Here is a 48,172-nt window from a genome sequence, read left to right as displayed (position 1 = left end):
GCGTCGATGCCGGTCACGCGCGAAGCCATTTTGAGGTCCACGTCCATGCCGTTGTGGCTGAGCAGCACCACTGCCTGCGCCCCTTTGGCGCGGGCTTCGTTGACGGTTTCCTGCATCTCGCTTTCACGAATGCCGAAAGTCCAGTTCGGTGTCTGCCAGGCCGGGTTGGCAATCGGCGTATAGGGAAAGGCCTGGCCGACGATGGCCACGGCAACACCATTCATCTCCCTGATGACATAGGGCTTGAACACCGGGTCGCCAAAATCGCTGGTTTTCACGTTTTGCGCAACGAAATCCACCTTGCCGGCGAAGTCTTTCTCGACGATGGTCTTGATGCGCTCTTCCCCATAGGTGAAGTCCCAGTGGCCGGTCATTACATCGACGCCCAGCAATTTGGCGGCGTCGACCATGTCCTGGCCCTGTGTCCACAGTGCGGTGGCACTGCCTTGCCAGGTGTCACCGCCATCGAGCAGCAAGGCGCCGGGCCGGCCGGCCTTGAGCTGGCGGACCAGCGTGGCCAGGTGCGCAAAACCACCCACCTTGCCGTACTGTTGGGCCGCCCGCTCGAAGTTCAGGTAGGTGAAGGCATGGGCCTCGGCCGTGCCGGCTTTCAGGTGGGCTGCCTTGAGCAGGTTTTGCCCGACCAGATGCGGTAGCCGGCCCCTCATACTGCCCACACCGATGTTGACGGAAGGCTCCCGGAAATAAACTGGCATCAGTTGGGCGTGGCAGTCAGTCATGTGCAGCAGATGCACATTGCCGCTGCGCGGCACGTTGTACAAACCCGTCACCTGCGCGGCGCTGGCATCACGCTGCAAAGGGAAACCGGCTGCCAGCGCTGCCGCCATGACACTTGCAAACTCGCGACGGGAAAGATTCATGACGCTGGATATCCTGCCTGTGCAAACAGGCGTTGCTGATTTACTACTATTTTGATAGCTGCCTGCGCCCGCTGGGCAAGGGCTACGGGCATAAAAGACTATTAAATCACTTGTTCACGGGCGATGCCGGGTCCAGCAGAAGCGCCATCACATGGCGCAGCTGGGTTTCATTCAGGATGCCCGCATGGCCAAATCGCGGCATGCCCGAGCAGGCGTTATAAGCCTTGGAATTCCAGAGCTTGCCCCAGGTGTAGTCCACGACGGGTTTGCTGGCCGCAGCTGCCGGGTCGGCAATGCCGCGCAGCTTGCCGTAGTTGTAAAGGCTGGGGCCGATGGAGCCGAAGGAGAGTTCTTCCTTGCTGATCTGGTGGCAGTTGTAGCAGCTGCCGCCGTTGGCTGAACCGGGCTGGTCGGTCCAGGTCATGCCGCGGCCGTTCTGCGCAATTTTTTCGCCCTCTTTCCAGTCGCCCAGAAATTTGCCGTCCGACGGCATCTTGACGGTCTTCAAATTGGCCTCTTCGATGGACTTGGTCAGTTTTTCGTCGAGCGCCGCACCCTGGGCTTCCGAACAGGCCTTATTCGACGCGTCCTGCTCCAGCCAGCTGGTTTTGGCAATGCCCTGGTCACGGAACGAGGACTTGATCACCTTCTGCGTCGCTTCGGTCACCTGTTGCGGCGAAGGACCGGTGGCGCAACCAGCAATCAGCATGCTCAGGGCCAGCATACCGGCCTGCTTGTATGTTTTTTTCATGTCTATGCTTCCTGTTTTCGTCTCAACGTTTGAGGGCCGGTGCCGTGGAAGCGCCGCCTTTGCCATTCACGCCCATGAAGACGCCCAGCGCGATGGTCGCGTCCGAGGCATAGCCTGGAAACGGAAAGCGCTGTTGGCGGTAGCAGTCGTTCAGGCGCCGCTGCATGCCCCAGAGGTCGCCACTGGAAACCCGGTAGGCCGGCCAGGCGCCGAAGCCGTCGCCCGCACCCGGATTCTTGGTCAGATTGGGCAGGTCCTGCAGGCGCACCCGCTTGTTGTCCTCGCCATGGCAGGAAGCGCAGGAGAAGTCATACGGGCCGCCGCGCTGGTAAAACACCTGCTTGCCCACGGCGTACATGAGTTTTTCCTCGGCATGGGCCTGCGGCAGGTTGAACTTCATGCCGCGCGATTCACCGGAAATGTAGGCCACCAGCGACTCCATGTTCTTCTGCTCGCCGCGGCCAAACGGCGTTTTGGCGATGGCATCTGCGCTGAAACCCTGCAAGGTTTCCATGCAGGTCAGCAGGCGCGACTCCAGGTCCTGCACACGGCCGGTGTCGGCGAAGTAGCGCGGCAATTCAACGAAAGCGCCCTTGACGACGCCCGGGCCCTTGCCCAGGTCGCATTGCGCCAGGCTGGCATTTTTCGGGCCACGGGCCTGCTTCCAGAGGGCTTCACCCCTGGCCTCGTACAGCTCGGCGGGGTTGCCGTCGGCCAGCATGGCGCGGTATTCGGCAATGCCCTCGGCCGTGCTTTTTTGCGCTGCTGCCGACAAAGGCAGCAGGCACACGGCCGTCAGACCCAAAAGATTCCATCTCATCGCGTGCTCCTCATAGTTATTAGCTTGTCAACGGTTCAGGAAATCACTGCTTCATCGGTTCGGTTGTCCCCCTTGTTGTCGACCCAGCTGACAGCTACTTTATCGCCGGCTTTGCCGCCCTTGAAGGCAAACTGCATGAAGGGGTTTTTGGACACGGCCGGGCCCCACTGGGCGCTCATCACCGTTTTCCCATTGTGCGTGGCGCTGATGTTCTGGATGAACCAGGCCGGCACGGTTTTGCCGGAGGCGTCCTTGCGCTGGCCACTTTCCATTTCATGGCTGACCAGCACGCGTACGGTGGTTTTATCGCCTTGGGCCTGAGCCCGGATTCTCATTGGATCTGACATGATTTCTTCCTTCAGTTTGTTGATAGCGCCTTTCGGCGCAGCGAGCGGATGTCAGCCTGGGCGCGAGTGGCTGGAAACCGGAACGTACTTCAGGTACGTGAGGATTGCCAGAGGGAACCCGCAACGACGGATCACAGCCGCGCAGTAGCCGTCAGCCACCGCAGCCGCCAAGGGTGACCTTCACTTCCTTCACCGCGTAGAAAAATTTATCCCCCACCTTGGCCAGCGCATAAACGTTCGAGGACTGGCCCATCTTCAGGTTGGTTGAAACGTTGGGGTCGGTGCCCTCGGGAATGTCGAACACCGCTGCCAGCGCATTGGGGTTTTTCTCAACCACCAGCGCCAGTTGCGTGGTACCGGCGATTTTGCTTTGTGCACCTACACGCACCACGCTGCCGTTCTCGGCAATTTCGGGCGCTTGCAGGATCAGGTCCTTGCTTTCGACCGGCGCACCGGTGGCGCCCAGTGCCTTGGCGGCCTCGGCCATGGACTTGCTGTCAAACGCAAGCTTGTTCCAGGCAGGCGCGGTTTGCGCGTGGGCCGGCGCAAGCCCGGCCGAGGCGGCCAGTGTCAGTGCGGTTGCACCTGAACCGGTGGCGAGAAATTGACGACGCTCCATGCTTTGAACTCCTTTGAACATGACTGTGCTTATTAAACTTGAAAACGATTGAACACAAAAAAACGCGAAACAACAATTCCGGCCGGCCTACGGCGAAAAATCCCGCGCCAGCCATTGGGCCAGCTGGGTCGATTCCGCGTCGCTCAACGACTGCGGTGGCATCGGGGTGCTGCCCCATATACCTTGCCCACCTTGCTTGATTTTGCCTGCAAGGTAATTCACCGCGTCAGTGCGGCTCTTATATTTATCCGCCACATCCTTGAAAGCCGGACCGACCAGTTTGCTGTCCATCGCATGGCAGCCCACACAGGCGTTTTTCTGAAGCAGCGGCATGACGGCAGCCCTGGCGGCGCCGGCAGAATTTCGAGGCGAAGCCGCACCCGCTATCTTTTCAGGAGCTACCTGCGCTTGGGTAGCAAGGGCTAAAGCCCTGTTTGGCATGAAAATTTCGGCCGCCGGGCGGCTGGTGTCAGCACCGCGGATGCCGCCCACCACGCGCATCTGTTCAGCCAGCTGGCCATGGGCATTGCGGGCATAGTCCGGCAAGAAGCTTTTCACGATGACCTCTTTGCGGCAGTCGCGCATGCAGGCCGAACCCTGAACATCGGGCTTGGCTGAGCCGCCGAACTCGGGCCCCGGCCACATCGCGTGGGCCGTGGTCGTCCCCCTTCGGTTGGGCAGGCGCTCCTGCACCTCGCGGATATTGGCATCGGACAAGGTGAACTCGGCAGGAACAATGCTGCCCAGGTTCAGGACATAGGCCGTCACTGCATACACCTCGTCGGCGCTCAACGACTTGGGGGCGTTCCATGGCATTGCCCGGTTGATGTAGTCCCACAGGGTGGACAGCGTCGCCATTTTCATCAGCGCCGTGCGTTGCGGCTGGTTGGCGCCGGGCAGGAGGTTGTTCACCCGACCGGTCTTGATGTCTTCAGTTGTGGTGCCGCCAGCTATCGGGGTGAAAATCTCGGACGATTCGCCAAAGCTGCCATGACAGGAGGCACATTTTCCCTCCCAAATCTCTTCCCCCTGGCGCACCGACCCCTGGCCTTTGGGCAGCCCTTTGAAGTCGGGCCGGACGTCGATATCCCAGGCCCTGATTTCTGCCGGCGTGGCCGCGCGGCCTATGCCCGGGTATTTGTCGGCGGTTATTCCCGCGGCATGGGCGATGGATGCGCCCCAGGCCGCGAACATCAAAAAGAAAGCCGGCCAGCCAGTGCGAAAAAGCCTAAAGCTGGACATTCTTGACCTCGCCGTTTTCTCCCAGCGCCCAGGTCTGGATCGCGTTGTTGTGATAGATGCTGCGCGAAGCCCGTACCTTGCGCAGATCGCCATAAGTCGGCTGGACATGGCCGGTTTCATCAATGGCGCGGCTCTGGAAAAAAGCTGGCTTGCCGTCCCAGACAAAGTCGCTGTTGAAACGCGTCAGGCATTTGGACAGCACCGGTCCCTCGAGGCGCGCCGGCTTCCAGTTTCGACCGCCGTCCACGGACACATCGACCCGCCGGATCTTGCCGCGCCCACTCCAGGCCAGGCCGGTGACGCTGTGAAATCCCTTGTCGAGCAGCACCTGGCCGCCGCTTGGCGAGGTGATCACGCTTTTGACTTCCTGGACGCTGGTGTACTGGCGGTGCAGGCCGTCGGGCATCAGGTCCATGTAATGAATGCTTTCGTCCTTGGTCGCATAAGGCATGTCGCCGAGTTCGATACGCCGCAGGTACTTGACCCAGCTGACGCCCTGCACGCCCGGCACGACCAGGCGCAGGGGGTAACCGTTTTCGGGGCGCAGCATCTCTCCGTTCTGCCCATAGGCCACCAGCACTTCGCCGCTCATGATCAGGCTCATAGGGATGGTGCGTGTCATACCCGAACCATCGGCGCCTTCGGCCAGCACAAACCTGGCACGCTTGAAGTCAGCGCCGCACTGCTCCAGGAGCAGGCGCAGCGGCACACCCGTGAATTCACTGCAGCTAAGCATGCCGTGGGTGTACTGCACCGTCGGCACGGCCACATTGCCCCACTCCATGCCGGTGTTGGCGCCGCACTCGATGAAGTGCATGCGGCTGACGCTGGGCAGACGCATGAGCTCATCCATGTTCAACACCATGGGCCGCTTGAGCATGGTGGCGTCTGAACCATTGATCATCAGCCGGTGTTTCGACGGATCGATGTCCCACCAGCCCTGGTGATGCCGCTCGAAATGCAGGCCACTCGGGGTGATGATGCCGAACAGGCCTTGCAGCGGACAAAAGCTCACGCTGGACTGCGGCACTCGCGTCAGGCCCGGGCTTTCGCGGCGCTGCAGGTTTTTTTCCCACTCGCTGGGCAAGCCATACGCACGAGCAGCCACCGGCTGGCCCAGTCCCTTGCTGTGGGCTGGCAAATTGATGATCTCGGGGTCATCCCCCGCCATCACCCGTCCCGTCGCCATGGCACTGGCAGCCGCTGCCACTGCACCGGACAAAAAGCCGCGCCGCCCGGCCCTGACCTCCCGTATCTGGCCGCGACTCAGGAAGTTTTCAGGCGCTCGCCGGATAAAACGATTCAGCATAGGTCGTTCGTAAAAGTTTCAGATGTCATAGCTGTGCGCCTTGGCATGCCGGCCCGGTGACAGGCTTTGTTCGGCAGGAACGGCACCCGGCTCGTCGAGTTCAATCGCGATCTGGGTACAGACGCTCCGGCACAGGGCCACGGCTTTTTCGCTTTGCACGCGGTAAATCACCTGCGTGCCTTCCTTGCGCTTGGCGAGCACGCCGGTGCGAAACAACACACCAAGGTGCTGGGATAAATTGGGCTGGGTGGTGTCAATCTCAGCCAGCAGTTCGTTGACCGATTTCTCGCGCTCGCACAGGGCGCTGAGCACACGCAGACGCATCGGAGTGGCCAGTACCGCGAACAATTCGGCCGCCAGTTCAAAAACCCGGCCCTGCTCGGACTTGGCACCCGCTTGAATCATGTCGTTCATAGGCAGTCTGGATATTCAAATATAAGGAATGACTGATATTAGGCGGCGATGTGCACCCAAAGACACCGGAGATACCCTAGGGCGACAGGCCAAAAGAATGGGGCTGTCGCTTGGCAAACCGTTGATGGGCACAAATTCGCAAACAAGGCAGCACGGCCAGAAATCACCAGAAAAGAGGGTGCTTTTGTCCTACGCCGTGATATAAAACCATTGGCGTCTAGTGGTTGTTACCTGTCCATACCCTATGTTTCTCAAACGGCTTGTTTTTTCAATTTGTGCCGCGTCGGCTTCTGCCTTCCTGATCGCCCCCGCGCACGCCGAAGTTGACGCGCTGGTTCGCGAATCCCTGGCGCTCGTCGAACAAGGGCAGGCACAACAGGCCTTCGACCGGCTTGCCGCTGTGGAGACGGAACGTGCCGGCGACCCGGACTTTGACACCGTGCTTGGCATCGCGGCCAACGACACCGGGCAGTTCACCCGCGCCGTCTTTGCACTGGAGCGCGCCCTGACCGTCCAGCCAGCCAATGCCCGGGCCCGCGCCGAGCTCGGCCGCGCACTCTTTGCACTCAAGGACAACCAGGCCGCTCGCCAGGTCTTGCAGGAAACCAAGCGGGAAAACATTCCGACCGACGTGGCCCGGCGAATAGATGATTTCCTGCTGGCGATCGACCGCAATGAGGAAGCTGCGCGTTCTTCCATCAAAGCCTACATAGAAACCAGTTATGGCTCCGACAGCAACATCAACAGCGGCCCCAGCAATGCCAATGTTGCTGTCCCTGCCCTCGGCGGACTGGTCTTCACTCTCGGCCCCACTGGCGTCAAACTGAAAGACGACTTTTACAGCGTTGGTGCGGGCATCTCAGGCCGCTACGTCATGGAAAACCCCCGCCTGTCTCTGATTGCCAGCGCGGCCGGCAACTACCGCTTCAACCTGGACCACAACGACTTCGATACCAACCAGTTCGACATCACCGCGGGAGCGAGCTATCGGGTCGACAAGGACGAATTCACCGCCGTCGCGCAGGTCGGCACCTATGCGGCCGACAACAACCCGGTGCGCAATCAAAGAGGTGTGGTGGGTGAGTGGACCCACCGTCCGGACGTCGCCAGCCAGTGGAGCACCTACCTGCAGCTGTCCACCCTGCGCTACCCCGGCCAAAGCTTGCGCGATGCCGAGCGCTATGTACTGGGCACCTCCTACGCCACCGTCCTTCACAGCGGGCTGCTGGTCTTCGGCGGTGGCTACTTAGGTGTCGAAGACGAACGCGCTTCCGGCGTGCCGCATCTGGGCCACCGGCTGGTCGGCCTTCGCGCCGGGTTGCAGCAGCCCCTCAATGCAGATATAGACCTGTTTGCCAGCGTGGGGCACGAGAACCGCCGCTACGGCGGACCTGATCCGCTGTTTCTTGTCACCCGCAGTGACCGGCAAAGCACACTGAGCCTGGGCTTGAACTGGGTCCCTGCGGTAACCTGGCGCGTCACGCCGCAACTGTCCTTGTTGAAAACAAGCTCCAACATTGCAATCTCTGACTTCACCAAACGCGTGCTCTCTGTCACGGTTCGCAAGGATTTTTAGAGTTTTCGGCGATGTCGGCACCACGGTGCTCCCTTTTGCAAAACAATAGCCTTCACGATTACCGCCATTTATCAATGCCTGATCAACGTCATATCCGGATGGAAAGAAATCATCATGAAGCACGACTTCCAGCTTAAGAACACCGTCTTGCTGATGGCGCTGGCTGCGGCCTATCCCCTGCAGGCCCACGCCCTGGCCGGCATCGCCCAGTTCACCGCGGGTGAAGTGAGTGTGCGGCAGAGCGATGGCCGCACCATCGCCCTGGCTAAAGGCAGCAACATCGACAGCGGCCAGGCCATCGTGACCGGCAGCAACGGCCGCGCCCAAGTCAAATTCACCGATGGCGGGCTGATTTCCCTGCAGCCCAACACCGAATTCAAGATCGCCAACTATGTCGACCAGAACGATGCCAAGGAAGACCGCTTCCTGGTAGACCTGCTGCGCGGCAGCATGCGCGCCATCACCGGGCTGATCGGCAAACGCAACCGCGACAACTACAAACTGACCACCACCACCGCCACCATCGGCATCCGCGGTTCGGGCTTCAAAGTCGGCTACAACCCCGATGGTTCGCTGAGCATCAGCAGCGAGCTCGACAAGATCGAGGTGTGCAACCAGAGCGGCTGTATCGGGCTGGTGGCCGGCGAATCGGTCAAGGTGGTTGACAGCACCACCCCGCCGGTGCGCACAAGCGAGCAAGCCAAGGTGGGAACGCCAACCACGCAAGAGCAAGAGGATCCCACTGCTGTTGGCGACCAGGTGGGTCCCACCGGCGCAAGCTCAGCAATCGGATCGACGACAACCACTCTTCCAGTCATGCGTACCTTTACGAACATCAAGGTCAACGCGGCGGGCTCGAATGGCACGACTGCGTATAAGGTTTCCACAGCAGCCGGCGCCACCACCGTTTTCAGTGACAACAAGTTGCTCAAACTCGACGACGTCAACGGTGCTGAGGGCAAGTGGGGTGAAACCGGTACACCACAGCCGGAGGCCAATTTCAAGTCCGTGGGCAATGTGACCGATGCCAACTTCATTGGTTGGGGGATGTGGACCACCGGGCAAAGAGACTACCTTGGAACAGTGTTGCTGAACCACGTCCACTATATTGCCGGGCGGCCAACGTCGGCGCCCGAGATTAGTGCCATGTTCAACCCCATTCCATACAATCTGACTTACAACATGGTTGGCAGCACGGCGCCGACCTATGACGGCGCTATCGGTACGCTCAACGGTGCCAGCTTGGTATTGACGTTCGGATCAGCGGCCTACGACTTTTCGGCAACGATCAATACCTCTTTTGCCAATTTTACTGACTCGGCCACAAGTCTCACGGGCTCGTCGTTTACTGGCGTCAATGGTTATATCAAGGGCGACTTGATAGGGTCAGGTGCGGCCTTTGCAGGTCTCACATATAGCAAACCCCTCACCAACGGCCCCGTTACGGGCGCCATTGTTTTCACGAAGCCTTAGCAGGGAAATCTAGTAGCTTGCGCGAACGGCTGCAATGGCCGCTGCGCCATGCAGAAGTTCCGCTTTACGCAACCCGGCTTGAGCCATGGCTTGACGAAGCAGCGGCTGCGTGGCCAGACGGGACAATGCCTCCCAGGCGTCCTCCTGGGACGCGACCAGAAACCCTGACTCTCCCTGGACAATCACCTCAGCATAGCCTCCGTGGATTCCGGCGACCACTGGCAATCCCGACGCCATGGCCTCTGCAACCACCCGACCATACGCCTCCACCGTTGCGCCCGTGCGATAGAAAAAAACATCCAGCGACTGATAAAAGTCGACCACGTGCCGCGCGCCCGCAGGCAAGAGCTCCACACCTTCCACCCCTTGCAGCTGAGGCGCCAGACAGGTGCCGCCCATGATGCGCACACGCCAACCTTTGGCGGCCAACATGCGGTAGAGCAGCGGATCCTGCGGGTGGTGTTTGTCAGGCGCATCCCGGCTGACCCGGCCTACAGTGAGCGGTTCCGTTGACGACGGCTTGCGCAGACGCGCCGCGTGCAGAAAAGGTTGAATATCCATCGGGCTGTAGATGACCTTGCCAGGCAAGCCCGCAGTGAGCCGCAAAGCCTCGGACGCAAAGACGAGTTCAGGTTCCAGCAATGTGGTGTCCCGAAAAATCTCAATGAGGGTAAAAAGGCGCTCGAAGCTCGCCAGATTGCAGTGAAGGACCACCCTTTCAAACTTCCCATACTTAAGCCATGGCGCGGGAGGCACATGCACCCCACCCCATACCAGCACACCTTTGCGCGGAAAATTCCCGGCAAATGGCTGGACAGCCGTCACGGCCTGGGAAGCAAAAACGGGATGCAGAGGAACGACGGACCAGAGCTTGACTGAGCGGGTTGGTCCGAGCAGTCTGGCCAGAGACATCAGCTCAAGCTCGGCCCCGCTAAAAGGGTCGTCGAAGTACCCGGTCAAGTGAATGACTGGCAGGGCTTGGGCGGCAGAAGACGGGTCCATGGTGATGCGTTTTTGGCGAACATTGCTGATCTAGAGTCTGTCACATAATCAAACCATGACTTCATCAGAGGCCCCGGACGCACCGACGGAGCTAACTATTTTCCATGACCAAATGTCGCGCGGCATTGCTGCTCATGAGGCTGGCGATCTGGTTGGCGCACTGACAGCTTTTGAGTCTGCGCTCGCACTGGAACCGGGCAACACCAACGCAGTTTCGGCCTGCGCGACGCTGCTGTCCGCCCTTGCGCGGCCCCACGCAGCATTCAAGCTCCTGCAGCAGGTGGAGCCCGGATTACTGAGCGAAGTAGGTGGCGCCACCAACCTTGCTATTGCCGCCATGGGTAGCGGGCAGTGGCATCAAGCCAAAAATTACATCGCGCGTGCTCTGGCCCTGGACAGCGATGACATTCGGGCGCTGCATCATGCGGGGCAGATGGCCGCACGTGAGGGGCGCTGGGAAGAAGCAATCGATCATGCAACGCGGTGCCAGAGGCAGGCTGCTGAGCATGAAACTGCGTGGACGCAGTTGGCAGACTATCTGATGGGGGCACGCCGTTACGCACAGGCGCTGGCTCACATCCAGGAGGCCTTGAAGCGTTTTCCCGAAAGCCCCCAACTGACCATGCGACATAGTGTTGCTCTCGCGCTGCAGGGAGAGTTCGACGCGGCGGACACTTGTCTGGCAGCGCTTGGGCCCGAGGCCAACGCTGCCCTTCTCGTGTTTTGGTTGCAAGGCGCAGTGCCGGAGCCTGGCCGCGCGCCCGCCGCGTTGCCCAACGCCCGCACGCTTTTTTGCAGACACGCGTTTGGCGCCATGGATGACTGCGACTGGCGCGACCAGGATCGCCTGATTGAGGTGCTTCGTACAGAAATAGGCGGCAAAACAGCTGGCAGTGCCCGCATCGACCTTCGCCGTGTCATGCATAACGGCCTAGTTTTGCCATGGGGTGAAAGCGAGTTGATGCAAGCCTCGGAGCTGATCTGGTCCGCTAGGGCTGCCCTGCCGGGGCAACCCTTGCCGCCTTTTTCGGGAAAACGCGCCCTGCGACCAGACGACGGGCGCATCCACGTCGGCCTTGCTGTTCCAAGTCTGCGCGATGCGGCCACCACCGAATCGCTTGCCGGACAGCTGGCTTTGCACGACCATTCGCGCTTCGCATTTCACATCTACTCCGCCACGCCAGAACCACAAGCAGTGTGGTCTGCACCGCTGTTGCCCCACAGCGTGACGGAGATTGCGCACTTCAGCGATGAAGAAGCGGTGCGACGCATACGCCTGGATCAACTCAATATATGGGTGGAGATGACTTTGGGCAGCCCCGGCTTGCGGCCCTACGTCGCGCATCGCCGTGTGGCACCGGTTCAGATTCAACAACCCCCTTGGCAGCCTCGATCACCTGCCAGCCCTTTTGACTACGACTTGTCCGACAACTTTGTTCATCCCGGAATAGATGCCCATGCGCATGAAGGTGCACTGGTACGGCTGCCCCACACATGCTGGCTTGCACCCATCGCGCAAGTGTCGCCATCACATGCTTTCACCAGGGCGGGCGCCGGTTTGCCTGCGGAGGCCTTGGTGTTGTGCGCCTGGGTACCAGCACTGCGCATAGACCCCCAGAGCTTTAGCCGTTGGATGCGATTGCTGAATGCACTACCTGAAGCTGTGCTGTGGCTGCCGGCCCTCACACTAGCCGCGCAGGCGAACCTGATTCGAGAAGCGCAACACGCAGGTGTTCCCGCCCACCGCCTGATTTTTGCCACGTCCGACACCCGTCAAAACACGTTGGCGCGCATGCCGCTGGCTGATCTGTTTCTGGATCCGCTGCGACTCAATGCCAGCCAAAACCTTGTGGACGCGCTGCGCGCGGGCCTACCCGCCATCACTTGTGCGGGCAAGAACAAGGCGTCGCGGCTGGGCGGTAGTATCGTCCGGGCGGCCGGTTTGCCAGACTGCGTTTTCGAGAATGAAGAGGCTTATCTGGAAGCCGCCATTAGCTTGGGCCGTGACTACGCGCAGTTGACTGGATTGCGCGTCAAACTCCTGAATGCGCGAGACACCGCACCACTGTTCCAATCGAAAGCAAGGGTCAAAGAGCTGGAAGCCGCGTGGGCCTTCATGGCCCATCGGACACGCGCGGGCTTGGCGCCGACGGCATTTGATGTGCCTGAGCATCCGCCCTAGTCACTACGATATTAATAGCAAACTATTCCCATTATTAAAGAGTGAAATGCAGTTTTCGCTCATAGCACCAGATGAACAGTCTCTCCAGAGCCCTCTCAGACCGATTTCACCAGGTCCCGGATCTGCTGCAGCGCCGCCGGGTCGTCCAGCGTCGTCAGGTCGCCAGCATCGCGCCCCTCACACACCGCCTGGATCGCGCGCCGCAGCAGCTTGCCGCTGCGGGTTTTCGGCAGGATGAACACAAACCGCACCCGTGAGGGCCGCGCCAGCGCACCCAGGTCCTGGTCTACGCGTTTCATGATCTCGCCCTCGAGCTTGAGCGCACCTGCGCTGTCGGTCAGCACACTGCCATCCCTGGGCACCACAAAAGCCATGGCCACCTGGCCCTTGAGGTTGTCGGCCACGCCGACAACCGCAACCTCCGCCACACCGGCGTGCCCGGAAATGCTTTCCTCGATCTCGCGCGTGCCCAGGCGGTGGCCGGCCACATTGATCACGTCGTCGGTGCGGCCCAGGATGAAGTAATAACCGTCCTCGTCGCGAATGCCCCAGTCGAAGGTGCTGTAAACCATCTTGCCGGGCACCGTTTTCCAGTAGGTGTTGACGAAGCGTGCATCGTCTTTCCACACGGTCTGCATGAAGCCGGGAGGGGTCGGGCCTTCGATGACCACCACGCCTTTTTCGTTCGGCTGGGTCAGCTCTTCGCCGGTTGATTCATGCAGCAGCTTGACCTTGTAGCCATACATGGGAATGCCCGGGCTGCCGAACTTGCTGGCCTTTTTCTCGACCGCGTTGGCAATTGTCAGAATCGGCCAGCCGCTTTCGGTCTGCCAGTAGTTGTCGATGATGGGGACGTTCAAACCCTCGCTAATCCAGCGTGCCGTCGGCTCGTCCAGCGGTTCGCCGGCCAGGAAGAGCGCACGCAAGCTGGACAGGTCGTATTTCTTCAGCAGCGCCGGATCCTGCTTCTTCAGCACGCGCACCGCTGTTGGCGCGCTGAACATGGCCGTGACTTTGTACTTCTCCACCAGCCGCCACCAAATGCCACCGTCGGGCTCCTTGTCCAGGCCCCGCGTCGGCAGGCCTTCGTACATCAGCGTGGCCATGCCTGCAATCAGCGGGCCATAAATGATGTAGCTGTGGCCCACCACCCAGCCGATGTCGCTGGTGGAGAAATAGGTTTCTCCGGCACGGCCGTCAAAAATGTGTTTCATGCTGGCGGCAAGCGCCACTGCATATCCGCCGGTGTCGCGCTGCACCCCCTTGGGCTTGCCGGTGGTACCGCTGGTGTAAATCGTGTAGCTGATGTCGGTGGACTTCATCCACTCGCAAGGCACCTGGTCGTTCATGTGTTTGGCGCGCAGGTCCGGCCACAGCTGGTCGCGCCCGGCGACCAGTTGCATGGGTGAAAGGCCGCGGTCCGCCAGCAGCACCGCTTGCGGTTTGTGGCTGGAGAGGCGAATCGCTTCATCGAGCAGCGGCTTGTAGGGCACTATTTTTCCACCGCGCGAGCCCGCATCGGCACTCACAATCACTTTGGGCGTCGCGTCTTCGATGCGCGAGGCCAGCGAGCCACTGGCAAAACCGCCGAATACCACGCAGTGAATTGCGCCTATGCGGGCGCAGGCAAGCATCGCAAACGCCGCCTCGGCAATCATGGGCATGTAAATCAGCACACGGTCGCCTTTTTGCACGCCCAGGGCCTTCAGGCTGGCCGCCATGCGCTGCACCTCGGCATGCAGCTCCGCGAAGCTATAGGTTTTTTCAATGCCGGTTTCGGTTGACACATAAATCAGCGCCGCCTGGCCGGCCCGGTCTTTCAGGTGGCGGTCTACCGCGTTGTGGCACAGGTTGGTGGTGCCGCCTTCGAACCAGTGCACAAACGGCGGCTTGTCGTAGTTGCAGACACGCGTGAAAGGCTGCTGCCAGTCAATCAGTCGGGCCTGCTCGGCCCAGAAGGCATCAGGCTGGTCGATCGCCTGGCGATAGAAATCAGCGTAACTTGTCATGCGTTGCCTCCAGTTTTTTCAACAATTCAGATTTTGACCACGATGCGGCCACGGACCTTGCCCGCCATCAAGTCGGCGGCTTTTTCTGCCGCTTGTTCCAGCGGCACCTCTTCGACGATAGCGTCGAGTTTGGCCGGGTCCAGGTCGAGCGCGAGACGGTCCCAAGCCTCTTGCCTGCGCACCTGCGGCGCCATCACGCTGTCGATGCCCGCCAGCGTTACCCCGCGCAGGATAAAAGGCATGACCGTCGCCGGAAAGTCCGCACCCTGCGCGAGGCCGCAGGCTGCCACCACACCGCCGTAACGCGTTTGCGCACAGGCGTTGGCCAGGGTATGCGAGCCGACGGCATCGACCACGCCGGCCCAGCGTTCTTTTTGCAAGGGTTTGCCGGCGGCGGACAGTTCGCTGCGATCCATGATGGACGCGGCACCCAGTTGCTTCAGGTAGGCCTCTTCGCTGGCCTTGCCCGTCGCTGCCACCACCGTGTAGCCCAGTTTGCCCAGCAAGGCGACAGCCACGCTGCCGACGCCACCGGTAGCGCCTGTGACCAGCACCTCGCCGTCGCCCGGCTTCAGCCCGTGCCGCTCCAGCGCCAGTACACACAGCATGGCGGTGTAGCCGGCGGTGCCGATGGCCATGGCCTGCCGCGTGCTGAAGGCCTTGGGTAGCTTGACCAACCAGTCGCCCTGCAGGCTGGCCCGTTCCGCCATCAGACCCCAGCGCGTTTCGCCCAAGCCCCAGCCGTTGTGGACGAATTTGTCACCAGCTTTCCACGCCGCGTGGGTCGATTCGAGGACAAGGCCAGCACCATCGATACCGGCCACCATGGGCCAGCTCCGCACCACGGGGCCTTTATTCGTGATCGCCAGGCCGTCCTTGTAATTCAACGTCGAATACTCGACCTGCGCCAGCACGTCGCCGGTCGGCAATTGGGATTCATCAATGTCCACAAGCGCCGCCGAAAAGCCGGTCTCGGACTTGTTGAGTTGCAGGGCTTTGAACACGTTTGTCTCCGGTTGTTGTTTTAAACTGAATTTATAATTATGAATAATAATCTTGCGGCACACTTACGCCCGACGCGCCGGGAACCAAGCTGCCGCCTCACTTACGGCGGCTCGGGCGGACGCTGCTTCTCCAGAATCACCATCGCGATGCCACCCAGAATGGCCACGGAAGCCAGCACCAGGCGCAGCGTGATCACCTCCCCAAGAAAAGCCACGCCTCCCAAGGCGGCAATCACTGGAACACTCAGCTGCACGGTTGCTGCGCTGCTGGCTTTCAAGGCAGGCAAGGCCGTGTACCAGATGGCATAACCCACGGCAGAGGTCAACGCACCCGACGCCAGCGCATACCCAAAGCCAGCGGCATCCACTGACGCCCGATTCAGCATCAATATGCTCAATGCGGCTGCGAACGGCGCCGCACGCAGAAAATTACCCGCCGTCACCCGCGTCGGGTCGCCCTGCCCTCTGCCGCGCAGGGAATACACACCCCAGGCAACCCCGGAGCCCAGCATCAGCAAGGAACCCGCCAGCGGTGGCGCAGAAAATCCGGGCAGCAGAAGGCCGGCCAAGCCGCCCAGCGCCAGGACAAATCCGAACAGCTGCAGCTTGCGAAACCGCTCGCCTGACCAGACACCATGACCAATCATCGTGGCCTGAACGGCGCCAAACAGCAACAGCGCGCCACTTGCGGCAGACAGGCTCAGGTAGGCAAAAGAAAACCCGGCGGCATAGGCAAACAGCGCCAGGGCCGACAGCCAGTTACCGCCACCCCCGGCCGCGCCGCTTCTTGCGCGTACCACCAGCCAGAGAGTCAATGCGCCCGAAACCAGGCGGATGGTGGTGAAGCTGGCTGCATCCATGCCACTGTCCTTGAGCGCTGCCCGGCACAGCAATGAATTGCCTGCAAACGCCAGCATGGCGAGAAACGTCAGGGCGATCACGCGTTTAGAAACCATGACGCATCTTAGCGATGGGTGGCCTCCATGCCGCCGGGCAAATACCGGGCAAACTATTCTTCGGGCGGTCCGGCTTTTTGCAGGCGTTTGGACAGGCGCTGCATGCATTACCTCCGACAGGCAGCTCGCGTGGCTCACGTTCTGACGGCCTGATCGATGCATGAATGCACCCGCCACCGCTACCGCTACCGCAACGCCTTCCACCACAACACATTCGTCCTCGGCTGACCCAGCGTCAGCACCTCGCCAATCTGCGGCGTCGCCAGGGCAATCTGCTCTTTTTCAATCAAAGCCGCCACCCGGTCCAGCGGGTCGCGCCAGGTGTGGAAGGCCAGGTCGAAGGTGCTGTTGTGCACAAGGTAGAGAACCTTGCCGCGCAGGTCCTTGAAGGCCTGCACGGTTTCTTCGGGCGACATGTGGACCGACGGCCAGTAGTCGTCATAGGCGCCGTTTTCCATCAGGGCAATGTCAAAACCGCCCAGGCGCTCGCCAATCTGCTTGAAGCCCGGAAAGTAGCCGGAGTCACCGCTGTAATAAATGCGTTCGGACCCGCTCTGGATCACCCACGAGGCCCACAGCGTGCTGTTGCGGTCCGACAGCGTGCGGCCCGAGAAATGCTGCGAAGGCGCGGCCGTGAGTTCGACTTCGCCGAACTTGCCTTTTTGCCACCAGTCGAACTCCTCAATGCGGTCCGGCGCCACGCCCATGTCCTGGAGCCGCCTACCCACGCCCAGCGGCACGAAGTAGCGCTGCACCTTGCCCAACAGGTACTTGATTGTGGCGGTGTCGAGGTGGTCGTAGTGGTCGTGCGAAAGAATCAAGCCTTCGACGGGCGGCAGTTCGGTCAGAGGCAGCGGCGGAGGATGAAAGCGCCTGGGCCCAAACCACTGGACCGGCGACGCGCGTTCGCTGAACACCGGATCGATCAGCCAGTACTTGCCGCGCAGCTTGAGAAGATGCGATGAATGGCCCAGCCGGACGATGTGGTTGGCAGCCGGGTCCAGCGCATTCAGCGCGGCCTTGTCGAGCTTGCGCACCGGTATCGGATCCACCGGCACCGTGCCCTGCTTGTTCGCCGTAAGAAAGCGGCTCCAGATCTTCCAGGTGGTCTGGCTTGGCTTGGCATCTGGGTTGTCCATGTTGCGAAAGCTGCATCTCCCGTCCGCCTGGGGCGAAGCGGCCGAACGCGGGTCACACGCGGTCTGACTGAGGGCGCTGCCCGAACCCAGGCAGCCCATACCTGCGACCAGGCAGATCAGAAAGCAACGGGACAAACAGCGCATGGGGTGGCCTTATTTCACCAGACCCAACACGTCCTTGAACGCCGGATGTTCCGCCGTGCCCAGCCATTCAAACGCGACCATCTCGGTGGTCACCAGTTCGGCGCCGGCGCCGGCCAGGCGGTCGAAAGCGGCGTCGCGGTTGCGTTCGGTTCGCGAGCTGCAGGCGTCGGTGACGACCCAGACATCGAACTCTTCTTCGAGCAGGCCCAGCGCTGTCTGCATCAGGCAGACATGCGCTTCGCAGCCGGCGATGACGATGGCACCCCGCCCCTCTTCTTCGGGCGGTGCGGCTTTTTGCAGGTGTTTGGGCAGGCTGCGGGCATTACCCCCGGCGGGCGCCTTGCGGACCGGCGGCCGCAGCCAGTTGCCCAGGCCGTCGACCACCGCGTTGAAATGCATTTTCGCCAGCGTCCTGCCACCGCCCGCTTCAATGGCGGCCTGCAACTCAGGCAGCAGCGGGCCCAGGCCGTCGGGGTTTTGCACCGTGCCCCAGATGGGCACTTGCAGCAGCCTGGCCATGCGCGCCAGCCGCAGCGCATTGGCGACGATCAGTTCGCCCTCAAAAATGGCGGGCATCAGGCGGGCCTGGTAGTCCACCAGCACTAGTTGGGAGTCAGCGGCATCAAGCAACATGAATAAAAAGTCCCGAAAGGTGAAATGAATGGCAGCTGCGGCGACGGCTGGAAAGGTCTTCACCTGCCGCGCATTGCTCCTCTTTGAATAGCTGCTCACGACCGCCCGGTAAGGGCTGGAGCCGTTTTTTATGCATCATCCGGGCTCTGGGGCGCAGCCGGCTGCACCGGCAGTTCGGCAAACTTGAGCAGCCGCGTGGCCAGCAGGGTTTCGGCCAGGAAACACAGCAGGGCCAGCAGAAAGCAGGCCACGCCGGAGAGGAAGCAGACGGTGGCGATCTTCAGGATGGGCAGGTCGCTGGTTTCGCCAAGGAACAGCAGCACGATGGTCAGGCCGATCAGCAGAGCGCAAAACGTCAGCAGGGCCAGGCAGCCATTGACCAGCCAGCCGCGATGCCTGAGCTCGCCCAGCTCCGCGTACATCTTGACGGCTTTGCCCTCCTGGACGCCGCCCGCTTCCAGCTTGTTCTCGAGAAAGCGCGCGCGGTCAATGATGCGTGCCAGCCGGCCGGCCACGGCGGCAATCATGCCGGAAACAGCCGTCAGCAGAAACACCGGCGCCACGGCCAGTTGTATGCCGTGGGTCACCGTGGCAAGGTCAGACGCAAAATTCATCAAAGGGGCTCCAGCTCATCAAGGGGAAGACGGCATTTTGTCATGCGACCGCCGGTTCGGGCCGCAGGTTCAGACGAGGCCGGGCGGCGCCGGCGGCATGGCATTCGGCTACGTGATGTAACGCTTCTGGCAGTTCTCGCAGAAGAAGCTGCGCCTTTTGGTCAGGCCCAGGTGCCCCCTCGACAGCGGAATGACGCAACGCGGGCAGACACTTCGGGTGTGCACCAGCCAGTGCTGCCTCAGCACAAACGCCTTTTTCCAGGCCAGGAACTCGAAGCTGTATTGCAGCGCCTGCGCCACCAGCGCGTGCAGCTTCGGCGTGGGAAGCGCGCCCACGGTCGACAGCGGATGCACCCGGATGCGGAACAGCACTTCGTTCTTGATGATGTTGCCCACGCCCGAAAACACCGTCTGGTCCAGCAGTGCGTCGCACACCAGCATGCCGGGCACGGCTCGCAATTTTTTCCGCGCTGCCGCGGCATCCCATTGATCGGACATGACATCTGCGCTCCAGTCGTAAACCGAGTCAAGTGGCGCCTCGACATACCGCACCGAGCAGGTGTAAAAATTCAATTCGCTGCCGTCTGCAAAACCCAAGCTCAGCCGCGCCGGGCTGTCCTTGCGTTCATTGATCCGGTAGGTGCCGTACATCAGGAAATGGATGCGCAGGGAAAAATCGGCAAACTCGATCAGGAAGTGCTTTCCCCAGCTGCGGATGGCAACAATGCGCTGGCCGGTGAGCCTGGCCTTGTCGATCTTGGTGTTGCCTTCAGCCGTCCGTATGGTTTTGCCGGAAAAACCGGCGGCCAGTTCAACGGCAATCACAAGAGAGGGCCCTTCCGGCATGCGCTTTCCTCGAGGTGCGCCGGGTGAATTCCCGGCGAAGAAGGATGATGCAGCCCCTTCCGGCGTTTTCCTGTCTCCTGCTGTCCCGTCCCTTCGCTCCTCCCGCTCCCGGGTGCTTGCGCACCGCCTCCTACGCGAGTGTCGTCTCTGTCTGACATGCCGGCGGCCAAAGCTGGCTCACACTTCGTGCTCAGCACTCATCCCACGCACCCTTGGTACTGCAACTCGAAAATATCGAAACATGAAAGCGCGTCTTCGCACCCATGGCGGCGTTGCAACCCTTGCGAAGGCGCACAGCCTTCGCTGCGGCTTGCGCCTTGCCCTGGGCGCGAAGCCATCACTTTCATCGTGTCTCGCTACTTCCTGGTTGCAGTACTAGCCGTTGACCACCCAAAGGATTCCCGCATGCTGCCTAACCGAGAGGGACAACGCGTTCCCGACGTCACCTTCAAGATCCGCCGGGACAACCAGTGGGCCGAGGTTTCCAGCGCCGACCTGTTCAAGGGCAAGACGGTGGCCCTGTTTGCACTGCCGGGCGCCTACACGCCAACTTGTTCCTCCGAACACCTGCCCGGCTTCAACCGGCTGGCGCCGGTGTTCAAGTCGCGCGGGGTGGACGACATCATTTGCCTGTCGGTCAACGATGCTTTCGTGATGAATGAATGGGCCGCGGCGCAGGAGGCAGAAAACCTGACGCTGATCCCCGACGGTAACGGCCAGTTTACGAAAGGCATGGGCATGCTGGTCGACAAAAGCGAGCTGGGTTTCGGCCAGCGGTCCTGGCGCTATTCCATGCTGGTCGAAGACGGCATCGTCCGAAAAATGTTCATCGAGCCGGAGAAGGAAGGTGATCCCTTCGAGGTCTCCAATGCCGAAACCCTGCTGCACTTCCTGGACCCGGATGCGCACCCCCCCGAACCGGTGACGATTTTCACCAAGCCCGGCTGCTCGTTCTGTGCGCGCGCCAAGGCCCTGCTCGACGACGCGCTGCTGCCGTACGAAGAAATAGTCATCGGCAAAGGCATCAGCTCGCGCACCCTGCAGGCTGTGGCCGGCGCCGGCACCACGCCGCAGGTGTTTGTTGGCGGGCGAAAGATCGGCGGGCACGAGGCCCTGCAAACCTGGCTGGCCGACCGGGATGTTTCCCTCCTGGCACCCGCCTGATCCGCATTTTTCATTGTGCGACTGCACCCATTTGAGCCTGTGCCACGCGTTGTTCGCGTGCTGCCAAGCCACCCGGTGATAGCATATTCGAATTGCCTTCCTGACCTTGAGTGAAGAGTTATGACACCACCCAACGCCGCTCCTGCCAGCCCTTCACACCCCGACCCGGACCTGCTCCGCGAAGAGGCGGCGCGCTACGCGCTGCTGCGCCGCATTGCGCCCGCCATCCGCCACCACATGGCGGGCACGCTGCAGCCCATAGGCATGATTTCAGCCATCCTGGAGCGGCGTCTGCAGGCGCCTGCGCCCGACCTGGCGGTGCTGCGGGACAACAGCAAGTCGATCAACACCCTCTCCCGCTCGGCAGCGAGCGCCTGCATGAACCTGATCACCTGGGTTCTGCCCAAGGAAAACGGCGTGATCTCGCTGGAAGCCGGCGTGGAAGAAGCGCTGGGCATGCTGGCCACCGACCTGGCCTTCCGCGGCTTCACCGTGACCAACCAGCTCAACGCACCGGAGGTGAACACCTCGGTTTTTGCGTTGAGAAACGTGTTCACCGCCTGCCTGATTGCCCTGACCGATGCCAGCCCTGCGCCGGCCAGTGTGGTGCTGCGCAGCGAGCCGGCCGATGGCCAGACCCGGGTCTGCATCAACCTCACCCGGGACAAGGGCCCGGTCGCGCCGGACGAAGCACGCACCTACCGCGCTTTGGGGTGGGACGATGTGCAGGCCCTCGCCACAGCTGAAAAAGTCAGCATCACCTACAGCGCTAACCATGTCGATATGCTGTTCAGTGAAATTGAACAGCCCGTCGTCACCGGCTGAGCCCGAACACACTCCTCTTTTGATAGCTGCTTGCGCCCGTCCACAAAGGGCTGCATCCATTTTTCGTTAAAAATTCCTTAGCTTCGGCGAAACCTGCACCCCGCCGGCCCATGGTGCTTATGCTCTCTTGCACGAAAGCGCCCGCCCTGCGGCTTTTGCCCAGCCTCTCACCAGCCACCACGCCGCCCCGGCATTCATGAACAAAAGCGGAATTCTTCTTCACATCGCCGGCCTGTGGCTGCTCTCGACACTGGACGCCTCGGGCAAATGGCTGGTCATGGCTGGTGTGCCGGTGTTGATGGTGGCCTGGGTGCGTTATGCCGTGCACACCGCACTGATGACGGCCGTGGTGCTGCCTTCGCGCGGCAAAGCGATGTTCCAGACGAAGTCACTGCCGCGTCAGTTGCAGCGCGGCCTGCTGATGATCACCACCACCGTGCTGTTTTTTTCCGTACTGGGCCGCCTGCCGCTGGCAGAAGGCACGGCCATCAATTTCATGGCGCCGCTGTTCCTGATGGCCATGGCGCCCTGGCTGCTGCATGAGCCGCACCGCCTGCACCGTTGGCTGGGTGTGCTGGCCGGTTTTGCGGGCATGCTGATCGTGGTGCGGCCCGGCGCCCAGCTGGACCCGATCGGTGTGGCGCTGGGCCTGGCCACGGCGCTGGCTTTCGCCTTCTTCCAGATTGCCACGCGCCGTGTGGCCCACGACGACCCGCTCACCACCAACTACTACGGCGGCCTGTTCGGCACCATCGCGCTGACGCTGGCCCTGCCCTGGTTCTGGACCATGCCCGAGCTGAATCTCTGGCAGTGGCTGCTGCTGCTGTCCACTGGCGCCACGGGGTTCCTCGGCCACTGGCTGCAGGCCGCGGCCTACCGCAAAAGCCCGGCCACCCTGCTTGCTCCTTTCAGCTACCTGCAGATCGTGGCCGCCGCCACGCTGGGCTGGCTGGTGTTCGGCCAGGCGCCGGGCCGGACCACGGCTGTGGGCATGGCCCTGATCTGCATAGCCGGGCTCGGCGTGGTGCTTATTGAAGCGCGCATGGCCGTTGCAAGTGCTGCAAAACCGTCCTAGTCCGCATAGACGCCGGCAGCCTTGATGATGGGCCGCCACCGGGCGGTCTCCTTGCTCAGAAAGGCCTTGTGGCCGGCCAGCGTCGCGCGGTCATCTTGAACCACCTGTATGCCTGACGCGATCTGCGCCGCCTTGAAGGCCTCACTTTTCATGACAACTCTCAAGGCGTCGTTGAAGCGCTGCTGAACATGGCGCGGTGTGCCTTTGGGCGCGTACAGGGCAAACCAGACGCTCATTTCGACATCGGCAATGCCGAACCGGGCCATGGTCGGAACAGCGGCCAGCGGGGTACCGGTCAAGGGCTTGGCGGTGGTCACGGCGATGGGCTTGAGCTTGCCGCTCTGGATATGGCCGATAGTGGTGGGGGTCGGATCGCAAATCATGTCCACATGCCCGCCGAGCAGGTCGGCGACCGCGGGTGCGCTGCCGCGGTAGGGCACGGTCGTGATGCTGCTGACCTTCAGTGAAGACTGGAGCAACAGCCCGCACAGATGTGATGAAGATCCGATGCCGGAGTTTGCCAGCCTGACCTGCGGTTGCATCGCCATCCAGCGGATCAGGTCCACAACCGATTCCGTCGGTACTTGGGACCGCGCCACCAGCACCGACGGCGTGTCAACCACCACGCCCAGTGGTTCAAAGTCAACTTCCGGCTTGAAGCCCAGATTCCGATACAGGGTTGGCGAGGTCGCCATGCCGATATGGCCCATCAGCAGCGTATGGCCGTCGGCCGGGGCCCGCATGGCAATGGCTGTTCCGAGGTTGCCGCCGGCTCCGGAAAGATTCTGAACAAGAACCGGCTGCCCGAGCTGAGCCTGCAGCGGCGTGGCCAGCTCTCGCGCCAGCTTGTCCATGGGTCCACCTGCCGCAAAAGGCACGATGATGGTGACGGGTTTGGTGGGGTAAGCCTGCTGCGCCCGCGCCAGATCGGCACAAAAAACAAGCATGATGGCAAGGCAGACGGCTTTGAACATGGTGCGCTCCCGGGATGTTTAAACAGAAATCAATGGTTATGCGGGTACGCCACTGGCCGGTGTCGGCCCAAGCCGGGCGGCTTCAACTTCGCGCACACAAAACGGCAGGTGTCTGGCCACATCGAGCAGCGAAGCGACCGTGGTCTCATCCAGCCCCACGTGCAGGCCCGTCAAGGCTGCCGCTAGCGGTATTTCGTCCGCCTTCGACTTCTGACAGGCCCGGGCCACCAGTTCATGCGCGCGGTTCAGACCGATGCTCCTGGCCAGTTCCATCTGCACGGTTTCACTAACGATCGCACCAGCTGTCATGGCTGTGTTGCCCGCCATCCTTGCGGCGTCGACCACCAGTTCCTCCAGCATGGTCCGGGCCTGGCCCAGCAGTGCGCCCATCAGGCAAAAGCACTGCGGCACGGCGTGCAGTTCCACATACCAGGAATCAAGCGACCTTTCGTTTTCCACCAGGGAAGCATCCAGCATCATGGGCGCCGTGTGAAACAGCATCCTCGAAAGCGCTACCACCGACGACGCCGCGACAGGATTGTTCTTTTGCGGCATGGTACTGCTGGCGCCCCGGTCAGCGGCAAAAGCCAGCTCGCCCACTTCCGTGCTGGACAGCATCAGCATGTCCCGGCCAATTTTTCCCAGCGTGGCGGCAATCTGCGACAGCAGCAGCACGGCTTCCGTTGGGCCATCGCGCATGCAATGCCAAGCGATGGCCGGTTCGTCCAGACCAAGCTCCTGCATCAAGCACCGACGGGTTTCGTGGCCAGCCCCGGAAAATGAAGCGAGCGTGCCCACTGCACCGCCAAGCTGGCCAGTAGCCACCCGCCGCTGGACCTGGTCAAGCCTGTTCATCTGCCTGCGCACGCCGGAATTCCAGACCGCGGCCTTGAAGCCGAAGGTGATGGGCAAGGCATGTTGCTGGTTGGTCCGGCCGGCCTGAATGGACCCCTGGTGACTCACGGCCAGATCGTCAAGGCGGGCCGAGATGTACGAGAGCGAATCGCCGACCAGCGCCAGTGCTTCCTGCATCTGGAGCGCCAAAGCGCAGTCCATCACGTCCTGGGTAGTCGCGCCGTAGTGCACATACTGGCCCAGATCACCGCGGCACAAGCCCACCAGCTGGCTGACCAGTCCAACTACCGGAAGACCGACCAGACGCGTCTTTTGCTTGAGCTGCACCAGATCGATGTTGTCGATGAGGGCTACCCGCCGGATTTCATCCGCCGCCTCCCGCGGAATCAGCCCCAGACCGGCCTGCACCCCCGCCAGTTCCCGCTCAAAACGCAGGCACCGGTCTACAAAGCCCTTTTCAGAAAAAATGTCAGCGATGGCGCCACCGTCGTGCAGATAACTGAAAAGCTGGTTCATGGTGGTTGTCGTGATGCCGCGTGTTTGAAACAAACTGTATCGACTATATTCGTTCTTAAAAAACGATTTATTATGATAGCTACGTTCTGTTTTATAGATCGGAAGTCATGGATGTCCTGAGCCTTAGAACCTTTCAGGCGGTGGCGCAGCAAGGCGGCATCACCGGCGCGGCGCAGGTGCTGCACACCGTTCAGTCCAACATCACGCAGCGCATCCGTACGCTCGAATCCGAGCTGGGGCTGGCGCTGTTCAACCGGCACAGCCGCGGCATGGAACTCACGCGCGCAGGGCAGCGGCTTCTGCCGTATGTGCATCGCATTGCGGCGCTGATGGACGAGGCGCAGGCCGCCGCCAAGGGAGAGCAGGACACCCCGGCGCCCCTGGTGATCGGGTCTATGGAAACCACTGCCGCCGTGCGCCTGCCCTCGCTTCTTGCGTCCTTTCGGCGCTTGTACCCCCAGGTGGCCATCTCGCTGGAAACGGGGCCGACCGCCACCCTGATCGACGCCGTGCTCCAGCGGCGCGTGGACGGAGCTTTCATTGCCGGGCCCCTGGACAACCATTCGCTCCTCAGCCAGGTGGCTTTTGAGGAGGAATTGGTACTCGTTTCTTCCGTCAACTGGGAACGCGCCAGCGAGATCGGCAAGCGCCTGGGCAATGGCGCAGCAGCCATCATGTTCAAAACCGGCTGTTCGTATCGCCAGCGGTTCGAGCAGCTTCTCAGCGAGCGCGGCTGGCCGCGTTTCACCCGGCTGGAGATGGGCACGCTGGAAGGCATTCTGGGCTGCGTCGCAGCCGAGGTTGGCATCTCGCTGCTCCCCCGGTCGGTTGTCGACAATGCAACCAACCGAGACGCACTACGCTGCCACCCTTCAAAAGGCAAACGGAGCAACGTGCAAACGCTGTTTATTCGCCGCAAGGACGAACATCCCGGCACCGCCCTTCATCACTTCATGGCGTTGCTCTGAGGCGCGCTTGCAAAGCAGGTCAGGCGGGGTCAAAGCAGGGGTAAGTCGGCCTTTTTCAACGTCCGCAGCACAAAGCTGGATTTGCTGTGGCGTATACCCTTGATCTTGTAGAGCCGCTCACGCAGCAGGCGCTCATAGTCCTGGGTGCCGCTCACAGCAATGCGCAGCAGGTAGTCATAGTCGCCCGACACCAAATAAGCCTCGATCACTTCCGGAATCTTCGCCAGCGTTTCGCCGAATTTTTCGAGCGTGTTGTCAGAGTGGCTGTCCAGCGTGACCTGCACCAGCACCGTGTCGCTGAGATCCAGCGCCGCGGCGTTGATGCGCACGGTGTAGCCCTCAATGACACCGGACTCTTCCATCTTCTTGATGCGGCTCCAGCACGGCGTGTGGCTCAGGCCGACAGCCTGGCCGATCTCCTGCAGGCTGGCGCGTGCATTGGCCTGCAAAACTTGCAGTATTTTCCGGTCCATCTTGTCCATCAAGTATTATTTCCTTCTCTTTCTAATTTATTAAGGAATTATTACTTAATTGAGCTGCATTCAGAAGAAATACAGAAGCACTTTCTCCGGCTCAGGGCGGATACTTCTTTCTGGCAAACGGATTTACCGATACGTGTTGCAAGGCAGATGCACCAGCGGGTTACCGCCCGTTGGTGCATTTGGGCATGTTTTGCCTGCGCTGCGGGTCAGCCCCGCGATGACAAATCAGGCTCAGCCGAACTTTCGCAGCGCATCGAGCGCCAGCCCGGTGCCAATGCTGCCGAACAAATCACCCTCCGCACGGCGCGCCTGCGGCAGCAGCGCCGCAATCCGCTCGCGCAGCAGCGGCACGCTGCTCGAGCCTCCGGTAAAAAACACCGTGTCCACCGCATTTGCGCGCACACCCGCATCACGCAGCAGGCCGGTCACGCTGCGCTCCACCGTACCGATCAGTTCCCCGATGGCAGCATCGAAATCCATGCGCTGCAGCAGCAGGGTTTCACCCGGGTTGATGCGGCCCAGATCCAGTTGCGCCTGGGAATCGCTGGAAAGCGCGATCTTCGCTTCTTCCACCTGCATGGCCAGCCAATGGCCGGCACGCCCGCTCACCAGGTTTTGCAGACGCGCCAGTTTGTCTTTTTCCTGCGCTTCGCGGTGCAGCTCGCCGATCTGCGACCACGCCTGCCGGGTGTAGGCAAAGTTGATCGTGTGCCAAGTCGCCAGGTTGAAATACAGCGAGGACGGCATCTGCAGACCGCTTTTAAGCTGGCTGCCCAGGCCCAGCAGCGGCATCACGCTGGCCAGGCTCAGGTATTTGTCGAAGTCGGTGCCGCCTATGTGCACGCCACCACTGGCCAGGATGTCGTCCTTGCGCTCTGCCCTGCCCGACCGCTCGGGCGCCAGGCGCACCAGCGCAAAGTCCGAAGTGCCGCCGCCGATGTCCACCACCAGCACCAGTTCTTCCCGCGTGACCTGCGACTCGTAGTCGAACGCCGCGGCAATCGGCTCGTACTGGAAAGCAATCTCGCGCAGGCCCACGGCCCGGGCGATGTCGGCCAGCGTGTTTTCCGCCTGCCGGTCGGCAGCAGGGTCGCCGTCGACAAAAAAGACCGGCCGCCCGAGTACGGCACGGGTGAACACACGGCCCGCCGCCCCTTCGGCACGGCGCTTGAGCTCGCCGATGAACTGCGCGAGCAGTTCGCGGAACGGCAGCGCCCGGCCGGCCACTTCGGTCTGCTCGTCGATCAGCGAAGTGCCGAGCAGGCTTTTGAGCGAGCGCATCAGGCGCCCCTCGTCACCCGCCAGGTAGTCGGCCAGCGCCGCGCGGCCATAACTGGTGTGCCCGTCTTCGGCATGGAAGAACACGACCGAAGGCAGGGTCGGTTTGCCGCCCTCGAGCGGCAGCAGCACCGCATGGCCTGCGCCTGAAGCGGAGCTACAGCCCGCGGTGGAATTCGAAGTCCCGAAGTCGATGCCGCAGGCGTCGGGCAGGACGGGGGAGCTGCCCGCCATCAGGGCTTGAGAAAACCGCCGTCGGCCCAGGCCGTGGCACTGGCCCGGCTCAGCTTGAAGGCCGGCGCCACGCGCTGTTGCGCGAGCTGTTCGCCGGTGTCGTCATGCGCGGTCAACACAGCGTAAGGGTTGTCTTCGTCGGGCACGATGTCCAGCGACACGGTGACACGCGCACCGCGCGAGCTCACCGCCACGCTCTGGTGCAGCGTGGCATGCAGTTGCTGCTCATGGCGGCGGACAAACTCGGAAGCGGTTTTCACCAGCGTGCTGAAGGCCGGGCCATCGAGCGGTTTGGGGTTTTTCTTGTCGCGCCCCATGGTCCACGGGCCGACCAGCGCGGGCTCGGGTTCGCCGTCCTTGACCATCGCCACCGCCCAGCCGTCGTCGTCTTCGTTCTTGATGACACGTGCGGTCCAGCCGTCGCCGCGCCACAGGCGTGGCTGCTGCACGGGAGCATCGGGATCGGCGGAGGCTTCTGGAGAAAGACCGTCGGAGGATGGGTCGGCAATATCGGTCAAAGGGATTCGTTTTCAGTCAAAAAAAATGGCGCTGTCGCGCCTTGTCTGTTGGCCGCGATTTTACCCCGCAGGCAGTGCGTCCCTAGCCGCAGCAGCTGTTCCGCCTTGCAGAATACGCCCCGCTCGTAAACCTTGATGACATGAACACGCTGTGCAGATACGCTTGTTCCCTTCGATCACCCGCAACATTCCGGAGAACTTCCATGACCAACCGCCGCACATTCATCGCCAGCACCACCGCCGTTGTGGCTGGTGCAGCCTTGCCTTTGCTGGCCAGCGCGCAGCAGGCCTACCCTTCGCGCCCGATCAAATATATTTGCCCATGGCCGGCAGGCGGCTCGACCGACGCTGTCATGCGCGCGCTGGCCGAAAGCGCCGGCAAGAGCCTCGGCCAAACCATCATTATTGAAAACAAACCCGGCGCCGGCGGCATGCTGGGGGCCAACGAGATGATGAACGCCAAACCCGACGGCTACACGCTCACGCAACTGCCGCACGGCGTGTTCCGCATTCCGCACATGCAGAAAGTGCAATACGACCCGCTCAAGGATTTCACCTGGATCGCCTGCCTGACCGGTTACACCTTTGGACTGGTGGTGCCCGCCGACTCGCCCCTCAAGAGCATCAAGGACCTGGTGGCCTACGCCAAAGCCAACCCCGAGAAATTTACCTATGGTTCCACCGGCACCGGCACCAGCCCGCACCTGGCGGTCGAGGAATTCGCGCAACGCGCCGGCATCAAGCTCACGCATGTTCCTTTCAAGGGCAATGCCGACAACATGCAGGCCATTCTGGGTGGGCATGTGATGGGCGCGAGCGACGCCACCGGCTGGGGCCCGCATGTGGAATCAGGCAAGCTGCGCCTGCTGGCCACCTATGGCAGCAAGCGCACCAAGCGCTGGCCCAACGTGCCGACGCTGACCGAGCTGGGCTACGACACTGTGTCGGACTCGCCTTTCGGTGTGTGCGGCCCCAAGGGCATGGACCCGGCCGTCGTCGCCACCCTGCACGAAGCTTTCAGGAAAACGCTGAACGACCCGGCTGTGCTGGCGACCTTCGAAAAATACGACCAATCGGTGATCTATATGAACACCGCGCAATACACCAGGTTCGCCCGAGAGACCTTTGCCGCTGAAAAAGCCACGATAGAACGACTGGGCTTGGCCTACAAGGGTTGACACAGGGCCATGGGGTGCGGCATGCGGCACCCCATGACAACCCGGCCCCGCCTGTTTCATGGGCAAACTGTTGCAAGCCCCGGCCGGCAAGCCTTTGCCGGCTGTTTCGCTTGCTTATCCACAGATTCGTGCACAGGATGCGTGGGCAACCCGGCTCCCGCGTTGATGGGAGACGCTGCGCAAAACAGGGCCCGACCCGCTGCGTTCCTGCTTTTTTTCAAAACTTCTTGACTGCTTGTCCCCGGCATGCCCTGGGGCAAGGCACGCCCCGGCAAAGCCCCGCGCGCTCCCTGAGCTATGCTCTCGGCCTACCCCTTCACTGGTGCCGACATGAGCTTCAAACCTTTCCACCTTCTTTCCGCCGCGCTGATGGCGGCCACGCTTTTGTTGAGCGCCTGCGGCGATGCGCCCGGTACCGGTACCGGTACCGGTGCCACGGCCAAAGCCAAAGCCGGCAGCACACCAGTCTCCACTGCCGCCATTGCCGCCGAGGCCAAAGGCTTCACTGCTGGCCAGGCCATGAGCGCACGCACGGTGTATGTGTTTTTTGATGCCCAGTGCCCGCACTGCACCGCGCTGTGGATGGCCGCCAAGCCCCTGAAGTCGCAGGCCAAATTTGTCTGGATTCCCGTGGGCCTGTTGAATGCCTCAAGCACCGCCCAGGGCGCCACCTTGCTGGCCGCCAAAGACCCGGTGGCGGCCATGGACGAGCATGAAGCGTCCATGCAGGCCAAAGGCGGCGGCATCAGCGCCGGCAGCGACATCGCGGCACAAAAAGAAATGGTCCAAAAAAACACCGCGCTGATGACGCGCCTGGGCTTTGCGTCGATTCCGACCATTGTCGGCACGCACGCACAAACCGGCGCGCTGGTCACACAGGAAGGCTCCATGCCGACCGCGGCGCTGGCCGCCTTGCTCGGGCTGCAGGTCCCGTAGCGCAGTAGAGCAGCAGAGGAGCTTTTTTTTAACAAAAAGTGGCTCCAGCCCAATAAGGACGGTCGCAAGCAGCTCTCTTTTTGATAGCTACCTGCCGGTGCCGCCTAGAAGAGCACCCGGCTGCGAATGGTGCCCGGCACACCGGCCAGCTTGGCCAACGCCATGTCGGAATGGGCCGCGTCGATGTCGATCACCACATACCCGATGGCTTCATTGGTCTGCAGGAACTGCGACGCGATGTTGATGTTGTTGTCTGAGAACACGCGGTTGATTTCGGCCAGGACGCCCGGCACGTTGCGGTGAATGTGCAGCAGGCGATGCTTGCCCGGGTGCGCCGGCAGGGCCACTTCGGGGAAGTTGACTGAAGAGGTCGAGGTGCCGTTGTCGCTGTACTTGACCAGTTTTTCCGCCACCTCGACGCCGATGTTTTCCTGCGCTTCCATGGTGGAGCCGCCCACATGCGGCGTCAGGATCACGTTGTCCAGGCCGCGCAGGGGCGACTCGAACATGTCCTTGTTGCTGCGCGGCTCGACCGGAAACACGTCGATCGCCGCACCGAGCAGTTTTTTGGTGCGCAAGGCCTCGGCCAGGGGCTCAATCTCGACCACCGTTCCACGCGAGGCATTGATCAGCACACTGCCGGGCTTCATCGCCGCGATCTCGGCCGCGCCCATCATCCATTGTGTGGCAGCCGTTTCGGGCACATGCAGGCTGACCACGTCCGACTGCGCCAGCAGCTCGGTGAGCTTGCCGGCCTGCCGCGCATTGCCCAGCGGCAGCTTGGTGACCACATCGAAAAACACCACCTGCATGCCCAGCGCCTCGGCCAGCACCGACAGCTGCGTGCCGATGGAGCCGTATCCGACGATGCCCAGCGTCTTGCCGCGAATCTCGTAAGCGTTCTCGGCCGACTTGAGCCAGCCGCCGCGATGCGCCACCGCGCTTTTCTCGGGCACACCGCGCAGCAGCAGAATGGCCTCGGCCAGCACCAGTTCGGCCACAGAACGGGTGTTGGAAAACGGCGCATTGAACACCGCGATGCCACGCTCGCGCGCCGCATTCAGGTCCACCTGGTTGGTGCCTATGCAAAAACAGCCGACAGCGGCGAGCTTGGTAGCGTGGGCAAACACATCGGCGGTCAGCTGGGTGCGCGAGCGGATGCCGACAAAATGGGCATCAGCGATTTTTTTCTTCAGCTCCTCGCCCTCCAGGGCGCCGGTCAGGCTTTCGATCTGCGTGTAGCCGGCCGCCTGGAGAACCTGCACGGCCGAGGGGTGAATGCCCTCCAGCAGGAGAAACTTGATCTTTTTCTTGTCGGTCGAGGTTTTGCTCATGGCGCTCAGGCGGGTTGTGGAGCACCGAAGTATGACCCAAGGCGTTGGGCCTGCCCGCCAGCGCCGGTTTTGACCGGACGGAAAAAAGGTTCAATCGACCGGGGCGGGGGCCGCGCGGGCCTGGCCTCGGCTCGTGAACTGCGCGAGCGCCACGCCCACCAGGGTCAGCGCCGCACCGGCGAGCTTGATGGCGGTGTACTGCTCGCCCGCAAACAGCCAGGCCACGAGGCCGGCCACCGGCGGCATCAGATACATCAGCGGCGCCGTGCGGGCCACGCCGCGCACTGCGTTGACCCAGCCCCAGACCAGCCAGCCCAGAAAAGCCGACACGGTGACTGACCAGACCAGGCTGACCCACACCGCGAGCGAAGCTTCGCCCCAGGGCGCGGACAGGCCGTCCGGTAGCGCAAACAGCAGCACCGGTACGCTACCGAGCAAGGTGGCATAGGCCATGGTCACCACGCCGCCGTGGCGCTCGATCAGCGGTTTGGCAGCCACGGTGTACCAGGAGAAAAAGCTCGCCGCGACCAGCAGGAACAGATCACCCCCGGTAGCGCGCCAATTGCCGCCCAGCAGCTTGTCGGACAGAAAGATCAGCACACCGACAAAGGCCACCGCCACGCCGCCAATCTGCGCCCGATGCAGCTTCTCCACCCCCATGAAGCGCAGGATCAACAAGGTGAAGATGGGCCCGCAGGCCAGGATCAGCGAGCTGGAAAACGCGGTCGACCAGTGGATGCCGTAGGTCACCATGCCCACATGCAGGAAATGCCCGGCCACGCCCAGCCGCGCCAGCTGCCAGAACTCCCGGCGCGAGATGCGCGGAAAACGCGTGCCATAACGCCAGACCAGCAGGGCCAGTGCGCACAGGGGCATGATCAGGTAGCGGGCAAACAGGAACCCGCCAGGGCCCACCACACTGAACACAAACTTCTGCAGGGAAAAGTTGATGCCCCAGATCACGACCAGCACCAAGGCCGCCGCCAGGGCGATAGAAGCCCGGCGGCGTTTTTTCTGTTCAGGGGTCATCGCGCCGTATTCAGTAAAAATAATAGTCAAATGGGCCATTAGCCCAATAGATTAGGGCGCTAGCAGCTATCATTTTTGAAGCATAGCAGCTTATGGCCGATTTTTCCGGCCGCGCACCCATCCGCAGCACGGCGCTTCAGAAATTGCTGCCGACCAGTTCTTCCAGCTGCGCTGCGTCTACCGGCTTGGTGACGTGGTGGTCAAACCCGGCTTCCCGCGCCTTGCGTTTGTCATCGGCCTGGCCCCAGCCCGTGAGGGCCACGATGACCGGAGCTGGCGCCTGGGCGAGCCGGCGAATCCTGCGGCAGGCTTCGTAACCATCCATGTGCGGCATGCCGATGTCCAGAAAAATAATCTCCGGGCTGAAGCTTGCAACCATCGCTATCGCTTCGGCGCCGTCATGGGCCGTGCGCACCTCGTGCCCCATCATGCCCAGCAAGCTGGCGAGCGTGAAGGCGGCGTCCTTGTTGTCATCGGTTACCAGAATACGGCGCGACTCGAAGCTCGTGCCCGTGGCCAAGGCCGGGGCCGGGCTGCGATCCGTGTCTGCCGCAGGCGACACCTGCGCGGCCTGCGACACCGGGAGCCAGACCACAAAGCGGCTGCCGGGGCAGTCACCGCGACTTTCGGCGCGGATGCGGCCACCGTGCATCTCGACGATTTTGCGCACCAGCGTCAGGCCGATGCCCAGGCCGCCCTGGGGTTGGGGCATGGACGGATGGCCGGCCTCGCCCTGCACAAACATGTCGAAAATCCGGTTGCCCAAGTGCTCCGGTATGCCGATGCCGGTGTCCTCCACACTGACCGTCACACCCTGCGCGTCGGCCACCGCTCGCAAGGCCACTGAGCCGCCGTCCGGCGTGTATTTCGCCGCGTTGTTGAGCAGGTTAGTGAAGGCCTGAGAAAGGCGCACCAGATCGGCATCCACCAGCACGGAGTCGTCCGGCAGCACGGCCTCGAAGCTGTGGTGCCGCCCGGCGATCAACGGCCGGCTGGTCTCCACCGCGCTGCGCAGGGCATCGGCCAGGCTGATTTTTTCGAGGCGCAAATCGAGCTTGCCCCGGCTGATGCGGTTGACGTCCAGCAGGTCATCGACCAGGCGTGTCATGTGCGCAATCTGGCGGTCCATGATGGCTCGGGTTTCTTCCAGCTCGAGCGAGCCGGCGCTACCCCGGCGCAGGATTTCCACGCTGTTGCGCAGGGGCGCGAGCGGGTTACGCAACTCGTGGGCTAGCATCGCCAGGAACTCGTCTTTCATCCGGCTCATGTGCTCCGCTTCGCTGCGCGCGGCGCGCTCGCTGTCCAGCAGTTTTTCCCTTTCCTCAGCGGCCTGCCGCGCCACTTCGTAAAGCCGGGCATTGTCGATGGACACGCCAGCCTGCGCAGCGATGCCGGTCACCAGCCTTTCGGCGCGTTCATCGAAAACACCAGTGTCCGGATGGCCGAAAAACAGCCCGCCTATCACCTCCGCGGAACCCGAGGCCACCGGCACGGCCAGATAACTCCGGATCACGGCAGGCTTTCGCGCCCCGGTCTCCGTGGGGGTCAGCGCTTCATGCCGCGGGTCCTTCTGCATATCGTCGAGGTGGATCAGCGGAGCGCCGCTGAGGGTGAGGTCAAACAGCGCGCCGCTGCGCGGCAGGCCGCAGGTGTCGAAGTCCTCCATGGCCATGCCCGCCACCGCCTGCAGCGAAAAACCCTTGTCCCTGTGAGCGGCGGTGGAGTAGAAAAAGGCCCCGACCTTGGCGCCGCTGATTTCGGTAGCTGCGTCAATCACGGCCTGCGCGAGCATGCGCACGTCAAGCTTGGCGGTCAGGATGGTGCCGGTCTTGTTGAGGAGTTCCAGCACGCGGGCTTTTTTCTGCAGGGCATCTTCGGCGCGCCGCTGTTCCGTGATGTCGCGAAAAACCCAGACCCGTCCCACATGGCGGCCCTCGACGAACTGCATTTTGGAAGAACGCTCGTAGATCCGTCCGTCGCGCAGCTTGACCAGGTCAAAACTTTCTGCCGGCGAGGTGCGGTAAATCTCGTGGACGCGGTCAAGGAAGGACTGCATCCCTTCGACCTGCGGCCCCACAAAGGACAACAGCCGCTCATGGTCATGCGGCGCCATGAGTTCTTCGGGAATTCCCCACATCCGCATGTATTGCTGGTTAAAGCCCGTGACCCGGGCGTTGTCGTCGGTCACCAGAATGCCGTCACGGCTGGCCTCCAGCGTGGCCCGCATCATCGACAGGGAAAAGTCCAGTTCCCTGGTTTTGTCTTCGAGTCCGCTGTGCGCGCTCAGCAGCGCCTGCTCGGCACGCTGCCTGGCCAGCAGAATGCTTTGGGCGTTCTGCATGGCCACCGAGTGCAGCAGACGGTCTTCTTCATCGGACATGTGTATCACCGGCCTTCCAGTACACGTTCCGCCAGCGCGGTCCCCCGCACCCGTGCGCGAATCTTGGCAAATGCCGTGTCGCGGCTGGTGGAAATATCGTCGCAAAACGGTGAAAAACCACAGTCGTCCGTGGTGCCGAGCTGCTCCAGCGGTATGTAGCGGGCCGCCTGCAGCACACGGTCGCGGACTTCTTCGGGGGTCTCGACTTCCGGCCTGATGGGCGCGACCACACCGACAAACACGCGCTGGTCCGGCTTGAGGTGGCGGGCGATGATCTTGAGCACACGTTCGGGATCTTTCTCCCCGGCCAGCGCAACATAAAAATTGCCTGCCTTGAGTTCAAAAAGACTGGGCAGAAGTTCGGCGTAGTCCACCTCGGCACTGTGGGTGGAGTCGCGGTCGCCGCCGGGACAGGTATGCACACCAATGCGCCGGCGGTCTGCCGCTGAAAAGCGCGCCAGCGCCAGGTTGTTCAGGTCGATGAAGCTGGCCAGCAGATGACCGGACGGGTCGAGCTTCATCGCCAGCCGGCCTTCGGTGAAATCAATCTGGACCTTGTGTGCACCCATGTCTAGGCAGCGCCGCACTTCGGTTTCGTGTTCGTGCAGCAGGTCTTCCAGGAATTGCTCCCGCGTGTAGCCCGCCAGGCCTTCGGCGGGGTACATCAGGCTCAGCGCCGAAGGGGAAATCACCGCCTGCTTGACCGGCACGCGCGTGTGGCGCATGGCGACTTCCAGATAGCTGTCGGCATAACGCCGGTAGCGAAAAGGCCCTTCGGTCAGGCGCAGCATGCGCCGCACATGGCCCGCGGCAAAGGGAATTTTGAAACCGTCGGGCGAGGTGTTGGGCAAGCCGTGCACGCAATAAGTCCAGAAGTTGTGGTACTTGCGCTGCTCGCCGTCGGTGACTACCGGCGAGCCGGTGTCTTCGAAGCGCGCCAGCGTGTCGCGGATGGCTTCCTGGTACAGCGCTTCCAGCCCGGGCGCATCCGCGTCACCATCGGCGATGGCTTTGATGAGTTCCAGAGGCCGGGGAATGCTGCCGATAGGCTCGGTGGGGATGTGCATGGTGGCCTTACTATAAATAAGCTTGGCCCCTGGCCGCGTAGGTGAAACTCGGATTTTTCCGAAAGTGTGGTGCCCGCGCGGCGCCATCCCAGTGCCGTGATACAAACTCCCCTCCATTGAAAGGAAGACCTTGAAATTCAAAATGGCTGAAAAGTCGCTTTTTGCCATCCTGCTGCGTTCGCCGTGGTGGATCAGCCTGGCCATGAGTCTCGCGATCGGGCTGGTGGCCAGGGCCTTGCTGTCGCCCGCGTACTTTCTGTTCGGTGCCATGGGCGGTTTCCCCTTCGTGGTGATTGCCGTGATCGCGGCCTGGCGGCAATTCAATGCACCGAGCACGGCCCATGTGGCGGCCACGCTGGCGCGGATAGGCGCGATGTCCTGGCGCGATTTTTCAGCGGCCCTGGAGCAGGCCTTGGGCCGCGAAGGTTTCGAGGTCCGGCGCCTGGACAGCACCGGCGCCGATTTCGAGCTGCTCAAAGGCGGGCGCACCGTGCTGCTCAGTGGCAAACGCTGGAAGGCCGCGCGCCTGGGACTGGAACCTTTCCAGGCCCTGGAAGCGGCCCGGCGCGCGTCTGATGCCGACAGCTGCATCTGTGTCACCACCGGCGAGGTCACGGACAATGCGCGCCAGTTTGCCGCGGCCCAGCAGATCCGGGTCATCGAGGGCGAGGAACTGGCGCAGTTGCTCAGGCCTGTGCTGGCCGCCGTAAAACCCTGAGCGCAAACACCGGGTGCTCTGTTTTTGATAGCTGTTTGCGCCCGTCCACAAAGGGCTGAGGCCGTTTATTTTATAAAACCGGGGGAAGATCGGCGCGGCGCTTCCTGCTGGCCACCGGATAAGCCCTGGCCATCCACAGGTACATCAGGGCGCCGGCCAACAGGGTTCCCGCAGCGATTTCCAGCGACAGCGTGAACCCTTCGCCCAGCGTGCGGCTGTGCCTGAGCAGCAGCGCCACCAGCGGCGGGCCGGCAATCTGCCCGATGCCGTACATGGCTGTCAGCAAGCCCATGTAGCTGGCGGCGGCAGCGGGCCGCAGGCGCCGCACCTCCTGCATGGCAAAAAAAGTGATGGCAGTGAACGGAATGCCCAGCAGCAGGCTGCCGACAGCAAACCCGGCCAGGTTGGGGCTGAACACGCTGGCGGCAATGCCCATTGCTTGCACCCCGTAACAGCCTGCCAGCAGGTAGCGGAAATCGCCGGTGGCGGGGATGCGTGTGGCCAGCAGTGCACCGGCCACCACGCCGCCGCCGAAGATGGGCCAGAAAAAATCGATCCAGACCGAGCCCGGCATCGCTTCACGCGCAATCACCGGCAAAAAGGTGGCGGTGATGATGTAGCCAAAGCCCGCCAGCCCATAGGCCAGGGCCAGCAGCAGCATCTGCTGTCGGCCCGCAGGCGCGTGGCTGCTGGCTGCACTGGCAAGTGGTGCCCCCGGCACGCTGCCGCCCTGCCCCTCGCCGCGTTCCTGGAACGTGCGCCAGACCACCGCAGTCAGCAAAGCGGCCAGTAGGCCGAAAATCAGCCAGCCGGCAGCGGCCGTCCACTGAAGCGCAACCATGGCGCTGGCAAACAACCCGCTCAGCGCAATGCCGGCACCCGGGCCGGCATACATGACGCCGCCCAGGGTTGGCGCACCCAGCCGGGCCAGCTGCGCCAGACACCAACCCGAGGTATAGACAAACACCAGCGCACTCGCCACGCCGGCCGCAAAACGCAGCAGCGGCCAGGCGGCCGGCAGGTGCACGGCCATGCCCAGCGTGAGCAAGGTGGTGGCCACCAGGCCGGAGCGGACCCAGGCTGATGCGGCCACGGCCGGCAGGAAATGCAGCCGTTTCCAGATCCAGGGCTGGAAAGTACACAGCAGCGCGCCGACCAGATAGCCGAAATAATTGGCACTGGCCAGCCAGCTGGCGGAAGGCAGGTCAATCACGCCATCGCTGAGCATCATGGGCAGCAGCGGCGTGAAGGCAAAACGGCCTATGCCCATGGCCGTGGCCAACGACAGCATGCCGGCGATGGCAATCGCCCAGCGGCCCACGGCAGGCCGGCTCACGGTTTGGCGCTCGCGGCCGCGTTTTGTGTCAGCGCGATGCGGCGGCGCAGACGTGCGGCGGCCTCGGCATCACCGCCCTTTTCTGCCACCTGCAGTTGCACGCCCAACCAGGCCAGCAAAGGCCGGCGCCAGCCCTGGCTGGAGGCGGTATCGACCGCTTGTTGCAGCAGCGCCGGGCTGGCACGACCAGCGCGGAATATTACGCCCGCAGCCACCAGTTGAGACAGCGGATCTGCGATGCCCCTCACAGCAGCCACATCTGCACCTGCCGCGGCCGCGGCACGCTGCGATGCGGGCAACAAGGCGAGGTCCTGCGGCTGCAAGCGGCCTTCGAGGTAATCGGCATACGCTCGCTCTGCGGCCGGCGCGTCCTGCCGCAGCGGTTCAAACCCGGCACAGGGCTCCAGTACCAGGCTGGCGACGCGGCTGGCGCAGCGCAGGAGTTCGGCGCGCGCCATCAGGTCGGTGCGGCCGGTGCTGGAGAGTTCGCTGCGTGCGCGGCCAAACTCCATGGCCTCAACACGCGAATTGCCCTCCAGGTAGGCAGCGACGGCGCGCTCCATGGAATTTTTGGCTTCCATCTGCCAGTCGGGGGCCTTGGGGCCGCTGCTGCAGGCGGCCAGCGACAGCAGAAGCAGGACAGGCAGGACGCGTGAAAATAAACTCATGGCAGCTTGATCTCCGTGTCGCGGGCAAACGGCCATTTGCGGTTGATCTCGTTGATCAGGCCGTCCACCTTGCGCAGGCTGGACTCGACCTCGGCGCGCAGCGCGCCCAGGTCGTCGGTAGCGGCACGGGCGTTGGCGCCCACGGCTTGCGCATCGACCAGCACCGCATCGACTTTTTTCAGGCTGGTACGCGCTTCACCGAGCAGGGTGTTGAGTTGCACCACAGTAGCGCGGGCTTCGGGCATCACGCCGTTGACACCGAACACCTGGGTGTCGGTCTTGGCGGCCAGGCCATCGAGCTTGGTCAGCAGCGCATTGGTGCGGTCCAGCGTGGCAAGCAGCTTTTTGGCCTCGGCGTCATTGCCCAGCAGCACACTGAGCGCACCGCCCGGGCCATTGAGCCTTTCCGTGAGCTTCTGCAGGTTGCCCATGCTGGCGCCGACCGCACCTTCGCTGGCGGTCAGGGTGTTGAGGTTTTCCAGCAATTCCTTGGCGGCGGCCACCAGCTTGGGCACCTCGGCAGCGGTGTCACCGCGCAACACCTCGCGCACCGCGCCATCGGGCAGCGGCGGGTCTTTCAGTATGCCGGTGTAGGCACGGATGTTGGTGCTGCCCACCAGGCCGCGCACCAGCGTGAACACACTGGAGGTGCGCAGCCAATGCGCATCCTTCGTTGGCACATCGACGATGATGCGGGCCTTGCCGTCTTCGGCCAGCTCGATGCGGCGCACGCGGCCGATCGGGAAACCCGCAAACGTCATGTCCATGCCGACCACCACACCTTCGGAGTCGTCGGACAGCAGCACCAGTTTCTGTGTGGCCTCAAACGCGCCGCGCGCATAAAGCAGGTACAGAGCCGAACCCACCACCAGCAAGGTCATGAAGACCAGCAGCAGCAGCGCCTTGAACTCGAGGTGGGCGACAGGCGGCATGGCCACGGGATCACCGGGTGGCGGGGCGCCCGGCGGGTAGGACGGAGGAGCTTGCTGGGGTTCGCTCATGGCTTGTACAGGTTTTATGGTTGGGAGCGGTTATTAGTAATAGTTGCCCACCAGGGACACCACTTCGATGACCAGGATGACGGCAAACATGCGGACCAGCATGCGCAGCTCGGCGCTGGCGCGAAAACGCCGCTCGGCCGTGTCGTACAGGGCCGAAGCCATGGGAATCAGTGACACGGCCAGACTGAAGAACAGGGTTTTCAGGACAAAAATCAGGGTCACGTCGGGGTTGAACACCTGCCCGAAAAGCCGCGTGTAAGTCGCCACGCCGGACAGCGTGAAACCGTAGCTGGCCAGGTAGGCCATCACGAGCGCCACCACACAGCTCAGCGCGGCCAGCGTCACGGTGGAAAAAATGCCTGCCGTCACACGCGGCAGCACTTCCTGGCGGACCGGGTCCAGCCCACGCTGCTGCAAGGCATCGAGCGCGCCTTGCTGGCGCAGCTGCGACAACTCTACACCGCTGGCAATGGCGCAGCGCAAGGCGACAAACATGGCGGCCGTCAACGGAATCAGCTCCAGCACCAGCACACGGATCACCACCTGCAACGCGTATTGCGACAGGCCGTAACTGAGTGCGGTGACGATCACGATGCGGGTGATGACCACCGTGATCAGCGCACACATGAGCGTGAAACCCAACAGATTGGGTGCAGTGTTGAGATAGATGTGGCGCGCCAGCACCCGGCGGTTGTCGCGGCCGTAGCTCGATGGGGAAAGGGCCAGCACGAGGATCAGCGCGCCGAGATGGACCAAGCGCCACCAGCCCACCAGCCAGTTTCGCGCCTTGAAGTTCATTTCTGCCAGCGTGCCCGCCCGGCCAGGCAAGGGAGTCATGCGGCCATGATAACTGCGCTGTTCACCGCAGCGTTCATGCCAGGGGCCCGGCTTGGCGCGGCGCGGCTTCGGGCGACCTGTTCACGGTCACCCGGCCACAACGCGCCCAGCGTTCTCTCAACGGGAAAAACTGCCTGCCCGGCGGCGGCCAGAAATGGCTCGCAAAACTGTGCACTCATGCGTGTGATTTTCCGTTTCATGGTAGCGGCAGTGACTTCTGAAAGTTTAGGGTATGTGCGGCATCGAGGCTCGCGCCGCCGCGGGCTGGCCTACGAGTGCGCGGCAGTAGGCCAGAAAATCCTCCATCTCGGTCGCCTTGTCGAAAACCGCGTCGGCCCGCAGCGCCATGCATTGGCGGCGCACCGCCTCGCTCAGCTGCCCACTCAGCACCACAACGTGCTGGTCAGGACGGCGCGTGGTACACCAGTTGAGCGCCCCAACACCGCTGCCCTGCTTCAGGTGCAGATCAACCACCGCGAGGTCCCAGGCGCTGTCGTTGGATGACAGCCAGTTCGTTGCGGAGACCTCGTTGTCGGCATAAAACAGCACGTCAACCTCGGGAATCTCGCGCAAGGCTTCAAGGACCAGGCCTCTCATGACAGCATCGTCCTCAATGACAAATACCTTCAGGGGCTGGCGCCCAGCCCTGCTGCCCGATCCGGAGCCCGTGTTCATGTTCATACTCTTGCCTGCCGGGCCAACGCGGGGCCAGGCCACAGCGCGGAGCAGGCGTACTTGTTTACCATGGCTACCCATCGAAAGCTGAGACAACTGGCAGTTTAGGCAGGGGCTGCGTCCCGGTGCAATCGCTTTTTGACATCAAGCGGATGTAGGACAAGCTGTCGTCCGTGCCTCCAGTCGGGCCTGAATGCGGGCAGCATGGGCTTCGAGGCATGTCAGGGTCTGGCATCCGGCCGGTTTTTCTCCCAGATGGCCAGCAGAATCAGCCCGTAGCTGAGGATGCGGATCATGTAGTACACCGGAACATCCTCGGGGATGTCGCTGTTCAGGCCCATGTGGATGCGGCTCAAGCCTTCTATCCAGAAAGACAGGGCAAAGTAGAGAAAAAAGCGGTCCCGGCTGGTATACCAGTACCGGAAGAAAAACAGGCCCACCGCCAGAGAACCCAGCGCAATGGCACCCGCCAGCATGTCATAGACCATGGCTTACTCCTTTACTCTTCTTCCCAGATCAGGCCGAACAACATGAGCACGACTGCCACCAGCGCGGCGACGAGGCGCCACAGGGTCAGATCGACCATGGGCAGCACGAGTTTGTCCACCACCAGCAGGACATTGTTGACCGACAGCGCCAGGAAACACAGGCCACTCCAGAAAAGCAGCCGGTAGCCGGACCGGCGGTATCCGCGCAGTGACAGCCAGGCGCACGCGACCGAGGTCAACGCGCACAAGGAATAAATCAGTTCTGCCATGATTCAGGCATCCTTTCGCCAGCGGAAGGCATCTGCAAACTTTTGGGCTCGTTGGTCCCGCTTGTCACCCTTGGAATGAATCAGGTGAGTCACCTCGACCAGGTGATGCGCATAAACCTCCGCGAGGCCATCAAGCATCTGGCGCAACTCCCCCGAAGCCGGTTGGTAGCGAAACTGCGGGGCATCCAGCAGGACGCTTTCAGCCACACCGGCGGTCTCCAGCTCGGACAACAGTTCCTGTGCCCTTTTTTCACTCACATACAGCCGTTGCGCCACCTGGCGGGCAGACCACTGGGTCTCGGGCTGGCTACGCAGCAGCAACAGAGCCTCCAGGTAGGGGATGGAGCTGACGCTGGCCAGCAGAAAACGCCGGACGTCATCGGACAGGACGGCGCCGACGTCGGGTGCGGCGGGCGGGGCGGTGTCGTGCTGTTCAAGCTGCTTCTGTGTCACCGCTTGTCTATGTGCGCCTTTGCGCGGCAGGGTCATCTCGCGAACCCGCCCCCCCGCTGTGCGGCCTGACTGATGACGGACAGAAGGTGGTCGATGTCGGCCGGTTTGACGACGTGGTGGTCGAAGCCGGCTTTCTGCGAGCGCAGTCGGCTTTCGGCTTCACCGTAACCCGTCAGCGCAATCAGCAGGGCGTCCTGGGTCTGGGGGAGTTTGCGCAGCTGCTGTGCCACCTCAAAACCGTTCATCCCCGGCAGGCCGATGTCCAGAATGACGACGGCTGGCATGAACTGCCTGGCCATCGCCAGCGCTGATTCGCCGTCGGTGGCGATCTTTGCGACATAACCCTCTGACTCCAACAGCACCTTCATGGTATCGGCCGATGCCAGCAAATCGTCCACCACCAGAACACGCACCGATCCGACAGGGCGCAAAACAGGGACGGCCGATTTGGCGGGTGCCAGCGGAAGGTCTGCCGGGGTAGCCACACGCGCCGGCAAATGGACGGAAATTTCAGCGCCGCACTCCGGTCCCTCACTGAACGCGCGGACTTTTCCACCATGGAGTTCCACCAGATGTTTGACCAGGGTCAGCCCGATGCCCAGGCCACCATGGGGCCTGTCCAGTGACTGGTCGCCCTGGGCAAACAGGTCAAACACATGCGGCAAAAAGTCCGGCGCAATGCCCTGGCCGCTGTCCTTGACCGAAATCCGCAGCTCCTGCCCCGTCAGCGCGGCAGCCAGGCAGATCCGCCCGCGCTGGGGCGTGAACTTGGAAGCGTTGTTAAGCAGATTGGAAAGCACCTGGGACAGCCGCACCATATCGCCGTCGATCACAATGGTTTCCTCTGGCAGCTCGAGCGAAAGCTGCTGTTCGCGGGCCGAGATGAGCGGCTCGCTCGCTTCCACGGCCCGCTCGAAGAGCGTCGCCAGGGCCAGCAACTCCGTCTTCACGCTGACCTTGCCGCGCGCGATGCGTGAGACATCCAGCAGGTCGTCAACCATGCGCGACATGTGGTCCACCTGGCGCCCGATGACATCCCGCGCCCAGACCAGGGTGGGCTCCTGCAGCGTGGTGCCATGCAAGATGCGCACGGCATTGCTGATGGGTGCCAGCGGATTGCGCAGCTCGTGGGCCAGCATGGCGAGAAATTCATTTTTCCGCGCATCGGCCTCCTGAACCAGGCTGTAAAGCCGCGCGTTTTCCATCGCGATGGCCGCCCTGCTGACCACCTCGTTGACCAGAGACATCCGGGTGCCTTCGAACTGCCTGCGCTGGCCAAACAGCAGCAAGGCACCCAGGGGCTGGTCTCCCACAAACAGGGGGCAGACCGCCGTCTGCTCTATGTTTTCCGGCAAGGGCTGAGATGTTTGACCGCGCGGCGCAGTGCCCCGCTTTTCCCATACCACCAGAGGCGACACCAATTCTATTTGCCGGGAGGACATGGCCGAGCGTATGGCCTGCGCCGCGAGCGGATGCGGCTTGCGCCGTTGCAGGCCAGACCCGTCAACCGGCGGCAGGGCGTGCACTGAATCCTGGATCGCGGTACAGCTGAGTTCTCCCTGCCCATCCACCAGCGCCACCGCGGCCAAGTCGGCCAGCGCAGGCAGGGCTATCTGGAGCAACGTGCGAACCGTGTCGTCGGTGTTGAGTGAACGCGACAACAGGCGGCTTGCCTCTGACAGGTAATTGGCGCGCCGTATGGTCTCCTCTGCAGCGGACCGCGCCGCTTCCGAACGGGCCAGTGCTTCGCGCTCGGCCATCTGGGCCTGAAGCTGGCGGTTCATGCGGTACAGGTCGACAAACACCTTGACCTTGGAACGCAGGATTTCGGGAACGACAGGAGTGGAGATGTAGTCCACGGCACCCAGGGCATAGCCCTGGATGGTTTGCAGCTCATCGACATAGGCGGTGATGAACAGCAGGGGTGTCTGCGCGGTTTTCTTGTACTGCCTGATCAGCTTGGCCGTCTCCAGGCCGTCGATGTCCGGCATGTTGACGTCCAGCAGAATGACTGCGAACTCCATTTTCAAAATCAGCCGCAAGGCCTCCTTGCCCGAGCGGGCATGAACCACATTCTGGTTGAGTTCCTCAAGGACACTGCCGAACACGACGTGTTTTTCCGACAGGTCATCGACCACCAGGATGTTGGCCTTGTCCTCGCTGTCGCCTTCCGGCAGCACCGCCGGTGCAAGCAGGGCATTCATTGGGGCAACCATGCGCGTAGCACCGCCAGCAGGTCCTCGGTGTTGACGGGCTTGGACAGGTAATCCCAGGCGCCGGCCTCAATACATTTTTCCCGGTCGCCTTTCATGGCCTTGGCGGTGACGGCAATCATGGGCAGGTTCCTGCCGGCCGGCAGCTTGCGGATGGCCTGCATGGTGGCCATGCCGTCCATCTCGGGCATCATGATGTCCATCAGAACCAGCTTGATCTCCGGGTCAGCGGCCACCCGCGCTATCGCGTCGCGCCCGTTGTCAGCCCAGACGATGTCCATGGCTTCTTCTTCCAGCACGGTGGCCAGTGCAAAGATGTTGCGCATGTCGTCGTCCACGATGAGTACACGCTTTCCGGCCAGCGACTTGTTGGACTCGTGCAGGTTTTTCAGCACGGCATGTTTCTGCCCCGAAAGGCGGGCCGGATTGATGTGAAGCGCGTGCACCGCCAGGTCCAGCAGCTTGGGCACCGAGCGTGCCTCGCGCACGTTGACCTCGCCCCGCACGTTCCAGGCGTGGGACTCTTCTGCATCAATGAGCCCATCGCGGTAGACCAGCAACGGCAATGGCGCCAGCGAAGGCCGTGCGGCCAGCACTTCGCACCAGGGGGCCAGCCCCTCTTCCATGGACGGTTCATCGGTGATCAGGCAGTCAAAGTGGCCAGTGTCTAGCAAGCGCTTGACTTCAGGTACCGTCGCGGCCGTCACGGTGCTGACGTGCTCGTCTTCCAGGTAGGCGCTGACCTGCCTGGAGATATCGGCATCCCGCAGATGCAGCAACACATTTCTGTCGGCTTGGGCAACGTAAAGATGCAGTTGCTCCAGCATGTGGTCGAGAATCTCCTTTTCCGCAATCGGTTTGCAGACAAATGCAAAGGCGCCGGAGCGGAAGGCCCGCTCCATCGAGTCGTCGGTGGAGACCACGCACACAGGGATATGCCGCACCCCCATGTCCTGTTTTAGCCTGTCCAGCACACGCCAGCCGTCCATGTCTGGCAAATACATATCCAGTGTGATGGCCGAGGGCATGAACTGCGTGGCCAGTGTCAGCGCACCGGCTCCCCGCGACGTGACCAGGCCCTTGAAGCCCTTGTCCCGCGCCGCGTCGAGCAGAAAACTGGCGAAAGCCAGGTCGTTCTCGACGATCAACAGCACCTGGTCGCCAGGCTGAATATTCTGGCGGTCATCCAGCGCCTCATCCATCGGGATGACAGGCTCGTCCTCGGTCTGCGGCAGCATGGCAGGCCTGGCCAGCAGCTCCGGGCTGGCCGCCCGGGACTCGGCCATTGTGGCGAGCTTGCGCACAGCGCGCGTGGTCGCAAAGTTGAACGGCAGGTAGAGCACAAAGCTGCTCCCCTCGCCCGGCGCGCTGGACAGCCGGATTTCGCCACCCAGCAGCCTGGAGAGTTCGCGGCTGATGGCCAGCCCCAGGCCGGTACCGCCGTATTTGCGGGAGGTAGAGCCGTCGGCCTGCTGGAAGGCCTCGAAGATGATCTGCTGTTTGTCGGACGAAATACCAATACCCGTGTCGCTGACGGTAAAGGCAACAACTTGCTGGGCGCGATTGAGTTCGTCGTGGTCAGAACTCCAGCCCGAGTAAGCCTCTTCGATCGACAGCGCCACATGCCCCTGGTGCGTGAACTTGAATGCGTTGGACAGCAGATTTTTGAGGATTTGCTGCAGCCGTTTCAGGTCGGTGATCATGGACGTGGGCAGTTCGGCGCCGGTGGTCATCAGGAATTCGACATTTTTCGCTTCGGCCACATGGCGGAAGGTGCGCTCCACATACTGCTGGAGGTCGGACAGGCGGATCTCGCTGATATCGACCACGACCGTACCCGACTCGATCTTCGACAGGTCGAGAATGTCGTTGATCAGCATCAGCAAGTCGTTGCCCGAAGAGTGGATGGTCTTGGCAAACTCCACCTGCTTGGGCCGCAGATTGCCCTCCTGGTTCTTGCAAAGCTGGTCGGACAGGATCAGCAGGCTGTTCAGCGGTGTGCGCAACTCGTGCGACATGTTCGCCAGAAACTCTGATTTGTATTTCGAGGTCAGCGACAGCTGCTTGGCTTTTTCTTCCAGCGCCTGGCGTGCCTGCTCGACCTCCTGGTTTTTGCGCTCGACCTCGTGGTTCTGGTGCGCCAGCAGCCTGGCTTTTTCCTGCAGTTCCTCGTTGGTCTGCTGCAGTTCCTGCTGGCGACTCTGCAGTTCCTGCGCCAGCGATTGGGACTGCGTCAGCAGGTCTTCGGTGCGCATGTTGGCCTCGATCGTGTTGATCACGATACCGATACTTTCGGTTAGCTGGTCCAGGAAAGCCTGGTGCGCGGGGTTGAAACGTTCGAGCGACGCCAGCTCCACCACTCCCCGGACCTGCCCCTCGAAAATAATCGGAAGGACCAGGATGTTCAGCGGCGCCACCTCGGTCAGGCCGGATGAAATTTTCAGGCTGTCGGGCATGGATGAGGTCAGCAGGATTTTCTGCTTGTCGTAAGCGCACTGGCCCACCAGGCCCTGGCCCATGTCGACCTCCTTGCCATACGCGCCCTGGCCTTCCGACGCATAACTGGCCATGAGGCGCAGGCGCGGTTTGTCCTGGGTGTAGCGCAGCACATAGAACTCCGCCTGCTGCGCGCCGACGACGGGGGCCAACTCCGAAAGAATCAGGTGGCCCACTGCCACCAGGTCTTTCTGGCCCTGCAGCATGCGGCTGAACTTTGCCAGGTTGGTCTTGAGCCAGTCCT

44 protein-coding genes and 1 pseudogene are annotated in these 48,172 nt (G+C 62.2%); 10 read left to right on the top strand and 35 right to left on the bottom strand.

Annotation, left to right across the window (positions count from 1 at the left end):
* The 8 genes and pseudogenes from ABI660_RS11185 to ABI660_RS11150 form a co-directional block, all read right to left on the bottom strand.
* Window positions 1-881, bottom strand: a pseudogene (locus ABI660_RS11185) (thiosulfohydrolase SoxB); the annotation flags it as partial.
* Between the two features lie 106 nt (window positions 882-987).
* On the bottom strand, window positions 988-1,632 hold the full coding sequence (soxX, locus tag ABI660_RS11180; protein ID WP_348067919.1) for a sulfur oxidation c-type cytochrome SoxX: 645 nt from the start codon (window positions 1,630-1,632) through the stop codon (window positions 988-990).
* A 22-nt stretch (window positions 1,633-1,654) separates the two neighbouring features.
* The gene (gene soxA / locus ABI660_RS11175) at window positions 1,655-2,452 is read right to left on the bottom strand and encodes a sulfur oxidation c-type cytochrome SoxA (RefSeq protein ID WP_348067917.1); all 798 of its coding nucleotides are present in this window, start codon (window positions 2,450-2,452) and stop codon (window positions 1,655-1,657) included.
* Between the two features lie 35 nt (window positions 2,453-2,487).
* Window positions 2,488-2,799: a thiosulfate oxidation carrier complex protein SoxZ gene (soxZ, locus tag ABI660_RS11170; RefSeq protein ID WP_348067915.1), complete on the bottom strand. Its 312-nt coding sequence runs from the start codon at window positions 2,797-2,799 to the stop codon at window positions 2,488-2,490.
* A gap of 151 nt (window positions 2,800-2,950) precedes the next feature.
* A complete protein-coding gene (gene soxY / locus ABI660_RS11165) occupies window positions 2,951-3,418 on the bottom strand; it encodes a thiosulfate oxidation carrier protein SoxY (RefSeq protein ID WP_348067913.1) in 468 nt (155 codons plus the stop codon).
* 87 nt (window positions 3,419-3,505) lie between these two features.
* The gene (locus tag ABI660_RS11160; RefSeq protein WP_348067911.1) at window positions 3,506-4,612 is read right to left on the bottom strand and encodes a c-type cytochrome; all 1,107 of its coding nucleotides are present in this window, start codon (window positions 4,610-4,612) and stop codon (window positions 3,506-3,508) included.
* Window positions 4,613-4,646: 34 nt separating this feature from the next.
* A complete protein-coding gene (gene soxC, locus ABI660_RS11155) occupies window positions 4,647-5,969 on the bottom strand; it encodes a sulfite dehydrogenase (RefSeq protein WP_348067909.1) in 1,323 nt (440 codons plus the stop codon).
* A gap of 18 nt (window positions 5,970-5,987) precedes the next feature.
* A complete protein-coding gene (locus ABI660_RS11150; protein WP_348067907.1) occupies window positions 5,988-6,383 on the bottom strand; it encodes a metalloregulator ArsR/SmtB family transcription factor in 396 nt (131 codons plus the stop codon).
* A 244-nt stretch (window positions 6,384-6,627) separates the two neighbouring features.
* On the opposite strand from ABI660_RS11150, the gene ABI660_RS11145 reads away from it, so the two are divergent.
* Together ABI660_RS11145 and ABI660_RS11140 are read left to right on the top strand one after the other, a co-directional pair.
* Window positions 6,628-7,959: a porin family protein gene (locus ABI660_RS11145; RefSeq protein WP_348067905.1), complete on the top strand. Its 1,332-nt coding sequence runs from the start codon at window positions 6,628-6,630 to the stop codon at window positions 7,957-7,959.
* 114 nt (window positions 7,960-8,073) lie between these two features.
* On the top strand, window positions 8,074-9,432 hold the full coding sequence (locus tag ABI660_RS11140; protein ID WP_348067903.1) for a FecR family protein: 1,359 nt from the start codon (window positions 8,074-8,076) through the stop codon (window positions 9,430-9,432).
* A gap of 9 nt (window positions 9,433-9,441) precedes the next feature.
* Here ABI660_RS11140 and ABI660_RS11135 read toward each other — a convergent pair whose 3' ends face one another.
* A complete protein-coding gene (locus ABI660_RS11135; RefSeq protein WP_348067901.1) occupies window positions 9,442-10,434 on the bottom strand; it encodes a glycosyltransferase family 4 protein in 993 nt (330 codons plus the stop codon).
* Between the two features lie 55 nt (window positions 10,435-10,489).
* Here ABI660_RS11135 and ABI660_RS11130 point away from each other — a divergent pair, with 55 nt between their 5' ends.
* A complete protein-coding gene (locus tag ABI660_RS11130; RefSeq protein ID WP_348067899.1) occupies window positions 10,490-12,616 on the top strand; it encodes a tetratricopeptide repeat protein in 2,127 nt (708 codons plus the stop codon).
* A gap of 95 nt (window positions 12,617-12,711) precedes the next feature.
* Here ABI660_RS11130 and ABI660_RS11125 read toward each other — a convergent pair whose 3' ends face one another.
* From ABI660_RS11125 to ABI660_RS11095, 7 genes are all read right to left on the bottom strand, one after another.
* Window positions 12,712-14,625 (bottom strand): propionate--CoA ligase, encoded by a 1,914-nt coding sequence (locus ABI660_RS11125; RefSeq protein ID WP_348067897.1) that lies wholly within the window; start codon window positions 14,623-14,625, stop codon window positions 12,712-12,714.
* 26 nt (window positions 14,626-14,651) lie between these two features.
* Entirely contained in the window at window positions 14,652-15,629 is a 978-nt protein-coding gene (locus ABI660_RS11120) for an MDR family oxidoreductase (RefSeq protein WP_348067895.1), read from the bottom strand.
* Window positions 15,630-15,730: 101 nt separating this feature from the next.
* Complete coding sequence (locus ABI660_RS11115; RefSeq protein WP_348067893.1) at window positions 15,731-16,585, bottom strand: DMT family transporter; 855 nt, start codon at window positions 16,583-16,585, stop codon at window positions 15,731-15,733.
* 185 nt (window positions 16,586-16,770) lie between these two features.
* Window positions 16,771-17,724, bottom strand: a complete 954-nt coding sequence (locus ABI660_RS11110; protein WP_348067891.1) for an MBL fold metallo-hydrolase — start codon at window positions 17,722-17,724, stop codon at window positions 16,771-16,773.
* Between the two features lie 153 nt (window positions 17,725-17,877).
* On the bottom strand, window positions 17,878-18,501 hold the full coding sequence (locus tag ABI660_RS11105; protein ID WP_348067925.1) for an isochorismatase family protein: 624 nt from the start codon (window positions 18,499-18,501) through the stop codon (window positions 17,878-17,880).
* 128 nt (window positions 18,502-18,629) lie between these two features.
* A complete protein-coding gene (locus tag ABI660_RS11100; RefSeq protein ID WP_348067889.1) occupies window positions 18,630-19,115 on the bottom strand; it encodes a DUF2721 domain-containing protein in 486 nt (161 codons plus the stop codon).
* Window positions 19,116-19,223: 108 nt separating this feature from the next.
* On the bottom strand, window positions 19,224-19,961 hold the full coding sequence (locus ABI660_RS11095; protein ID WP_348067887.1) for a DNA-formamidopyrimidine glycosylase family protein: 738 nt from the start codon (window positions 19,959-19,961) through the stop codon (window positions 19,224-19,226).
* A 405-nt stretch (window positions 19,962-20,366) separates the two neighbouring features.
* On the opposite strand from ABI660_RS11095, the gene ABI660_RS11090 reads away from it, so the two are divergent.
* The 3 genes from ABI660_RS11090 to ABI660_RS11080 all read left to right on the top strand — a co-directional run bounded on the left by ABI660_RS11090 (window position 20,367) and on the right by ABI660_RS11080 (window position 23,025).
* The gene (locus ABI660_RS11090) at window positions 20,367-21,125 is read left to right on the top strand and encodes a glutathione peroxidase (RefSeq protein ID WP_348067885.1); all 759 of its coding nucleotides are present in this window, start codon (window positions 20,367-20,369) and stop codon (window positions 21,123-21,125) included.
* Window positions 21,126-21,245: 120 nt separating this feature from the next.
* Window positions 21,246-21,950, top strand: coding sequence for a hypothetical protein (locus ABI660_RS11085; protein ID WP_348067883.1), 705 nt, complete (start codon window positions 21,246-21,248; stop codon window positions 21,948-21,950).
* A 196-nt stretch (window positions 21,951-22,146) separates the two neighbouring features.
* Window positions 22,147-23,025, top strand: a complete 879-nt coding sequence (locus ABI660_RS11080) for a DMT family transporter (protein WP_348067881.1) — start codon at window positions 22,147-22,149, stop codon at window positions 23,023-23,025.
* Here the strand turns inward: ABI660_RS11080 and ABI660_RS11075 are convergent.
* On the bottom strand, window positions 23,022-23,999 hold the full coding sequence (locus ABI660_RS11075) for a tripartite tricarboxylate transporter substrate-binding protein (protein WP_348067879.1): 978 nt from the start codon (window positions 23,997-23,999) through the stop codon (window positions 23,022-23,024). The two genes, ABI660_RS11080 and ABI660_RS11075, sit on opposite strands and share 4 nt — an antisense overlap.
* A gap of 36 nt (window positions 24,000-24,035) precedes the next feature.
* The gene (locus ABI660_RS11070; RefSeq protein WP_348067877.1) at window positions 24,036-25,370 is read right to left on the bottom strand and encodes an adenylosuccinate lyase family protein; all 1,335 of its coding nucleotides are present in this window, start codon (window positions 25,368-25,370) and stop codon (window positions 24,036-24,038) included.
* A gap of 107 nt (window positions 25,371-25,477) precedes the next feature.
* Here ABI660_RS11070 and ABI660_RS11065 point away from each other — a divergent pair, with 107 nt between their 5' ends.
* Window positions 25,478-26,338, top strand: coding sequence for a LysR substrate-binding domain-containing protein (locus ABI660_RS11065; RefSeq protein ID WP_348067875.1), 861 nt, complete (start codon window positions 25,478-25,480; stop codon window positions 26,336-26,338).
* A gap of 29 nt (window positions 26,339-26,367) precedes the next feature.
* On the opposite strand, the gene ABI660_RS11060 is transcribed toward ABI660_RS11065, so the two are convergent.
* The 3 genes from ABI660_RS11060 to ABI660_RS11050 all read right to left on the bottom strand — a co-directional run bounded on the left by ABI660_RS11060 (window position 26,368) and on the right by ABI660_RS11050 (window position 28,841).
* Window positions 26,368-26,820: an Lrp/AsnC family transcriptional regulator gene (locus ABI660_RS11060; protein ID WP_348067873.1), complete on the bottom strand. Its 453-nt coding sequence runs from the start codon at window positions 26,818-26,820 to the stop codon at window positions 26,368-26,370.
* A gap of 231 nt (window positions 26,821-27,051) precedes the next feature.
* Window positions 27,052-28,332: an Hsp70 family protein gene (locus ABI660_RS11055; protein WP_348067871.1), complete on the bottom strand. Its 1,281-nt coding sequence runs from the start codon at window positions 28,330-28,332 to the stop codon at window positions 27,052-27,054.
* Window positions 28,332-28,841: a hypothetical protein gene (locus ABI660_RS11050; RefSeq protein ID WP_348067923.1), complete on the bottom strand. Its 510-nt coding sequence runs from the start codon at window positions 28,839-28,841 to the stop codon at window positions 28,332-28,334. Before ABI660_RS11050 ends, ABI660_RS11055 begins: the two co-directional genes overlap by 1 nt.
* A gap of 212 nt (window positions 28,842-29,053) precedes the next feature.
* Between ABI660_RS11050 and ABI660_RS11045 the strand changes: the two genes are divergently transcribed.
* Together ABI660_RS11045 and ABI660_RS11040 are read left to right on the top strand one after the other, a co-directional pair.
* Complete coding sequence (locus ABI660_RS11045) at window positions 29,054-30,028, top strand: tripartite tricarboxylate transporter substrate binding protein (RefSeq protein WP_348067869.1); 975 nt, start codon at window positions 29,054-29,056, stop codon at window positions 30,026-30,028.
* 330 nt (window positions 30,029-30,358) lie between these two features.
* Window positions 30,359-30,964, top strand: coding sequence for a thioredoxin fold domain-containing protein (locus ABI660_RS11040; RefSeq protein WP_348067867.1), 606 nt, complete (start codon window positions 30,359-30,361; stop codon window positions 30,962-30,964).
* Window positions 30,965-31,068: 104 nt separating this feature from the next.
* Here the strand turns inward: ABI660_RS11040 and serA are convergent, their stop codons facing one another.
* The 4 genes from serA to ABI660_RS11020 form a co-directional block, all read right to left on the bottom strand.
* A complete protein-coding gene (gene serA, locus ABI660_RS11035) occupies window positions 31,069-32,298 on the bottom strand; it encodes a phosphoglycerate dehydrogenase (protein ID WP_348067865.1) in 1,230 nt (409 codons plus the stop codon).
* Between the two features lie 90 nt (window positions 32,299-32,388).
* Window positions 32,389-33,327, bottom strand: a complete 939-nt coding sequence (locus ABI660_RS11030) for a DMT family transporter (protein WP_348067863.1) — start codon at window positions 33,325-33,327, stop codon at window positions 32,389-32,391.
* Between the two features lie 136 nt (window positions 33,328-33,463).
* Window positions 33,464-35,707 (bottom strand): response regulator, encoded by a 2,244-nt coding sequence (locus ABI660_RS11025; RefSeq protein WP_348067861.1) that lies wholly within the window; start codon window positions 35,705-35,707, stop codon window positions 33,464-33,466.
* A gap of 5 nt (window positions 35,708-35,712) precedes the next feature.
* Window positions 35,713-36,774 (bottom strand): cobalamin-independent methionine synthase II family protein, encoded by a 1,062-nt coding sequence (locus ABI660_RS11020; RefSeq protein WP_348067859.1) that lies wholly within the window; start codon window positions 36,772-36,774, stop codon window positions 35,713-35,715.
* A 130-nt stretch (window positions 36,775-36,904) separates the two neighbouring features.
* Here ABI660_RS11020 and ABI660_RS11015 point away from each other — a divergent pair, with 130 nt between their 5' ends.
* Complete coding sequence (locus tag ABI660_RS11015; RefSeq protein ID WP_348067857.1) at window positions 36,905-37,492, top strand: restriction endonuclease; 588 nt, start codon at window positions 36,905-36,907, stop codon at window positions 37,490-37,492.
* Window positions 37,493-37,562: 70 nt separating this feature from the next.
* Here the strand turns inward: ABI660_RS11015 and ABI660_RS11010 are convergent, their stop codons facing one another.
* The 10 genes from ABI660_RS11010 to ABI660_RS10965 all read right to left on the bottom strand — a co-directional run.
* Window positions 37,563-38,783, bottom strand: a complete 1,221-nt coding sequence (locus tag ABI660_RS11010) for a YbfB/YjiJ family MFS transporter (RefSeq protein ID WP_348067921.1) — start codon at window positions 38,781-38,783, stop codon at window positions 37,563-37,565.
* Window positions 38,784-38,824: 41 nt separating this feature from the next.
* A complete protein-coding gene (locus tag ABI660_RS11005) occupies window positions 38,825-39,496 on the bottom strand; it encodes a hypothetical protein (RefSeq protein ID WP_348067855.1) in 672 nt (223 codons plus the stop codon).
* Complete coding sequence (locus ABI660_RS11000) at window positions 39,493-40,497, bottom strand: mammalian cell entry protein (protein WP_348067853.1); 1,005 nt, start codon at window positions 40,495-40,497, stop codon at window positions 39,493-39,495. Before ABI660_RS11000 ends, ABI660_RS11005 begins: the two co-directional genes overlap by 4 nt.
* Before the next feature lie 33 nt (window positions 40,498-40,530).
* The gene (locus ABI660_RS10995) at window positions 40,531-41,334 is read right to left on the bottom strand and encodes an ABC transporter permease (RefSeq protein ID WP_348067851.1); all 804 of its coding nucleotides are present in this window, start codon (window positions 41,332-41,334) and stop codon (window positions 40,531-40,533) included.
* A gap of 225 nt (window positions 41,335-41,559) precedes the next feature.
* On the bottom strand, window positions 41,560-42,015 hold the full coding sequence (locus ABI660_RS10990; RefSeq protein WP_348067849.1) for a response regulator: 456 nt from the start codon (window positions 42,013-42,015) through the stop codon (window positions 41,560-41,562).
* Window positions 42,016-42,230: 215 nt separating this feature from the next.
* On the bottom strand, window positions 42,231-42,497 hold the full coding sequence (locus ABI660_RS10985; RefSeq protein ID WP_348067847.1) for a DUF5985 family protein: 267 nt from the start codon (window positions 42,495-42,497) through the stop codon (window positions 42,231-42,233).
* An 11-nt stretch (window positions 42,498-42,508) separates the two neighbouring features.
* The gene (locus ABI660_RS10980) at window positions 42,509-42,766 is read right to left on the bottom strand and encodes a DUF5985 family protein (RefSeq protein ID WP_348067845.1); all 258 of its coding nucleotides are present in this window, start codon (window positions 42,764-42,766) and stop codon (window positions 42,509-42,511) included.
* Window positions 42,767-42,769: 3 nt separating this feature from the next.
* Window positions 42,770-43,219 carry a hypothetical protein gene (locus ABI660_RS10975; RefSeq protein WP_348067843.1) on the bottom strand — a complete coding sequence of 150 codons (450 nt, stop codon included), beginning with the start codon at window positions 43,217-43,219 and terminating at the stop codon, window positions 42,770-42,772.
* Window positions 43,220-43,251: 32 nt separating this feature from the next.
* Complete coding sequence (locus tag ABI660_RS10970; protein WP_348067841.1) at window positions 43,252-45,423, bottom strand: response regulator; 2,172 nt, start codon at window positions 45,421-45,423, stop codon at window positions 43,252-43,254.
* Window positions 45,420-48,172, bottom strand: a 2,753-nt coding sequence (locus ABI660_RS10965; RefSeq protein WP_348067839.1) for a response regulator, incomplete at its 5' end; no start/stop codon positions are given. The genes ABI660_RS10970 and ABI660_RS10965, both read right to left, overlap by 4 nt.

The organism is Polaromonas sp. (genome assembly GCF_039930745.1).
Classification (GTDB): Bacteria; Pseudomonadota; Gammaproteobacteria; order Burkholderiales; family Burkholderiaceae_C; genus Polaromonas.
The sequence above is the reverse complement of the archived record's forward strand: the minus strand, read 5'-3'. Positions and strand labels throughout refer to the sequence as shown.

Coding starts and splice junctions, on each gene's coding strand:
- soxX (WP_348067919.1), bottom strand. CDS start 1,632: ATGAAAAAAACATACAAGCAGGCCGGTATGCTGGCCCTGAGCATGCTG.
- soxA (WP_348067917.1), bottom strand. CDS start 2,452: ATGAGATGGAATCTTTTGGGTCTGACGGCCGTGTGCCTGCTGCCTTTG.
- soxZ (WP_348067915.1), bottom strand. CDS start 2,799: ATGTCAGATCCAATGAGAATCCGGGCTCAGGCCCAAGGCGATAAAACC.
- soxY (WP_348067913.1), bottom strand. CDS start 3,418: ATGGAGCGTCGTCAATTTCTCGCCACCGGTTCAGGTGCAACCGCACTG.
- ABI660_RS11160 (WP_348067911.1), bottom strand. CDS start 4,612: ATGTTCGCGGCCTGGGGCGCATCCATCGCCCATGCCGCGGGAATAACC.
- soxC (WP_348067909.1), bottom strand. CDS start 5,969: ATGCTGAATCGTTTTATCCGGCGAGCGCCTGAAAACTTCCTGAGTCGC.
- ABI660_RS11150 (WP_348067907.1), bottom strand. CDS start 6,383: ATGAACGACATGATTCAAGCGGGTGCCAAGTCCGAGCAGGGCCGGGTT.
- ABI660_RS11145 (WP_348067905.1), top strand. CDS start 6,628: ATGTTTCTCAAACGGCTTGTTTTTTCAATTTGTGCCGCGTCGGCTTCT.
- ABI660_RS11140 (WP_348067903.1), top strand. CDS start 8,074: ATGAAGCACGACTTCCAGCTTAAGAACACCGTCTTGCTGATGGCGCTG.
- ABI660_RS11135 (WP_348067901.1), bottom strand. CDS start 10,434: ATGGACCCGTCTTCTGCCGCCCAAGCCCTGCCAGTCATTCACTTGACC.
- ABI660_RS11130 (WP_348067899.1), top strand. CDS start 10,490: ATGACTTCATCAGAGGCCCCGGACGCACCGACGGAGCTAACTATTTTC.
- ABI660_RS11125 (WP_348067897.1), bottom strand. CDS start 14,625: ATGACAAGTTACGCTGATTTCTATCGCCAGGCGATCGACCAGCCTGAT.
- ABI660_RS11115 (WP_348067893.1), bottom strand. CDS start 16,585: ATGGTTTCTAAACGCGTGATCGCCCTGACGTTTCTCGCCATGCTGGCG.
- ABI660_RS11110 (WP_348067891.1), bottom strand. CDS start 17,724: ATGGACAACCCAGATGCCAAGCCAAGCCAGACCACCTGGAAGATCTGG.
- ABI660_RS11105 (WP_348067925.1), bottom strand. CDS start 18,501: ATGTTGCTTGATGCCGCTGACTCCCAACTAGTGCTGGTGGACTACCAG.
- ABI660_RS11100 (WP_348067889.1), bottom strand. CDS start 19,115: ATGAATTTTGCGTCTGACCTTGCCACGGTGACCCACGGCATACAACTG.
- ABI660_RS11095 (WP_348067887.1), bottom strand. CDS start 19,961: ATGCCGGAAGGGCCCTCTCTTGTGATTGCCGTTGAACTGGCCGCCGGT.
- ABI660_RS11090 (WP_348067885.1), top strand. CDS start 20,367: ATGCTGCCTAACCGAGAGGGACAACGCGTTCCCGACGTCACCTTCAAG.
- ABI660_RS11085 (WP_348067883.1), top strand. CDS start 21,246: ATGACACCACCCAACGCCGCTCCTGCCAGCCCTTCACACCCCGACCCG.
- ABI660_RS11080 (WP_348067881.1), top strand. CDS start 22,147: ATGAACAAAAGCGGAATTCTTCTTCACATCGCCGGCCTGTGGCTGCTC.
- ABI660_RS11075 (WP_348067879.1), bottom strand. CDS start 23,999: ATGTTCAAAGCCGTCTGCCTTGCCATCATGCTTGTTTTTTGTGCCGAT.
- ABI660_RS11070 (WP_348067877.1), bottom strand. CDS start 25,370: ATGAACCAGCTTTTCAGTTATCTGCACGACGGTGGCGCCATCGCTGAC.
- ABI660_RS11065 (WP_348067875.1), top strand. CDS start 25,478: ATGGATGTCCTGAGCCTTAGAACCTTTCAGGCGGTGGCGCAGCAAGGC.
- ABI660_RS11060 (WP_348067873.1), bottom strand. CDS start 26,820: ATGGACAAGATGGACCGGAAAATACTGCAAGTTTTGCAGGCCAATGCA.
- ABI660_RS11055 (WP_348067871.1), bottom strand. CDS start 28,332: ATGGCGGGCAGCTCCCCCGTCCTGCCCGACGCCTGCGGCATCGACTTC.
- ABI660_RS11045 (WP_348067869.1), top strand. CDS start 29,054: ATGACCAACCGCCGCACATTCATCGCCAGCACCACCGCCGTTGTGGCT.
- ABI660_RS11040 (WP_348067867.1), top strand. CDS start 30,359: ATGAGCTTCAAACCTTTCCACCTTCTTTCCGCCGCGCTGATGGCGGCC.
- serA (WP_348067865.1), bottom strand. CDS start 32,298: ATGAGCAAAACCTCGACCGACAAGAAAAAGATCAAGTTTCTCCTGCTG.
- ABI660_RS11030 (WP_348067863.1), bottom strand. CDS start 33,327: ATGACCCCTGAACAGAAAAAACGCCGCCGGGCTTCTATCGCCCTGGCG.
- ABI660_RS11025 (WP_348067861.1), bottom strand. CDS start 35,707: ATGTCCGATGAAGAAGACCGTCTGCTGCACTCGGTGGCCATGCAGAAC.
- ABI660_RS11020 (WP_348067859.1), bottom strand. CDS start 36,774: ATGCACATCCCCACCGAGCCTATCGGCAGCATTCCCCGGCCTCTGGAA.
- ABI660_RS11010 (WP_348067921.1), bottom strand. CDS start 38,783: ATGCTGTCGTTGGCCACGGCCATGGGCATAGGCCGTTTTGCCTTCACG.
- ABI660_RS11005 (WP_348067855.1), bottom strand. CDS start 39,496: ATGAGTTTATTTTCACGCGTCCTGCCTGTCCTGCTTCTGCTGTCGCTG.
- ABI660_RS11000 (WP_348067853.1), bottom strand. CDS start 40,497: ATGAGCGAACCCCAGCAAGCTCCTCCGTCCTACCCGCCGGGCGCCCCG.
- ABI660_RS10995 (WP_348067851.1), bottom strand. CDS start 41,334: ATGACTCCCTTGCCTGGCCGGGCGGGCACGCTGGCAGAAATGAACTTC.
- ABI660_RS10990 (WP_348067849.1), bottom strand. CDS start 42,015: ATGAACATGAACACGGGCTCCGGATCGGGCAGCAGGGCTGGGCGCCAG.
- ABI660_RS10985 (WP_348067847.1), bottom strand. CDS start 42,497: ATGGTCTATGACATGCTGGCGGGTGCCATTGCGCTGGGTTCTCTGGCG.
- ABI660_RS10980 (WP_348067845.1), bottom strand. CDS start 42,766: ATGGCAGAACTGATTTATTCCTTGTGCGCGTTGACCTCGGTCGCGTGC.
- ABI660_RS10970 (WP_348067841.1), bottom strand. CDS start 45,423: ATGAATGCCCTGCTTGCACCGGCGGTGCTGCCGGAAGGCGACAGCGAG.